The sequence below is a fragment of the Eubacterium sp. An11 genome (genome assembly GCF_002161065.1).
GTDB lineage: Bacteria > Bacillota > Clostridia > Lachnospirales > Lachnospiraceae > Anaerobutyricum > Anaerobutyricum faecale.
The window spans coordinates 1-49,960 of the sequence record NZ_NFLV01000025.1 but is presented as its reverse complement, the minus strand read 5'-3'; the positions used below and the strand labels follow the sequence as shown (position 1 = coordinate 49,960).

Annotated in this window: 48 protein-coding genes; 26 read left to right on the top strand and 22 right to left on the bottom strand. The window is 46.2% G+C overall.

The annotated features are described in order from the left end of the window. The first annotated feature begins 591 nt into the window (after window positions 1-591). The 10 genes from B5E53_RS18925 to B5E53_RS14730 all read left to right on the top strand — a co-directional run bounded on the left by B5E53_RS18925 (window position 592) and on the right by B5E53_RS14730 (window position 6,605). The gene (locus B5E53_RS18925; RefSeq protein WP_140401511.1) at window positions 592-1,038 is read left to right on the top strand and encodes a hypothetical protein; all 447 of its coding nucleotides are present in this window, start codon (window positions 592-594) and stop codon (window positions 1,036-1,038) included. 16 nt (window positions 1,039-1,054) lie between these two features. After that, complete coding sequence (locus tag B5E53_RS14765; protein WP_087316393.1) at window positions 1,055-1,396, top strand: hypothetical protein; 342 nt, start codon at window positions 1,055-1,057, stop codon at window positions 1,394-1,396. A gap of 113 nt (window positions 1,397-1,509) precedes the next feature. Further along, the gene (locus B5E53_RS14760; protein WP_087316391.1) at window positions 1,510-1,752 is read left to right on the top strand and encodes a hypothetical protein; all 243 of its coding nucleotides are present in this window, start codon (window positions 1,510-1,512) and stop codon (window positions 1,750-1,752) included. Window positions 1,753-1,915: 163 nt separating this feature from the next. Next, a complete protein-coding gene (locus tag B5E53_RS14755) occupies window positions 1,916-2,200 on the top strand; it encodes a transposase (RefSeq protein WP_207752756.1) in 285 nt (94 codons plus the stop codon). 77 nt (window positions 2,201-2,277) lie between these two features. Then, complete coding sequence (locus B5E53_RS19825; protein WP_242963753.1) at window positions 2,278-2,514, top strand: IS3 family transposase; 237 nt, start codon at window positions 2,278-2,280, stop codon at window positions 2,512-2,514. Then, window positions 2,515-3,111, top strand: coding sequence for an IS3 family transposase (locus tag B5E53_RS14750; protein ID WP_242963751.1), 597 nt, complete (start codon window positions 2,515-2,517; stop codon window positions 3,109-3,111). It begins immediately after the preceding gene. Window positions 3,112-3,576: 465 nt separating this feature from the next. Next, window positions 3,577-4,206 (top strand): hypothetical protein, encoded by a 630-nt coding sequence (locus tag B5E53_RS14745; protein ID WP_087316388.1) that lies wholly within the window; start codon window positions 3,577-3,579, stop codon window positions 4,204-4,206. 107 nt (window positions 4,207-4,313) lie between these two features. Continuing rightward, window positions 4,314-5,153 (top strand): hypothetical protein, encoded by an 840-nt coding sequence (locus B5E53_RS14740; RefSeq protein ID WP_087316386.1) that lies wholly within the window; start codon window positions 4,314-4,316, stop codon window positions 5,151-5,153. A 157-nt stretch (window positions 5,154-5,310) separates the two neighbouring features. Continuing rightward, entirely contained in the window at window positions 5,311-5,847 is a 537-nt protein-coding gene (gene lepB, locus B5E53_RS14735) for a signal peptidase I (RefSeq protein WP_242963750.1), read from the top strand. Window positions 5,848-6,029: 182 nt separating this feature from the next. Beyond that, a complete protein-coding gene (locus B5E53_RS14730; RefSeq protein ID WP_087316381.1) occupies window positions 6,030-6,605 on the top strand; it encodes a hypothetical protein in 576 nt (191 codons plus the stop codon). A 112-nt stretch (window positions 6,606-6,717) separates the two neighbouring features. Here B5E53_RS14730 and B5E53_RS14725 read toward each other — a convergent pair whose 3' ends face one another. From B5E53_RS14725 to B5E53_RS14695, 7 genes are all read right to left on the bottom strand, one after another. After that, window positions 6,718-9,183: a glycoside hydrolase family 3 protein gene (locus tag B5E53_RS14725; RefSeq protein WP_087316379.1), complete on the bottom strand. Its 2,466-nt coding sequence runs from the start codon at window positions 9,181-9,183 to the stop codon at window positions 6,718-6,720. An 871-nt stretch (window positions 9,184-10,054) separates the two neighbouring features. Then, entirely contained in the window at window positions 10,055-11,008 is a 954-nt protein-coding gene (locus tag B5E53_RS14720; protein ID WP_191531608.1) for a PfkB family carbohydrate kinase, read from the bottom strand. A 94-nt stretch (window positions 11,009-11,102) separates the two neighbouring features. Then, entirely contained in the window at window positions 11,103-12,908 is a 1,806-nt protein-coding gene (locus tag B5E53_RS14715; RefSeq protein WP_242963759.1) for an alpha-amylase family protein, read from the bottom strand. Between the two features lie 712 nt (window positions 12,909-13,620). Next, window positions 13,621-15,801 carry an alpha-galactosidase gene (locus B5E53_RS14710; RefSeq protein ID WP_087316372.1) on the bottom strand — a complete coding sequence of 727 codons (2,181 nt, stop codon included), beginning with the start codon at window positions 15,799-15,801 and terminating at the stop codon, window positions 13,621-13,623. A gap of 183 nt (window positions 15,802-15,984) precedes the next feature. Continuing rightward, the gene (locus B5E53_RS14705; RefSeq protein WP_087316370.1) at window positions 15,985-16,842 is read right to left on the bottom strand and encodes a carbohydrate ABC transporter permease; all 858 of its coding nucleotides are present in this window, start codon (window positions 16,840-16,842) and stop codon (window positions 15,985-15,987) included. Beyond that, window positions 16,842-17,723, bottom strand: coding sequence for a sugar ABC transporter permease (locus B5E53_RS14700; RefSeq protein WP_087316368.1), 882 nt, complete (start codon window positions 17,721-17,723; stop codon window positions 16,842-16,844). Before B5E53_RS14700 ends, B5E53_RS14705 begins: the two co-directional genes overlap by 1 nt. A gap of 135 nt (window positions 17,724-17,858) precedes the next feature. After that, window positions 17,859-19,139 carry an ABC transporter substrate-binding protein gene (locus tag B5E53_RS14695; RefSeq protein ID WP_087316366.1) on the bottom strand — a complete coding sequence of 427 codons (1,281 nt, stop codon included), beginning with the start codon at window positions 19,137-19,139 and terminating at the stop codon, window positions 17,859-17,861. 415 nt (window positions 19,140-19,554) lie between these two features. Here B5E53_RS14695 and B5E53_RS14690 point away from each other — a divergent pair, with 415 nt between their 5' ends. Beyond that, window positions 19,555-20,262 (top strand): YesL family protein, encoded by a 708-nt coding sequence (locus B5E53_RS14690; protein WP_087316364.1) that lies wholly within the window; start codon window positions 19,555-19,557, stop codon window positions 20,260-20,262. Window positions 20,263-20,353: 91 nt separating this feature from the next. Next, entirely contained in the window at window positions 20,354-21,124 is a 771-nt protein-coding gene (locus tag B5E53_RS14685) for a hypothetical protein (protein ID WP_087316362.1), read from the top strand. A gap of 137 nt (window positions 21,125-21,261) precedes the next feature. Here B5E53_RS14685 and B5E53_RS14680 read toward each other — a convergent pair whose 3' ends face one another. Both B5E53_RS14680 and B5E53_RS14675 read right to left on the bottom strand, forming a co-directional pair. After that, window positions 21,262-22,239: a LacI family DNA-binding transcriptional regulator gene (locus tag B5E53_RS14680; RefSeq protein ID WP_087316360.1), complete on the bottom strand. Its 978-nt coding sequence runs from the start codon at window positions 22,237-22,239 to the stop codon at window positions 21,262-21,264. A gap of 106 nt (window positions 22,240-22,345) precedes the next feature. Next, entirely contained in the window at window positions 22,346-23,905 is a 1,560-nt protein-coding gene (locus tag B5E53_RS14675; protein WP_087316358.1) for a glycoside hydrolase family 32 protein, read from the bottom strand. Between the two features lie 439 nt (window positions 23,906-24,344). Here B5E53_RS14675 and B5E53_RS14670 point away from each other — a divergent pair, with 439 nt between their 5' ends. The 4 genes from B5E53_RS14670 (at window position 24,345) to B5E53_RS14655 (ending at window position 29,289) form a co-directional block, all read left to right on the top strand. Beyond that, window positions 24,345-26,324 (top strand): BMP family ABC transporter substrate-binding protein, encoded by a 1,980-nt coding sequence (locus B5E53_RS14670; protein WP_087316356.1) that lies wholly within the window; start codon window positions 24,345-24,347, stop codon window positions 26,322-26,324. Continuing rightward, window positions 26,321-26,932 carry a metallophosphoesterase gene (locus tag B5E53_RS14665; protein WP_087316354.1) on the top strand — a complete coding sequence of 204 codons (612 nt, stop codon included), beginning with the start codon at window positions 26,321-26,323 and terminating at the stop codon, window positions 26,930-26,932. The genes B5E53_RS14670 and B5E53_RS14665 overlap by 4 nt, the downstream gene beginning before the upstream one ends. A 160-nt stretch (window positions 26,933-27,092) precedes the next feature. Beyond that, window positions 27,093-28,202, top strand: a complete 1,110-nt coding sequence (gene ugpC, locus B5E53_RS14660) for a sn-glycerol-3-phosphate ABC transporter ATP-binding protein UgpC (RefSeq protein ID WP_087316352.1) — start codon at window positions 27,093-27,095, stop codon at window positions 28,200-28,202. A gap of 154 nt (window positions 28,203-28,356) precedes the next feature. Continuing rightward, window positions 28,357-29,289 (top strand): helix-turn-helix domain-containing protein, encoded by a 933-nt coding sequence (locus tag B5E53_RS14655; RefSeq protein ID WP_087316350.1) that lies wholly within the window; start codon window positions 28,357-28,359, stop codon window positions 29,287-29,289. Window positions 29,290-29,364: 75 nt separating this feature from the next. On the opposite strand, the gene galT is transcribed toward B5E53_RS14655, so the two are convergent. Both galT and B5E53_RS14645 read right to left on the bottom strand, forming a co-directional pair. Beyond that, window positions 29,365-30,861: a UDP-glucose--hexose-1-phosphate uridylyltransferase gene (galT, locus tag B5E53_RS14650; RefSeq protein ID WP_087316348.1), complete on the bottom strand. Its 1,497-nt coding sequence runs from the start codon at window positions 30,859-30,861 to the stop codon at window positions 29,365-29,367. A 77-nt stretch (window positions 30,862-30,938) separates the two neighbouring features. Further along, window positions 30,939-32,222 carry a galactokinase family protein gene (locus B5E53_RS14645; RefSeq protein ID WP_087316346.1) on the bottom strand — a complete coding sequence of 428 codons (1,284 nt, stop codon included), beginning with the start codon at window positions 32,220-32,222 and terminating at the stop codon, window positions 30,939-30,941. Window positions 32,223-32,426: 204 nt separating this feature from the next. On the opposite strand from B5E53_RS14645, the gene B5E53_RS14640 reads away from it, so the two are divergent. Further along, entirely contained in the window at window positions 32,427-33,446 is a 1,020-nt protein-coding gene (locus tag B5E53_RS14640; protein ID WP_087316344.1) for a LacI family DNA-binding transcriptional regulator, read from the top strand. Window positions 33,447-33,622: 176 nt separating this feature from the next. Then, the gene (locus B5E53_RS14635; RefSeq protein WP_087316342.1) at window positions 33,623-35,242 is read left to right on the top strand and encodes an alpha-glucosidase; all 1,620 of its coding nucleotides are present in this window, start codon (window positions 33,623-33,625) and stop codon (window positions 35,240-35,242) included. Between the two features lie 81 nt (window positions 35,243-35,323). Here B5E53_RS14635 and B5E53_RS14630 read toward each other — a convergent pair whose 3' ends face one another. The 5 genes from B5E53_RS14630 to B5E53_RS14610 all read right to left on the bottom strand — a co-directional run bounded on the left by B5E53_RS14630 (window position 35,324) and on the right by B5E53_RS14610 (window position 38,923). Further along, window positions 35,324-35,668, bottom strand: a complete 345-nt coding sequence (locus B5E53_RS14630; protein ID WP_087316340.1) for a MerR family transcriptional regulator — start codon at window positions 35,666-35,668, stop codon at window positions 35,324-35,326. Window positions 35,669-35,928: 260 nt separating this feature from the next. Beyond that, window positions 35,929-36,966 carry a hypothetical protein gene (locus B5E53_RS19340; protein WP_087316338.1) on the bottom strand — a complete coding sequence of 346 codons (1,038 nt, stop codon included), beginning with the start codon at window positions 36,964-36,966 and terminating at the stop codon, window positions 35,929-35,931. A 183-nt stretch (window positions 36,967-37,149) separates the two neighbouring features. Further along, the gene (locus B5E53_RS14620; protein ID WP_140401510.1) at window positions 37,150-37,611 is read right to left on the bottom strand and encodes a hypothetical protein; all 462 of its coding nucleotides are present in this window, start codon (window positions 37,609-37,611) and stop codon (window positions 37,150-37,152) included. Window positions 37,612-37,823: 212 nt separating this feature from the next. Beyond that, window positions 37,824-38,303: a flavodoxin gene (locus B5E53_RS14615; protein WP_087316334.1), complete on the bottom strand. Its 480-nt coding sequence runs from the start codon at window positions 38,301-38,303 to the stop codon at window positions 37,824-37,826. Window positions 38,304-38,410: 107 nt separating this feature from the next. Next, window positions 38,411-38,923 carry an O-acetyl-ADP-ribose deacetylase gene (locus tag B5E53_RS14610; RefSeq protein ID WP_087316397.1) on the bottom strand — a complete coding sequence of 171 codons (513 nt, stop codon included), beginning with the start codon at window positions 38,921-38,923 and terminating at the stop codon, window positions 38,411-38,413. A 191-nt stretch (window positions 38,924-39,114) separates the two neighbouring features. Between B5E53_RS14610 and B5E53_RS14605 the strand changes: the two genes are divergently transcribed. Next, window positions 39,115-39,507: a hypothetical protein gene (locus tag B5E53_RS14605; protein WP_087316332.1), complete on the top strand. Its 393-nt coding sequence runs from the start codon at window positions 39,115-39,117 to the stop codon at window positions 39,505-39,507. A 120-nt stretch (window positions 39,508-39,627) separates the two neighbouring features. Here B5E53_RS14605 and xylB read toward each other — a convergent pair whose 3' ends face one another. Both xylB and B5E53_RS14595 read right to left on the bottom strand, forming a co-directional pair. Then, window positions 39,628-41,109 (bottom strand): xylulokinase, encoded by a 1,482-nt coding sequence (gene xylB, locus B5E53_RS14600; protein WP_087316330.1) that lies wholly within the window; start codon window positions 41,107-41,109, stop codon window positions 39,628-39,630. An 11-nt stretch (window positions 41,110-41,120) separates the two neighbouring features. Continuing rightward, window positions 41,121-42,032 carry an ARMT1-like domain-containing protein gene (locus tag B5E53_RS14595; RefSeq protein WP_087316328.1) on the bottom strand — a complete coding sequence of 304 codons (912 nt, stop codon included), beginning with the start codon at window positions 42,030-42,032 and terminating at the stop codon, window positions 41,121-41,123. A 229-nt stretch (window positions 42,033-42,261) separates the two neighbouring features. On the opposite strand from B5E53_RS14595, the gene B5E53_RS14590 reads away from it, so the two are divergent. Beyond that, a complete protein-coding gene (locus B5E53_RS14590; protein ID WP_087316395.1) occupies window positions 42,262-42,807 on the top strand; it encodes a flavodoxin domain-containing protein in 546 nt (181 codons plus the stop codon). Between the two features lie 25 nt (window positions 42,808-42,832). On the opposite strand, the gene B5E53_RS14585 is transcribed toward B5E53_RS14590, so the two are convergent. Further along, window positions 42,833-43,654, bottom strand: a complete 822-nt coding sequence (locus B5E53_RS14585) for a sulfite exporter TauE/SafE family protein (protein WP_087316326.1) — start codon at window positions 43,652-43,654, stop codon at window positions 42,833-42,835. A 180-nt stretch (window positions 43,655-43,834) separates the two neighbouring features. Between B5E53_RS14585 and B5E53_RS14580 the strand changes: the two genes are divergently transcribed. The 4 genes from B5E53_RS14580 to B5E53_RS14565 all read left to right on the top strand — a co-directional run bounded on the left by B5E53_RS14580 (window position 43,835) and on the right by B5E53_RS14565 (window position 47,159). Beyond that, window positions 43,835-44,308 (top strand): TspO/MBR family protein, encoded by a 474-nt coding sequence (locus B5E53_RS14580; RefSeq protein WP_343215665.1) that lies wholly within the window; start codon window positions 43,835-43,837, stop codon window positions 44,306-44,308. A 333-nt stretch (window positions 44,309-44,641) separates the two neighbouring features. Beyond that, a complete protein-coding gene (locus tag B5E53_RS14575; RefSeq protein ID WP_087316321.1) occupies window positions 44,642-44,830 on the top strand; it encodes a hypothetical protein in 189 nt (62 codons plus the stop codon). A 30-nt stretch (window positions 44,831-44,860) separates the two neighbouring features. Continuing rightward, window positions 44,861-45,955 carry an iron-containing alcohol dehydrogenase family protein gene (locus tag B5E53_RS14570; protein ID WP_087316319.1) on the top strand — a complete coding sequence of 365 codons (1,095 nt, stop codon included), beginning with the start codon at window positions 44,861-44,863 and terminating at the stop codon, window positions 45,953-45,955. Between the two features lie 22 nt (window positions 45,956-45,977). Beyond that, a complete protein-coding gene (locus B5E53_RS14565) occupies window positions 45,978-47,159 on the top strand; it encodes a hypothetical protein (protein ID WP_087316317.1) in 1,182 nt (393 codons plus the stop codon). Window positions 47,160-47,196: 37 nt separating this feature from the next. Here B5E53_RS14565 and B5E53_RS14560 read toward each other — a convergent pair whose 3' ends face one another. From B5E53_RS14560 to B5E53_RS14550, 3 genes are all read right to left on the bottom strand, one after another. Further along, window positions 47,197-47,526, bottom strand: a complete 330-nt coding sequence (locus tag B5E53_RS14560) for a hypothetical protein (protein ID WP_087316315.1) — start codon at window positions 47,524-47,526, stop codon at window positions 47,197-47,199. Further along, entirely contained in the window at window positions 47,516-47,887 is a 372-nt protein-coding gene (locus B5E53_RS14555; protein ID WP_087316312.1) for a GntR family transcriptional regulator, read from the bottom strand. The genes B5E53_RS14560 and B5E53_RS14555 overlap by 11 nt, the downstream gene beginning before the upstream one ends. Window positions 47,888-47,995: 108 nt before the next feature. Continuing rightward, the gene (locus B5E53_RS14550) at window positions 47,996-48,235 is read right to left on the bottom strand and encodes a hypothetical protein (protein WP_087316310.1); all 240 of its coding nucleotides are present in this window, start codon (window positions 48,233-48,235) and stop codon (window positions 47,996-47,998) included. A 71-nt stretch (window positions 48,236-48,306) separates the two neighbouring features. Here B5E53_RS14550 and B5E53_RS14545 point away from each other — a divergent pair, with 71 nt between their 5' ends. Continuing rightward, entirely contained in the window at window positions 48,307-48,984 is a 678-nt protein-coding gene (locus tag B5E53_RS14545) for a helix-turn-helix domain-containing protein (RefSeq protein ID WP_087316307.1), read from the top strand. 2 nt (window positions 48,985-48,986) lie between these two features. Beyond that, a complete protein-coding gene (locus tag B5E53_RS14540) occupies window positions 48,987-49,883 on the top strand; it encodes an IS3 family transposase (protein WP_343215666.1) in 897 nt (298 codons plus the stop codon). Window positions 49,884-49,960: the final 77 nt, after the last annotated feature.

Sequence of the window (49,960 nt, the reverse complement as noted above, 5' to 3'; positions counted from 1 at the left end):
TACTCCTGCAATGGCGTCTGCAGGTTTTTGATATATTGTCTCTCCTTTTTTCCATAGATAGGAAATAGCTTTTTTACTGATTTTAAATATTTTTGGGTAATATCTTTCACACTGCTTCCCCTTTCGCGAATTTTTTCATTTACAGCCAATTTGGATATATTTCCCTGAACACATACGTCTCCGCTTTTTCATTCAGGGAAAATACACTTAAAGTTCCAAATACATTGTATTCTTTTATCTATTATAACAAATCAGAATCTATTTTCAATACATTTGATTCAAATATGTATTGACTTTTTTATTATTTTAATGTAATGTAATTATATTAAAAAATTGTTTACTACTTTTTATCGCTACCAGTAATGAGCGGGAGAGATGCCTATGATTGAAAGGAATTTATGACACATTCAAAATTATATGATTACTTAATTGGAGGAGGTATATTTATGAGAAAAATTTTTACAAGTATAATGATGGTAACACTTTTAACCTTAAGTCCAATGTTAGGAATGTGTTGAATTACATGAAACGGAAACTACTTATACTATTTCTGATGAACTACTTAAAGAAAATAAAAGTGCTCTGTTTGATTTGATATCACTTAATGTCAATGCAGCTGGAAGTGAAGAATCGAAAAAAAAGAAAGAAAGTGATAAAACAGGGACTGTCAAATGTGTTTCTACAATAACCTATACAATTACCAAAAATGGCAATAAAGAATATATAAAAATGATTAAAGCTTCGGGAAAACTAAAATCTCTCACCGGGTCATCAGGTTCATCCCAAGGAAGTGGTATTTCTATTACATCCAATAAGGTAACTGTTGGTGTATATGGCGTAACATCTGCTGGAAAAACAATCGAAAAAAAGCACAATATCACTTGTGCAAATAAACCCTGCACATGGTCATATTCTCCTTCCTGGAGCGCTGTAGCTTATAGCTCCGGTACATTTATCTATAAAATGGGAACTGTTCAAACAGTTAAACTCAAAAGGGGGAATTCCAACTGGGTTTTGGAAATGACAAATCATGTCTGAAAAGGAGGGATACGCTATGGCAAAATTCCAGCATTATATAACAGCATTACTACTTATTGTTATTGCTTCTATCTACCCATTGTGTTATAGATTTGCCGAGCATTATGCAGTCACTACTTTTTCACCGAAACTTCTTATCTTTGTAAGTTGTGCATTTCCGATTATTATAGCATTATTAAACGTTTTTCTGATACGCGGAGAAAACAAAATGATAATCGTAAATATTCTTTTAGCAATCATAAGTTTGTTAATTGGCTACTATTTATATGTATATTGTCCATATACTTATGGAATTTTCCCTGTATATAATATTTTTACTGCATCAACTTTATTATTTTCACTAAAGAAAGCTTCATAACAATATTCACAAGGTTCTCAATGCTGTATTATAACTTAAAGTTATGAAGAATATATTTTTTCTTTACATTTGGACAGCTTCAATGCGATTCTTTCTTTCAGCAACGTTCCTTTTTGAGACAGCTTGGCACATTTGCATGGACTGATCAGAAAGGCAAAACCAGGAGGTGTTACCATGAAAGAAAACCAAATAAACCAACCAATACTGGAAATGTTATTGAATCTTCGGCTTTTTCCAGCGGTATTGCTACTGTAGAGAACCTTACAAAAGAAGAAGCGTTCGATGACTGGCGGGTAAAGATCAGCTATCCTTATGCCGACAGTACTTCCTGGCATCTTCATCATGAAGTGACTTAAGCTTCTTACATGGCAGGCAAAAGATGTCGGTTGATACTATACACTTTCATCGTTTAACAATATGAATGGTGCTAGAATACAAATAGTGCAAGTCAAAATGAGAAAATTCCAAATAGACAATACGTGATACAATAGAAGTATCGTACGGAAGGAGGATCTCATTATGGCAAAGCAACATGACAAACAGTTTAAACTGGATGCAGTCCAGTATTATTTCGATCACAAGGAGCTTGGTGTTCGTGGTTGTGCCCAAAATCTCGGTGTGGGTTACAGCACTCTGACAAAATGGCTGAAGGATTTCCGGGAGTCTGGAGATATCCCTGTGCGTGGCTCTGGCAATTACGCCTCTGACGAGCAAAAGGAGATTGCACGTCTGAAACGCGAACTCCGTGATGCCCAGGACGCACTTGATGTACTAAAAAAAGCTATCAGCATTCTGGGAAAATAACAGAAGCCATTTATCTCGAGGTTTCTGAAAAGACGGAAGCTGCCAGAAAACAGAATCGCCGGGTCTCCGTCTCCGGAATGCTGAAATATTTAGGCGTTTCACGGTCTGGATATCGTTCGTGGCTAAACCGTACCCCTTCTGATACAGAAAAACGCAGGGAATACATAAAAGCCAAAATACAGGATATTTATGATGAATCAAAGCAAAACTACGGAGCTCCAAAAATCACCAGAAAACTACGTCAGAAGGGAGAGACCATCTCAGAACGTACCGTTGGAAAATATATGAAGGAAATGGGGATTAAAGCCCAATGAGTGAAACCATGGACGATCACTACCATAGATTCCGATTTCAGTAACGAACTTCAAAATATCCTGGATGAACAGTTTACTCCTGAACGCCCAAATGCGGTATGGTGCAGTGATATCACGTATATCTGGACGACCGATGGATTTGTCTATCTGACAAGCATTATGGATCTATTTTCCCGTAAGATTATTGCCTGGACACTCAGCCAGACTTTAGAGGTATCCTGTGTGATTGATAGCATCAATAAAGCGAAAGCCAGACGGAATACAGAGCTGCCGTTAATTATCCACAGTGACAGAGGAAGTCAGTATGTATCCCAGGCTTATCGAGAAGCTACTGCAAAAATGCAGCGCAGCTACTCGAAAAAGGCTTTCCCCTGGGATAATGCATGTATCGAATCGTTTCATGCACTTATCAAACGGGAATGGCTGAACCGGTTTAAAATACGTGATTATCAGCAGGCATATCGTCTGATCTTCGAGTATATTGAAGCCTTTTATAATACCAAACGGATTCATAGTCATTGCGATTATATGTCGCCAAATGACTTTGAAAAACTATATGAGCAGACACAGACAAACGAACTGCTCTTAGTAAGTTAAGATGAGGATAAATTTCTCATTTTAACTTGCGCTAAATCTTGACATAGGACCAGCAGCCAGAAGAGGGCAAACAGTACATCTGGTTTTTAGAAAGCTATGAAGACAATGGAGTGCTCCATTACAATCCAGTCAACGTATATGAGGGAGTCTACGAGATAGTCAACGATATGGCAGAACGCTATACATCTGAACAAACGGAAGGTGGCATCACAAGAAGTTCTCAAATTTCCGATGACAAAATGTCTCTTTCAGAAATGGAGAATAAAATCGATAACTGACGAAGCCCCTTGTAATATCAGAATCTGATATACACACTTTTTTAAAAAGAAATCCCACTAAAAATCAGAAAACATGTGGTTTTTCCTTCTGAATTGGTACTTATAGAATAGATGGCCATCTATTATACACTTGTTTATGTAGTCACCAATCAATCATATCTATTGTATTTGCAAAGGAGGTTTTTTCATGAAAACTAAAAAAATCACATCGTTTCTTTTTACATTTGCTATGACGACCCTGCTGCTGCTTTTCACCACCGTGCCGACACAGGCCGCGAAGGAAAAGACACAGACGCCGGAACAGGCCTATACACAGTTTCTGTCTAAGAAAATCGGACAGAACAAGTATTTCCAGATTGTAAATATCGGACACAAAAATGCCCCTGTTCTGATTATCGGAAAAGGGCAAAAAGAAGTCGTAAACGGAAAAACCTGTTTCAGGGACTGCAAGGTATATGCATTTTCTGACGGACAGATAAAAAAGATGAAAGCCTTCAGAGATTATGGCGGACGGCTCATCAGTCTGAAAGAAAAGAACGGAAAATACTATCTTTGTAACGGCGGTTCCGATTTCTCTTCTCTTTATACCATAAAGAAAGGGAAAGTGATCACCCACGAATATTTCAACTGTCACAGCGCCAAAGGCGCAGACTGCACAGACCGGTCTGTCTTTAAAAAAGAGGGAAAGATAATCAAAAATTTTGGTTATTTAAAGGCTTCAAAATATGAAAAACGAAGAGATTCTTATAAGACAATGGAATCGGCTGTTCCTTTTGTAAAAAATACGGACAGCAACAGACAGCTCATCACAAAATAGTGTTTTTCCTTGTCATCCTTTCTTCTTAATGATATTATGTATTATAAGAAGTTAGTACTTATAGCGTGTTGCAGCCACAAATTTTCATGAATGGGGGAGGTGTTGTCATGAAAAACAGACAAGCAAACCATGTATCTTTTTATATTTTGGTTGTTCTGACGCTGCTGGTTTCGGCAATATATATCGTCATTGCCTTGAAGCAGAACGGCGGAAAAGCCTGGGTGCCCATTTTTTCTGCAGAGAATGGAGGGATTTCCGCAGAAAACGAAGAGGCTTACATGCAGAATATCCGGGAGCACCGGGACCGCTACTCTCTCACCAGCGTTCCCTGGAATCAGAAGCTTTCATTCACCGTGCATATTGCGTCGGATTCTCCGGATATTGGAAAAGTATTGTACGAAGATGACTATGGCGTTATCTCTGTGGGCGATATCATGCTGAATAATTACCAATGGTGGATATATTTTGATTTTACCGGCAAAAAAGAAGGCGATACATTTTCTCTCTTATCTCTGGATGTGGACGACCGCTATCCGACCGGACAGGAGGAAGAACCGATGAGTGCAGAAAACGGCACCGATGTATCCGTATCAGAAGAGACTTCCGGTACAGAAAATACATCCGCCAACAAATCGGCTCCTGTTAAAACATCCGGAACCGCAGAGGTACAGGATTTATCCAAACAAGAGAAGTCCGATGACTGGCGAGTAAAAATCAGCTATCCTTATCAGGATGTAACAGCCTGGCATAAACCACACTGGAATTCTCAGGATCAGCTTCCAAATGGAGAACGAATCGGATACATCGTTTTTTACAGCACTGATGAACAGGTAGCCGCTGAAACTTCCGGAGAGATGGATGTCACCTTTACCATGAAGGGGCTGAAACGCCTGATCTGGCAGTCCCAAACTTCCGAAAATACGAGAAATCCTTCTGCATCTGATTAACAGCAGGTTTATTACATTTTGATTATAATCTGAAGATTCTGATTTGCAAACTGTGATTTACAGATTATAATATATAAATGTAATTTGCCGACTATACTTTATAAAATGTAATTTGTGGCACACGCTTTAGAAACTATGGGTGATGAGAGGAAACATTATGAACAAAATACTTGCAGTTATCAAAGAAATCCTGCCCTATCTTCTGCTGTTCGCTGCCATTTTCCTGGTGCTCCAGTTTGTGGGGCAGCGGACAGTAGTCAACGGCCAATCCATGGAGAATACCCTTCATAATAAGGAAAATCTCCTGCTGGACAAAATATCCTACCGGTTCTCTGAACCGGAACGTTTTGACATTATCGTCTTCCCCGGCGTAGAAGAAGACGGCGAGTCTCCGTACTATATCAAAAGAATCATTGGTATGCCGGGCGAGACCGTGCAGATCAAAGACGGCGCCGTGTACATCAATGGAGAAAAGCTGGACTCTGACATATACGCCAAAGACGGCTATACGGAAGAGGCCGGCATCGCCGCCGAACCGGTCACCGTCGGCCCGGATGAGTACTTCTGTCTGGGCGATAACCGACAAAACAGCCGAGACAGCCGGTTTGATGTGGGTATGGTAAAAAGAAGTGATATCGTTGGGAAGGTTGAATACCGATTCTGGCCACCAGAGAACTTTGGGAAGCTGGAGTGAGATCAAAAGGCGGAGCAAAATACTCCGCCTTAATCATTCTTTATAGAAAGTCTATATAAAAATTGCCTTTGTCCACATTTTCTTTCGGTCCGGTATATGATAAAATAATGACAATTTTAAGATCATTTACGGGTATTTTGTCATGGAATACGATGCACCCATGGCAAGGAAAGGAGAAAAATATGAAAAAGAAACGATATGTCATTCCTTTGTCGGCAGCGCTTTTCCTGGGCATACTGCTGCCTGCCGGCGCGGATGCCGCTGCACCAGCTTCGTCTGCCGTAATGGCCGATAAGGCAAGAAGCTGTTATTCCGCTTTTTTAAACCGGAAGCTCATTGCCGCCTCTTACAACCGCTACGGCTATGACATGGCGGATATCAACGGAGACCAGGTGCCGGAATTTCTCTTCACACAGATGATCGGAGGGAAATCTTATCTTTATACCTACAATGCTTCCGCCAATAAGGTGAAAAAATTGAAGGTCGCTGCCCTGGGAAAGTCCGCTCCGCTCATGTATTATTCCACCCGGAAACATCAGGTCTGTTTTGTACAGGCAGACACCGGCGGATATTCCTATACGGTGTGGCAGTATAAGGGAAAGAAACTGAAAAAGAAATATAAGATCAAATATTTCAATGGAAAGTTTAAGAAGAGGGGATATACCTATAACGGAAAGTCCATTTCCCTGAAGAAAGGGCAGAAAAAGATTCGGAAGATCACGACTTCCTTCCAGGGACTGCGTTATACCAATCAATAAATCACAAAGTATACGAAAATAGCCGCAGAATATCATTTGTCCGGACAAAAACATATCAGTCAGTGGATATGTTCTTGTCCCATTGGAAAATGTATTCTGCGGCAAATTCTTCCTAATCTATTGCCAGGATCACACGGAGAAGGCGACGCACGCTGGTCTCCATTTCTTCTCTGGTGAGAACGCCTTCCTGATATGCCTGCATCAGTCTGTCGGCGAAACCACGGCCCATTTTGATGTCATTTCCGGCTTTTACTTCCTTATAATGCTCGCCATGGGTGTACCAGTCTGTGGTCACCAGGCCTTCGAACCCCCATTCATCCCGGAGGATGTTGGTCAGCAGTTCCTTGTTTTCGGAAGCACGCACGCCGTTGATCAGATTGTAGGAGGACATGACCATATATGGTTTTGCCTCTTTGACAACAATTTCAAATCCTTTCAGATAAATTTCCCTGAGGGCACGTTCTGACACTCTGGAATCGCTTTCCTTACGATTGGTCTCTTTATTGTTGCAGGCAAAATGTTTCAGTTCTGCCCCGATATGCATGGACTGAATTCCTTTCACCAGAGCCGCTCCGGTTTTTCCCGATACCACCGGGTCTTCGGAACAATATTCAAAGTTTCGGCCGCAGAGCGGACTTCTGTGGATATTGATGGCCGGCGTCAGCCAGACGCCGAGGTTATTCTCCTTGACTTCCTCAGCTCCGGCGCGTCCCACCGCTTCCACCAGCTCTGTATTCCAGGTGCAGGCAAGAAGAGTCGCACATGGCCATGCAGTGGTGCTAACCCCTCTCTCCGGCCGGATACGGAGACCTGCCGGACCGTCGGCAGTCAGCACATTCGGAATCCCGCATTCTGCCAGATTACCTACGCCGAAGGTATCAGACACACCCATATTCGGCTGTCCGCCCAGAAGTGCCGCCAGCTCTTCCACTTCCAGATGACTGATAAATGCATCCAGAGTTATTTTTCCATCTGCCACATCCTGAAGGGTCATCCTGTCTCTCTGCTCTCCCCTGGCTGCAAAATCTTCCGGTGCATACGGATATGGCTGCGCGCCTTCCAGAGCATCGTAATTCTGCGGCGCCAGTTTCAGTGCAGCCTGCTCTTTTAATTCTCTTTCCCGCCTTTTCGCTGAGGAATCATCCAAAGCTTCCTCGTCCACAGGCAATTCTTCATAACTTCCGTCAGCCAGCAGACGTTTCGGCAAGGCAGACGGCGCACACTGGCTGGTGAGCTGCTCCGTGACGATATCCTTATCCAGGCAATACATTTCTTCCAGTTTATGAACATTTTCCACGGATGTTCCCACATAAAAAGCATAGTCCCCCGCTTCCAGAACCCAGGCTGATTTCTTTATTTTGCCCAGATCATCAAAAGACGCCATGGATGCGTACGGAATCAGGAAATGTACACACTGGGATTCGCCCGGCTGTAAGAGCCGTGTTTTTTTGTAATCCGCCAGCTCCCGGAATGGTTTACCTAATTTTCCCTGAGGAGCGCTGTAATACACCTGCACCACTTCTTTTCCGGCACAATCTCCCACATTCGTTACCTGAACCGTCAGTTTTGCGCCTGTACTGGTGTAACTGATCTGGCTGTCTTCCAGCGCGAATTCCGTATAAGACAGACCAAATCCAAATGGATAGTTGACCTTCTTTCTGGCCCCTTCCATGGTCTCAAAGTAGCGATAGCCCACATAAATATCCTCTGTATAATCCACATAATCCGGCGAGTCATGGAAATGTTCCGTGGATGGGTAATCCTCCAGAGAGGACGCAAAAGTATCTGTCAGTTTTCCGGACGGATTCACATCGCCGCACAGAATATCCGCTGTAGCGGCACCGCCTTCCATGCCGGCCTGCCAGGACAGCAGCACACTGTCTATGCGCTCATCTTTTTTGAACCATGTACTATCCACAACGCCTCCCACATTGAGAACCACGGCCACCTTGTCAAAACTGCCGGCAACTTTCTCGATCAGAGCTTTCTCACCCTTTGTGAGATAAAAATCTCCATCCTCAAAAATGCGGTTTCTAAGTTCCACAAAATGTTTCTCTGTATCAGGGATAAACGAAGTTCCCTCATCGGAAGCAATTTGTCTGTCCCAGCTCTCTCCGGAAAAACGGCAGATGGAGACCACTGCTGTATCCGCAAAACTTTTTGCCATCTGCAGCAGCTCATCCGGAAGCTCCGGCTCCACGGTCATACCTGGCACAGCGCCTTCCTCATACTGTTTCTCCACATTTTTACTGTAAAACCCATAAAGTTCCGGCATGAGAGTCACTTTTCCCTCGTTTTCTTTCTCCTTCATGCCATCCCACAGATTCTTCACATAATCCACAGTGACGTCACCGCTCCCGCCGCCGCCTTTTACGTAATCAATACTGCCCTTTCCAAAAAGAGCCACTCTCTCCCCACGGGCCAGCGGCAAAACATTATTGTCATTTTTCAGCAATACCATGCCCTCGCCGGCAGCCCGCCTCGATAAAGCAATATGCTCCCGTCCTGCCGTTACCCTGTCCCTGCCAGGATACAAAGGCTGATTCGGCTGATACTTGATTCTTCTCCATTTATCCATATTTTTCCCTTTCTTTACATGCAAATAAACACTCACTTATCATTTCAGTTTCATCTTATCACAATGCCGCAGGTGCTTCCAGAAAAATCTCCGTTTTTCGGGCTGGCAAATTAGGATTTGTCGCTTTGAACCTATAGGTTTTGAAATGATCCTGGCGAAGAAGAACAGACAGAATTTGCGGCTTTATATGTATCATAGAAAAACGCAGTCAGGGAAGTCTCCTCCTCCACTTCGGCAGGCTGGTAACCGGATTTCTTTTTGGTAATTACCATCGACGCCTGCGTTCACAGTCGTCGTCGATCTTCCCTGATCCGTTTTTCTATCATGATCACATATGCCGCAAATCCCTTTCTCCTGCATCACCCGGATTATAGCAAAAATACCTGATTCAAACCGACAGCAAAGCTACCTGTGTGGCCTGCTCTGCAGGTCCATGTCAGACAGACACGACCATAAATTTTGGTATCCGCTGATTCGTTTGTAGCCATAGCCTGCTGTTTTGCCAACGTAGCACAGGATTTTTGTAAAGGTGGCACAGAAATTTTCCCAATATACAGATGCCATTCGGAGTGCATACAGTTTCCGACCGCGAGCTGTGAGGGAGGACTGTCTAAGACCTGCTGATCAGAAAACAGCAGCAGTCCGAGTGAAGGTCGAGTCGGGAGGAACTGTATGAAAACGAATGGCATCGTCTGATATATGAGAAATCTGTTATCACCTTTACAAATCTCAGCCGATTACACAAAAGCCCGGAACCGCCGGGATATTTTCCCACCGGATCCGGGCTTTATCACATTTTCATAGATCTGCCGCTCCAGTATTCCCAATATTCAGAGCGCAGACATAACTCTCTTATGTCTTTGTTGCCGCTTTACAGCATTGCCTGTACTTCTTCTTTTGTCGGCATTACACGGAGAGCGCCTTTTCTTGTAGTAACGATGGACGCTGCCGCATTGGCAAAGGTGAGCATATCTTTTAACTCTTCTTCGCTGTATTCTTTCCAGCCGTGCTCCAGCACATAGTGAAGAATGCAGGCACCGAAAGTATCACCGGCTCCTGTGGTCTCGATGGTATTTTTCTGAATGAAAGCAGGCACTTCCACGCGGCAGTTTTTCGTGTAAGCACGGCTGCCTGTCTTACCCAGGGAGAGCAGAATCAACGGAATGTTGTACTTCTCCTGTACCATGGCGATACCCTCGTCATAATCTTCTTTACCAGTGAGCCACTGGATTTCATTATCGGAGATTTTCAAAATCTGGCAGTGTTCCAGGCCATAGGAAATCTGTTCTTTTGCCAGGTCCATGGATTTCCATAACGGCTCCCGGAGGTTCGGGTCGTAGGACATGAGGATGCCCGCCTCTTCAGCAATAGCAATAGCTTTTCTGGTGGCCTTGCGGCATACCTCATCAGTCATGGACAGAGAACCGAAATGGAAAATCGTACTGTTTTTAATCTGTTCTGCATCCACATCGTCCTCAGAGAGCATCATATCCGCACCCGGGTTCCGATAAAAAGAGAATTCACGGTCGCCGTCCGGAGCTGTATGTACGAAAGCGAGAGTGGTATGTACTTCGTCATCACGCATGAGACCGTCCGTTCCGATCCCTACTTCCTTTAAAGCTGCTTCCAGCTGATCACCAAACATATCTTTTCCAATTTTGCCGATGAAGTTGGTCTTATGGCCGAGACGGTTCAGCATGGAAAGTACATTACAAGGCGCTCCGCCCGGATTTGCCTCCAGCACCGGATTGCCCTGTGCACTGGTTCCGTTTTCCGTGAAATCAATTAACAGTTCTCCCAAGGCAGTTACATCATATTTGCTCATAATTATCTTCTCCTTTTTACACGTTATAACCTCTCATGGCATACCCCTCATGCCATGAGAGCATATCTCAAGCGTCCCGGACGCATGAATCATTTTATAATTTTTTCAGCCAGCAGAATCCATATCCCGGAATATCCACACCGGCAGCTTTCCGTACTTCACCGGTCAGCATATTTTTGTACATACCGTCTGTCTCATTGATCCATGCGGTCTTATCGTATTCGCTGAAGTTGAATAAACCAAACATTTTTTCGCCGTCATAGTAACGTCCGATACACAGGATAGACGGATCATAGGTTTCCACAGTCCACATATCGGCATTGGTCATGAAGACTTTTTCTGTCTTACGGATTTTCTCCAACTCGGATAAACTCTGGAAAAGTTTGCCTTCCACAGTGTTCGCATCATCCACATGTTCCGCCAGATCCCAGCGCATAGCTCCACGATGGATGTAACGGGAATCATGAGCCTTATTCGGATCATTTTTATAAGTGTAATCATTCACCTGAGCGACCTCATCCCCGCTGTAAATTACCGGGATACCAGACTGAGTGAACATGTAGGCGTGAAGCATCACATCCAGTTTGATAGCCTTTTCCATGGCTGTATTGTCCTGTTCAAATCCGGCTTTTTCAATACCGCACATGGAGGCCGTTGTGGCACAGAACCGGGCATCCTGGGTATTCGGATCATACTCATAAAGTTCTCCCCGGCTGGTACTGTTTTCTGTATAGCCCTGGAAATAATCGTTCAGGAACTTCTTATGCGGTACTTCTTCCTGTCCTCTGGCTTTCAGGAAATCATAATCCAGGCCCCAGCCAATGTCATCATGGCAGCGCAGGTAGTTCAGGAAGACATATTCCTTCGGAAGACCTGCCACAATATCAAGCTGTCTCTTTAAGAGGCTGACATCTCTTGTCGCCACTGTATGCCAGGTGGTCGCCATGGTCGTCACATTGTAAAGCATGTGACATTCCGGTTTCTCTACAGTTCCGAAATACGGCACAACCTTTTCCGGCTCCATAACTACTTCTCCCAGAAGAAGAACGGACGGACACACAATCTCTCCGATGATACGCATCATGCGGACAATGGTATGAACCCGGCGCAGGTTCCGGCATGGAGTTCCCAGTTCTTTCCAGATATACGGAACTGCATCAATACGAATGACATCAATACCTTTGTTGGCAAGGAACAGGAAATTATACATCATTTCATTGAACACACGAGGATTCCGGTAGTTGAGATCCCACTGGTACGGATAGAACGTGGTCATAACATAGTGACCGATATCCGGCAGCCAGGTGAAATTGCCCGGTGCGTTTCTCGGAAATACCTGTGGTACTGTCTGCTCAAACTGCTGCGGAATCTGCGGATTATCAAAGAAGAAATAACGGCTCATATACTCGCCTTCTCCGGCACGGGCACGTCTTGCCCACTCATGATCCTCAGAAGTATGGTTCATGACAAAGTCCATGCACACATTCATATTCTTTTTGTGGCAGGCCGCTGTCAGATGTTCCAGATCTTCCATGGTTCCCAGATCTTCCCGTACTTTGCGGAAATCTTTTACCGCATAACCACCGTCGGATTTGCCCGGCACGGTATCGAGGAACGGCATCAGATGCAGATAGTTGACATTGGCCTTCTCCAGGTAGTCCAGTTTGGATTCCACACCTTTGATATTACCTGCAAAGTTATCAATGTACAGCATCATGCCCAGCATATCGTTGGATTTATACCATTCCGGGTTCTTTTCCCGCTCAATATCCATGGCCTTCAAATCTTTATTTCTTTCCATATAGAAACGATGGAGGTTATCACACAGTTCTGCGTACATGGAATCATTTCCGTACAATTCCATATACAGCCAGCGAAGCTCATCATTCTTCTTTTCCATACGATAATAGAATTCTTCGTCCACTGCCGTTCTGGCTGCCTTTGCCGCTGCCTCGGCAGCTTTTTTGGCCGCTTCTGCAGCTGCTTTCTTCGCTGCCGCTGCAGTTTTAGCCACCGCTTCTGTCGCTTTTTTTGCTGCAGAAGTTTTAGAGGCTTTCTTGGCTGCTTTTTTCGGAGCCGGTTCTTTGGCTGCCGGTTTCTTCTCCTCGGCCTCCACCGTTTCTTTTACGGCTGGCTTTTCTGCTGCGGCTTTCGCCTCAACTTCTTTTGCCGCCTCTTTTACTGCCGGTTTAGCTTCTGTCTTTGCCGGTTCCGCTTTCGCCGCGGCTTTTACCTCTGGCTCTGCGGCTGCTTTTGCCTCTGCCTTTGGCTCCGCTTTTGCTGCGGCTTTTACCTCTGCCTTTGGCTCTGCTTTTGCGGCTGCTTTTACTTCTGCCTTTGGCTCCGCTTTTGCTGCAGCTTTTACCTCTGGCTCTGCGGCTGCTTTTGCCTCTGCCTTTGGCTCCGCTTTTGCGGCTGCTTTGGCAGCTGGTTCCTCAGTGGTGGCCGCTGCAGCGGTCTCAACTGCTGCGGCCGCTGCTGTTACTCTTTTCTTGCGGCTTTTTTTCTTGCTTGTGTTCGTACGTTTCATTGTTATCTCCCTCTTTGTTTCAAATGTTAGTATGTGTCAACAAAATGCTGTCAGTGATAAAGAGACGGCAGGATTCCAACTGCTACTCTGCAACAAAATGAATCTGATATGCCCGGTAGGCTTTATACTCCACAGGAATCGGTATTCCCGTCTGCATCAGCGCGTCGGCCGGATACAGTCGTCCGCTCTCCTCTGAACGATACATCCGTCCCGGGATCAATCCTCTCAGGCGGATATAATCTACAGTCATATTTCCGTGGATGTCCTGCATAACCACATTGAGAAGAGCCTCGCTGCCATCTTCAGAAACAAATTCCCAGGCAGCCGCTTCTTCTTCAAACGGATTGGTCAGGCGGTAATATACTCCATAATTGATGAGCTGCGCGTACTTACGGTACTCTTTGATCTGCTTCTTCACAATTTCCCTGCCTTCCTCAGACAGAGTACCCAAATCAAGCTCATAGCCGAAAGTGCCCGCCATGGCAACCACACTTCTCACCTGCAGTGTCGTGCTTCTTCCGGTCTGATGATTCGGCACCGCCGATACATGGGAACCCATGGATGATACCGGATAACCGAAAGAAGTGCCATACTGAATCTTTATCCTGTCAAGAGCATCGGTATTATCACTGCACCAAATCTGCGGCGTATAGTATAACATGCCTGCGTCAAAACGTCCACCGCCGCCGCTGCACCCTTCGATAAGAATATTCGGATATCTCTGTGTGAGCCGCTCCAGGAAATCATAGAGTCCCAGCACGTAATCGTAGGCAACCATACCCTGGTCTTTTGCGGTGCGGGAGAAAACAGCATCCAGACTGCGGTTCATATCCCACTTGACGTACTCGATATTTCCCTGATCCAAAACATCGCAGATCATATTGAAAATTGCGTCAACCACTTCTTTTCGGGAAAAGTCAAGCACAAGCTGATTTCTTGCACGCACAGGCTTCCGTCCCGGGATGGAAAGCGCCCAGTCCGGGTGTTCCCGGTACAGATGACTGTCCTCATTGATACCTTCCGGCTCAATCCAGATACCGAACTTCACACCCAGCGCATTGATTCTTTCGATAAGATGCCCAAGAGATTCTCCCAGCTTTTCTTCATTGACATACCAGTCACCCAGTCCGCTGAAATCATCGTCTCTCTTTCCGAACCAGCCGTCATCCATGACAACCATATCAATACCAAGCTCTTTTGCATGCACGGCCAGCTGATAAATGGTTTCTCCGTTAAAATCAAAATAAGCCCCCTCCCAGCTATTGACAAGAATCGGGCGGATGGCATTTTTATATTTTCCTCTGCACACATGATTCCGGATACAGCTATGGAGATTCTGGGAAAGACGGTTGAGACCATCCGTACTGAAGGACAGAATCACTTCCGGTGCAGTAAGAGTATCGCCCGGCTCCAGCGGATAACGGAATCCTTCCTGCTGCAGGCCAATGAGGGCACGGGTCTGATTAAACTGATCTTTCTCCACTTCTGCCTGAAAGCCTCCGCTGTACATAAAAGTCATACTATAGCAGCTTCCGAAATCTTCTGTAGTCTCCGGATCAGCAAGAATCAGCATCGGATTGTACTGATGACTGGAAGTTCCTCTCCGGCTTCCGATTCTGGCAGTTCCATGTGCCAGATGATGTCTCTGATACATCCGGTCCATACAGTGCCTTCCATGGAATGTGATGAGATCATAATCACCTCCCACAAAATCCAGGCAGGCGCTTTGCAGCTTTTCAAGATAAATGGTATCGCTGCCTCCGTTTTTCACAACAGCACTGCGGGTGATGATATCTGCTTCCGGGAGTACGCCGTAAAGCAGGGCAACTTCCACCTGGCTGACCGCATCTTTCAAGGTAATCTCCAGCGTCTCCGCCTCTGATTCATCCGCGTATACAGCCGGCAGACCTTTGAGGAAATACTTTCCTTTTCGGATCTCGTGCCCTGCATAGCGAAGGTCACAGCAGCGGGACTGATCTGCATTTACTACGGTACAGGCCACATTCCGATAATCACCAAGTCCGGTATGCGGGAATTCCTGAGGCAGAACATCCATGGAATATGTCCTGTCTGCTCCCGTATCGTAAGGATTTCCGGAAAATCCTCTGTCTGCATATGTCAAAAGATAATCCATGCACCCCTCGGTCCTCCGTCCGTAATATAAATGAAGAAGAAAACCATAAGGGTCAATCTGCATCTGGTATGAAGAGTTTTTTGTGTGTAATGTAAATGTTTTGTTATTTTTGTCAAAAATTATACTCATATTTCTTTTCCTCGACCTTCACAATTGCGGTGCAAATTTTTAATATATTTTTTAATTTTAGGATGATATGCAAATTACTGCCTTCCAAATACAGGGAAGACAGTAATTGCCGGTTTAAACTATATCTTGCAATATTTCCGCACCCTGTTGCTAGCATCTGATACGGAAATAAAAGCTATTAAATTATTTGACAGCGCCGGAAGTAACACCTTCCACAATGAAACGCTGCAGGAACAGATACAGGATCAGGATTGGCAGCATGGCCAGCAGAAGAGCTGCCATGATCAATCCGATATCTGTAGAGAATGTTCCGTAGAATGCCTGTGTGGCAATTGGAATCGTGTATAACTCTTTCTTTGCCAAAACCAGACTAGGAAGCAGGTAGTCGTTCCAGAATGCCATGGCGTCAATGATAGCCACCGTAGCGATCGTCGGTTTTAACAGAGGGAATACAACCTTCCAATAAGTCTGCCAACGGGTACATCCATCGATAGTCGCCGCTTCCTCCAGGGAAATCGGTACATTGGTCTTAATCGCACCGTGGAACATGAATGTTGCCATGGAAAGCGAAAAACCAACGTGCATGAATATCAATGTCGCTCTGTGATTCAAAATACCAAGGATACCGCCGTACAGAGATACCAGAGGAATCATCAGTACCTGGAACGGGATGACCATGGATGCGATCATCAGGGCAAATAACAATGCTGTGAGCTTCCAATTATTCCGAACGATAACAAATGCTGCCATGGAAGACAAAAGCAATGTAAAAATAGTTGAACAAATCGTAACAATCGCTGAGTTAGCGAATACTTTCCAGAATTCCATCTTTTCCATGGCTTCCGGGAAGTTCTCAAGGGTAAATCCGTGGGCACCTACAATAGCTAACGGATCCACTGTGATATCCGCTTTTACCTTGAACACGTTGATGACAACAAGGATAAACGGAAAAATAAATAATAAGAATAAGACTATCAGAAGAACCAGCATTAACGCATGCCGGATCTTTTTATTACGAGCCGCCTGTGCATTTTTATCCATTATGCTGATACCTCCGCTTTCTTACCAATGTAAACCTGAAGAACACCGATTACCGCGCAGACAACAAACAAAACTAACGCTTCTGCCTGACCTGTACCATAGTTCTTATATGTAAATGCCTGATTATACACATGCATAGCAGCCATTACGGAACTGTTGAACGGTTCACCCTTTGTCAAGGATAAGTTTACATCGTAAACCATAAAACATCTTGTGATTGTCAGGAACAGACACTGTACAAATGAGGATACCATCAGAGGTACGGAGATGTGTACGATGGTCTGGAAATCTGTACATCCATCAATCTTCGCAGCCTCAAGGACATCATTTGATACGCTCATGAAACCTGCCACATAAATTAACATCATATATCCTGCATACTGCCACACAGCAACAATTATCAAACATACCATAGCTCCCCCTGAAGTAGAAAGCCATGATGTGGATAATGCGCCAATGGAGAAAGCTTCTCCAAGTGCAACTAACGCACGGTTAAATACGAACTTCCATACATAACCAAGAACGATACCGCCGATCAGGTTCGGTACGAAAAATCCTGCACGGAAGAAGTTCTGTCCTTTTACTCCTCTTGTTACCAGGTAAGCAAGAATAAACGCCACAACGTTTACCAGAATAACGGCAACGAAGGAATAGATGAAGGTCCGTCCTAATGCTGCCCAGAATGCGCTGTCCTGGAAAGTTGCCACATAATTGGCAAAACCTACGAAAGGTTTACTCTTGGATACGCCATCCCAGCTTGTAAAGGTCAGATACAAACCGTAAATAAAAGGTACGATAACTACTGCAGCAAAAACCAGGGTAGTAATTCCGGCAAACATTATGTACTGTTTTGTTTTATAAGACATACTGTTTGTATTCATACTATTAAACTCTCCCTTCTTTTGTGCGCATCCCGGCAGATGCAGATTTGTAATCCCCGTCCGCCAAAGACTCTATATTATACCATGTCGGACAATAATTCCCAGAGCGTCCACCGGAATACTAAAGTTGCAATACTAGTGAGCGATTACCTGCGCTGTCTTCCAGTAGGATACAATCTCATCAGCTAATCCTTTACGGTCAATCTCTCCAGCCAGATATTTCTGCATGCTTGCACCAAGAACGGAGTAATGATCATCTGGCAGGAAGTTGTAGTTAGGAATCAGGTTGCCTGCGTCTGCGTAAGATTTAACAGATGCGCCCAGCGGGTCAAGGTTATCAGCAGGAATGTTGCTGTATGCCGGTACAAGCTGACAATCTTCTGTCAGGAATGCGTTACCTGCTTCATCGTTTACTAACCAGTTCAGGAAATCTTTTGCTGCCTGACGCTGCTCGTCAGATGTATTCTCGGAAGAATCAATGAAGAAATACTTGGAACCGCCGCCAACTAACTTGGTGTTTGTTCCGTCATCTGTGTTCTGAGGAACAGGCATGATACCCATGTTCTCGCTGTAGTCATATGCGGAAAGCACTGCCCAATCCCAGTTGCCGCCGAACATAAACGCAATCTCACCTTCTGCCAGTTTCTGCTCTGTCACTTCACGCTCTGCAGAGATTGCAGAATCTTTTGCGTAGTTGTAATCCATTAATGTCTCGAAAGTATCCATTAAAGAATTGTATTTTGCGTCATTGGCAAGATCTACTGTACCTTCTGTAAGACCGGTAACGAATGCTTCCGGATCAGCCTGCTCTTCATATACCTGTGGCAGATAATGACCTGCGATAGACCAGTCTTCCTTCATGATACCTACAGGAGATTCCATACCGCCTGCTACTAACTGATCTAACAGTCCTTTGAAAGCGTCCAGTGTCTGGTACTGAGCCGGATCAAATGTCTGACCGGTGATCGCCTCAATAGCATCTGCATTATAGATAACGCCACGAGCCTCTACGCATACAGGGAAGCCGACAACCTTATCATTTACAGAAATTGCATATGGAGTCTGGCTGACCCATTCCTGGTCGCTCAGATCAACTGCATGTTCTTCTGCCAGATTGTAAACATCCTTCGCATCTACCATGGAAAGAGTGTACGGATCATTGGAAGAATACTTAGTAGCCAGATGAGCTGCTACAGTATCGCTGGAGTAATAAACTTCAACGTCCACGCCTGTCGCCTTGCTGTACTCTTCTGCTGCCTCTTCAAACTGATCCTGGATCTCCATTTTTGAGTTGAAGATCGTAATGGAAGTACCTGTACTTTCCGCTCCCCCATCATCTCCGGAACCACCGCAAGCTGCAAGAGATAATGTCATCAGTGCTGCCAGGGAAGCAGCTGCAACTTTTTTCAATTTCATGTTTCATTTCCTCCTCTTAAAAATAAAATATCAAGCCGGAAATTCCTTCTCCTATTCCGCCTTTTAACGTCCGTATTATGTGTCCCTCCCTGTGTGGAATCAAGGATGCTAGCAATCTTAATTCTCTGTGAAAAACAACATACACATCAGTTAATGAAAATATAACACTTCAGGCCGTGTATGTCAATCGTTTATCATAAGATTTATCATTTTTCTTTACAAAATCTTCACAATTTCTGTCATTTATTTTACTTTTTCTTAAAATCCCATGATTTTTTAGTGAAAACCTCCCGTATTTTTCTGAAAATCCTCATGTCAAACCCTTAATATTTTAGGGTTGAAATATTATAGAAGATTTGATACAATTTTTTTCAACGTTAATTGGGTAATTTCAACAGGAAAGGAGCACCTTTACATGAAAAAAATATTTAATATGGACAATCCCTTCTGGGTGGCCATGGGCAGAGTTTTTGACATCTTTGTTCTGAACTGTCTGTGGCTTCTATGCTGTCTGCCAGTGTTCACCATCGGGCCTGCCACCACGGGACTTTACTACGGTATGTTTGGTATTCTGCGCGGAGACGGCGGCTACCCTTCCAGAGATTTTTTCAAATCATTCAAACAGAACTTTAAACAGGGTGTGCAGCTGGGGATTCTTCTCACTCTGATCGGCGCCTTCCTGGCTCTGGATATCTATCTGTGTTACCACTCCGGACGGGGGATCTACACATTTTTCCTGTTTTTCTTTGTGGTTCTGTTTGTCGTGTGGCTGGCAGTCACTCTGTATACTTTCCCTCTGCTGGCCAAATTTGAGCGGACCAACAAACAGATCCTGATCTGGGCGTTCACCCTGTGCATCAAGAATTTTCCGCGCACTCTTTATATGTTTTTCTCCCTGGCCCTGGGCATCTGGGCCTGCCATCTTCTGATCGGACTGATCTTTATTGCCCCGGCCTTCATCGCGGAGAACCATACCGCCATCCTTCTCACTATCCTGGATCCGTATCTGCCGAAGCCTTTTGAGGAAGATGAATTTGACGGGACAGACAGTCCGGACGGCACTCAAAATACCAGCGATGATAAAATCGTTCCGCCGGACGACGATATGAAATGGCTGCTGTGATTTCAGAAAAAGATGATTTATTTTATAGAAGAAACCGCTCTCAAAATCATTTGAGAGCCACCACACAGAACAGAAAGGACTTATTTCCGTTATGAAAAAAGAAAAGGAGCCTTCCATTTTCCGGCAGGAACTGAAAAGAGACTGGAATACTTTCAAACGTCTGAAAGGTTTTAAAAAACTTGAATTTTTCTGGGACTATTACAAGCTTCCTGCCACAATTTTCGTGACTCTTGTTATTGTAGTCTGTGTCTTCGCCCATATGCTCTGGGAAGGACAGAAACCCCGGCGCCTGCAGGTTTACGCCGTTTTAAATACAGAAGACAGCTGCGTCTACTGGTTTCATCAGTTTGAAAAAGAGCTGACAGCCGACGGCAAACCAGGTATAGTGGAACTGAACGAAGATCAGCCTTTTGATTACGACAATTCCTACTACTACCTCAACGAAATTGAGGTCATGACCACCGTCTCCTCCCAGCGCATGGACGTGGCCATCTGTAACGCTGATATGTATAGTTATCTGCTGGCTATCAATGCCTGCATGCCTTTAGACACCGCACTGCCGGAAGATTTATACACAGACCTCTCCAACCGTGGCATGATCGACTTCAATACCGCCAATCTTCAGGTAGATGAAAACGGTGAGATTGATACCTCTGCCGGCATTGACGGCAATTACGCAGTCAACCTGGAAGGCACGGAATTTGAAGAACGCTATAACAAGCCGGAAGATCAGATTTCCACTGGAGAAACCGAAGAGGACCAGCCGCTCTACGCTGTCATCATCTCCAACACGGAACATCTGGATGACAGCGTGGCGCTGATCCGGGCACTGACCCAGGAAGATCTGCTGCCGGATTCGTAAATCAGGATTTGTAAAGGTTGTAATAACTATCCACTCAAACAGACAATGACGTAAGGACACATACAGATTTTGAGAGAAAACAGAAGGCTGCCGGCGCATATTGCGCGCGGCAGCTTTCTGTTTTCTTTATAAAATTCTCACGTACTCTCCCGTTCCACCAGATAGACCGGAAGCACCGTCCGCTTTGCCACCAGCTGTCCGGCCACTGCTTTGTCCAGAAGCTCTATGGCAATGGTCGCCATTTCTTTGATAGGCTGGTGTATTGTTGTCAGCTGCGGCGCTGTCGCAACGGCAATCATAGAATCATCAAAACCGATGATCTTGATCTGTTCCGGCACACTGATCCCCATTTTCCGGCAGATCTGAATGGCCTGAGCGGCGATCACGTCACTGTTGGCAAAAAGTCCGTCAATATCCGGATGCTCCCGCAGGGTCTTTTCAATCATCTCGCTGTAATTCAACGCATCAAACTGTACCACTTCCGTCATGATCTCGAGAAACGGAATCCCATATTCCGCGCACATCTGACGGAAACCAACCACCCTGCTGTCCGCCGACATAGGTGTATCTGTAAAACTTCCGATATGCAGCAGATGCCGGCATCCCGACGAAATCAGCTTTTTGGCTGCCAGCGCTCCCCCCTGTATATTGTCACATTCCACCGATGCCGTCGCAGTATCCACGTACCTCTCCACGGTAATAATAGGAATGTCTAATTTCTCAAAGGCAGAGGCATCCACTGTACCGCTGAACAAAACCAGACCTTCCACCCGGTTGCTGTAACACATTTCCACATACTCCAGCATCTTCTCATCCCGTCCCTGGGAATTACATAAAAGCATCTTATATCCCTTTTTGTGGGCCTCATTTTCCAGATTGCTGATCATTTCGGCAAAATACGGATGCCTGATATGCGGGACGATCACCCCTATAGTATTTGAACTTTTATTCTGCAAAGAACGTGCCAGCTCATTGGGCCGATAATTCAGCTTTCTCATGGCCTCCGCCACCCTCTGGCGGGCATTGTCGCTGATGTACCCCCGGTTATTCAGCACCCGGGATACTGTCGTCACCGTCAGACCAGCTTCCCTCGCAACGTCCTTCAAAGTTGCCATTTTACTTCTCCTTTATCTGTCTTTCGATTTACAGATACCCCCTCTGATTCGTACAGACTATTTTCTCCTCTGTTTTTCCGGTCATATGTTTCCCGGAAAGGCCGCTTTATCTGCCGACTTCAAAAATGTCATACTCCTCCACATGGACAAGCGGCATCTCCAGGGACACCTCTGTGTTATGCAGTTCAAAGGTACCCATCTGCTCACCATTTTCAAAAAATACTTCCAGAATCCTGTCATCAATAATAAAAAGAAGATGATTCTGCCATGCCTTAGCCTGAAAAGCATCTCTGTCTACCATAAAATTACCGGTTTCCGGTACGTACTCCACCCAGCTTCCATTGATCTTCCAGCGGAGATTCTCCAGCAGATTCTCCTCGAGAGTCAGGCGGATCACCAGCGCCTTCTTCTCTTCCTGCTGATAGCGGATTGTATTGTTTTCATCCGGAATCAGGCGCTCTGTGATCTTCACTGCCTGTTCCATTAATTCTTTCACAGGTTTCTGAACAATGATAAATCCTTCGTCCGTCTTCTTGCAGGACAGCTCCACCGGTATGCCGTAAGCACCGGTATAATTCCTTCCGTCATTCTTCACGCGGAGCCATGGAATAGATATTACACGGCCGTTCACGCCGGAAAAAGTCTGCGCGGCATAAGGAACTCCTGAAATATATGCCCACTTTTTCTCCCCGTCTGTCTTGAAATCATGGCCGTCAAACTCACCCTCATAATAAAATCCGTCTGCTGACCAGAAAAACCAGCATTTCTCTCCATCCTCAGAAGAAAGCTCAAAAATGTCCGGGCACTCCCAGCCGTCTTTTAAAGTAAATTCATCCACCAGCTCCCAGTTCTTAAGATCTTCGGAGCGCAGAATACCAAAATCATTGCCCCGGAGCCAGAGAGCCATAATATAGGCGCCGGACTCTTCATGCCAGTATACCTTCGGATCCCGGCTGTCCGGATAAATCACCGGCACACACGGTTCTTTCATCTTATGCAGAGTCCTGCCGCCGTCCAGGCTATAGGCAATCTTCTGCGTAAACTGCTGTCCTTTGCTCCACTCATCGTTACCGCCGGCCGCTGTATAAAAAAACAGCAGCGCGTCTTCCGGAAGACCCAGAAGCCCCCGGTCGTTTCTGATGGCACAGCCGGAATAAATGGTGCCGTTCGCATCCGGAAACATAACAGAATCCACCTGCTCCCAGTGAAGCAGATCGCGGCTCACCGCATGCCCCCAGCTCATATTATTCCACTGGATATCGAACGGATTATACTGAAAATACAGGTGATATACCCCGTTATCATAAATCATACCGTTGGGATCGTTCGTCCAGCCGCTTCTGGCCGCAAAGTGAATCACCGGATGAGTATCCGCAGCCTCTTCCTGCTTGTCTGAAATGTGGATTCCCTCCGCAAAAATCTCCGGTACGTCTTCCATGACGACCCGCAGTTCCTGACCCTGGTACTGATCCACCGGAATCTGCGCATAAAAATTGCAGTCATACTGTCCGCTCTGTTCCGTATCCACAGGAACCATGACCTCTGTCAGTTTCTCTTCTTTTCCTGTTTCCCGATCCAGAAGATAAAGCCGCAGCAATTTCTCATCTTTCTGAGCGCAGATTGGAATATTCAGATACTTTCCATTGACTAAAAAATCTTTTTTCATATATTGCTGTCTCCTCTATTTCTCTTTTTTTATTATCACACCTGCTTTCTCCTTTGTACAATAATTTATCTGCGCTGCCATACCCGCACAGGCCTATCCGGTATCATAACACAAATCACAATATATTTCTCTGTACAAAGAAGCGATTTTATCTGGTTTTTATGTGAAAATGCTCAAAAATAAACTTATTTTTTACATTATACTCATAAAAAAAATCAATCCGTCCGTCTTATTATGTCATTCGATTGATACATTTTGTTAATTATAGCAAAAAGAATTTTATTGCACAAGGACAAATTCTTGCTTTAATAACCTGGATTTACCGTAAAAAATGCCAATTTTTCATTGACAAAGGTTTCCACCGACGAGTATCATAAGCTCAGGAAAACAGGTTAAACCTTTGACATATTCGTCGCCAGAATGATTAGGAGAATTTACAATGATTGCAACAAACGCGGACGCAAAAATGAATTACGAAAAAGCCTGTCACCTCGGCAAAAAAGAAGGCGGCTCCCCGGCAGTCCTTGATACCATTCTTGAAGAACGGCATATCACAGCACCGGCGGAGGTTTCTCTCGGTCTGGTATCCATACCGGTCGACCGGATCGTGGGGACAAAAAGCAAGGGCAGAAGCCAGTCTTTCAGCAAGAGCTTCTATCCTGTTTTAAAGGAGAATACAGAATTTGCTTCCAAATGGATCTCCCTCTGTAACGCTCATCTCAACGAAGGCATCCGGGAACCCATCAAGGCCTATGAATTCATGAATGAATTTTATGTGGAAGAAGGCAATAAGCGGGTCAGTGTACTGAAATATTTCGGTGCAGTTTCCATTCCCGCCAATGTCATCCGCATCATTCCTCCCCAGAGTGATGATAAGGAAACCCGCATCTATTACGAATTTATGGATTTTTACAGCCTGTCAGAAATCAATGACATCTGGTTTTCGCGTCCGGGCAGCTTTGCGCGCCTGCAGCGTCTCGTGGGCAAAATGCCCAATGAACCATGGAGTAATGAAGACCGGAAGACTTTTCATTCCTCCTACGCTCTTTTCCAGAAAGCGTTTGAAGCACTGGATGAGAAAAAGACTTCTCTGATTCCGGGAACCACCGTGCTGAATTCTCTTGAGAACTCCGCAGAGAAAAAGAAGTCTTCCGTGCTTCCGGGAGATGCGTTCCTCTATTATATCGATCTGTACGGCTATGATTCCCTGCAGACAGACAGCGCTGCCGAACTGAAAAAGAAACTGAAAAAGACCCGGGATGAATTTCAGCTGCTGCAGTCTGATCAATCGGTCGCTCTGCAGATGGATCCCGGCGAGAGCAAAAAAAAGAACCTGCTGCTCCGTCTCATCCCTGCAGGCACCAAAAAGCTCCGGGTCTGCTTTATCTACGCACGGACTGTGTATACTTCCAGCTGGTCCTACGCCCACGACCTGGGGCGGGCGCACCTGCAGCAGGCGTTTTCTGACCAGGTGACTACTTCCTACTACGAAAACGGAACCCTGGAAAATATTGCCGGGCTGCTCCAAAAGGCTATTGACGCCGGCAACGATCTGATTTTCACCACTTCTCCGATTTTCCTGAAGGAAAGTCTGAAGGCCGCCATCGATCACCCGGAAGTGAAGATTTTAAATTGTTCCCTGAATACTTCCCACAAGCATATCCGTACCTACTATGCCCGGATGCACGAAGCGAAGTTTCTCATGGGCGCCATCGCCGGTGCCATGGCGGAAAATGACAAGATCGGCTATGTCGCCGATTACCCGATCTACGGGAATATCGCCAGCATCAACGCCTTTGCCCTGGGTGCTCAGATGGTCAATCCCCGGGCGACCGTTTATCTGGAATGGTCAAGGCGCACTCACCCGGTGAAAAAGACTTTCTTCGCGGATCATGATATTTCTGTCATTTCCGGCAAAGATTCCACGGCGCCAGGTATGTACGACCAGCAGTTTGGCCTCTATTGTCCGGACGGAGATTCCATCTGGAATATGGCTATGCCGGTCTGGAACTGGGGACGTTTTTATGAGCAGATGATCCGCAACGTCATGAACGGCAGCTGGAAGCTTGATGATGAGAAAGATACCACCAAAGGACTCAACTACTGGTGGGGCATGTCCTCGGGCATCGTGGATGTGATCTGTTCGCACAGACTTCCGATCGGCACTTCCCGCCTGATCGCTTTATTAAAAGAAACCATCTGCCGGGGGGATTTCAATCCATTTTCCGGCATTATGTACTCGCAGAACGGGGTCGTCAAAGGACAGTCTTCCGACGCGCTGACATCGGAGGAAATCATCACCATGGACTGGCTGGCGCAGAATATCGTCGGCTCCATTCCTTCCAAAGACGATCTGGATGAACCGGCACGGGACCTGGCAGCTGTACAGGGAGTAAAAGAGGAGGACCGGCTTCCATGAAAATTTTAGCAATATCGGACATTGAGTCTCCCTATTTCTGGGATTACTACGAAAAAAAGAAACTCGCGGACATCGACCTGATCTTGTCTGCCGGAGATCTCCGGGCGGAATATCTTTCCTTCCTGGTCACCATGTCCCATGCGCCTGTACTGTATGTGCACGGCAACCACGACACGCAGTATAAACGTAAACCGCCGGAAGGCTGTATCTGCGTGGATGACAAGCTCTACGTTCATGAGGGTATCCGCATTCTTGGACTTGGCGGCTCCATGAATTACAATGACGGAGAGTACCAGTATGAAGAGAAGGAAATGCACCGCCGGGCCAAAAAGAGAACGCTCTCTCTCCTTCGCCATGGCGGTATCGATATCCTGCTGACCCATGCGCCGGCCCGGAACATTAACGATGGCGAAGATCTTCCCCACCGGGGTTTTGAAACTTTCTGCCACCTGCTGGACCGTTACCAGCCCCGCTATTTCATTCACGGACATGTACATAAGAACTACGGCTGTGATTTTCACCGCTATGACAAATATAAAGGAACAGAAATCATCAACGCCTATGAATACTGCATTTTTGAGTATAATGCACCGGCACAGAAAGGCTGATCCGCTCAGAATGTTGTCTTTAACCATAATTTTTCGAAAATTTTAGTTATTTGTGCCATTGCCGGATGCGTTCCTTTGGTTTAAACTAAGAAAGTAATCAAAATCGTTCACCGAATATATATTTTTTATATATACACATATTAAAGGAGGATACATTTCTATGGCAACATTATCTTTAAAGGGTATCCAGAAAGTTTACCCGAACGGTTATCATGCCGTAACCGATTTTAATCTGGAGATTGCAGATAAAGAGTTCATCATTTTCGTCGGACCATCCGGATGTGGTAAATCCACTACACTTCGTATGATCGCAGGTCTGGAGGATATTTCCGATGGTGAGTTCCGTATCGACGGCAAGCTGATGAACAACATCGAGCCGAAGGACCGTGACATTGCCATGGTTTTCCAGAACTACGCTCTGTATCCGCATATGACAGTATACGACAATATGGCATTCAGCTTAAAGCTTCGTAAAGTGCCAAAGGATGAGATCGACAAAAAGGTTCGTGAAGCTGCCAAGATCCTTGACCTCGACAAACTCCTTGACCGTAAGCCGAACGCTCTTTCCGGTGGTCAGAGACAGCGTGTTGCCATGGGACGTGCCATCGTGCGTAACCCGAAAGTATTCCTGATGGACGAGCCTCTTTCCAACCTGGATGCCAAGCTTCGTGTTCAGATGCGTATCGAGATTTCCAAACTGCATCAGAATCTGGGCGCTACCATCATTTACGTAACTCATGACCAGACAGAGGCCATGACCCTTGGTACAAGAATCGTTGTTATGAAAGATGGTATCATGCAGCAGGTAGATACTCCTCAGAATCTGTACGATTATCCATGCAACCTGTTCGTAGCCGGATTCATTGGATCTCCTCAGATGAACTTCATGGATGCTAAGGTTAAGATTTCCGGCAACGACGTTACACTGAAAGTCGGACACAGCGAGATGCATGTGCCAGATTCCAAGAAACAGGCGCTTATTGACGGTAACTATGACGGCAAGACCGTTATCCTTGGTATCCGTCCGGAAAATATTTACGAAGCAGACGCTCCGGATGCTCCTGTTGGTATCAACATCAACACGAAGATTAAGTTCTACGAGCTGCTTGGCGCAGAGGTTTATCTGTACTTCGATATGGAAGGCACACAGATGACAGCCCGTGTAAGTTCCAGCACCAAACTGAAATCTGGTTCAGATGCTACATTTACTCTGGATATGGAAAAGATTCATTTATTCGATAAAGAAACAGAAGTAACCATCACAAATTAGAAACATGCACATTGTGCATTATAATTGTTTTTCTCTTTTTCTAAAAGAATGCATGCCTCAGGTCCTCCTCATTTTTCACCTGGGGCATCTGTTCTTTTTGGCGAAGTTTTGTTATAATAAATGCTCAGGTTAGTTATAAACAGGAGATTTATATATGAGAAATACAGAGAAAAAGAATATGCAAAGAAAACTGGATGAATTGAAAAGAATCACCGGCCTGTCCTTCTCCCTGGACCTGCCCGACACGACAGATCTTCCGGAAGCGGAAGCCGAGGAGACAGAGTCCTATCTTCTCCACCAGCTTGACTCTCTGATCGCCTCCTATAAGGAAGTCAACAGCAAAGAAGCCATTTACAAAAAATGGATCACCGGAGACCTGGAGACTCACGAACTCATTCACACCGCCAAGCGGCTGCATGTTTCTCTCTCTGATCCGCGCGCAGTCTTTCTCGTGGAATCAAAAGAAACCATGAATAATTCTGTCATGGCCATTTTAAAACACGCTTTTCCAGACACTTCGCACGTCTGGCTGGTTCCCATGTCTTCCTGCCAGCTGGCCATCGTCTACACATTTACAGAGGAGGTATCAGAGGAGACGCTCGACTCCACCGCCTATCTTGTAATGGACCTGCTGAACACAGAGGCTCTCATTCAGGTCAATGTGGCTTTCAGCGCGGTCACCGGCCATCTCAATCAGCTTCCGGACGCTTATCAGGAGGCCAGCCTGGCGCTGAATGTAGGCCGGATATTCTATCCCGGCCAGTATGTCTACCCTTATAACAAACTGGGGATCGGCCGTCTCATTTACGGTCTCTCAAAGGAACGGTGCAGCGCCTATCTGCAGGAAGTGATCGGCACGGACTCTCCTTCTTTTTTCCAGCCGGAAACTGTCCACGTGATCAACTGTTTTCTGGATAACAATCTGAATATCGCTGAGACTACCCGCCGGCTTCACATGCACCGCAACACTCTCATTTATCGACTGGAACAGATACAAAAAGAGACCGGTCTGGATATCCGGCAGTTTCACGATGCCATGACGATCAAAACGGTCCTCTTTGTTTTTAACTATATGAAAAATTTATAACGGAATCTTTTTTGGCAGAGATTCCGGAGGTCAGTTTTTTATCTGCGTCCGGTATCCCTGCCCTTTTATTATCCTTTACAGTACGGCGATAAAACGGTCAAAGGCCGCTCTGCCTTCCTCTGTACACTTGTACACTCCTGCGTCCTCCAGAACGCCGACAAATACTTTTCCGATTTCTTCTTTCAGAATATCCATCACATTGGAATCATTGATATCCGCATATTTTTCACGGATCTTTTCTGCCCATTCTTTATGTTTCAAAAGCTCTTCATGGTCCTCAACCGGAGTTCCTTTTACCAGACAGTCTGCCAGAAGTTCCATCTCCCCTTTCAGTCTGGACGGCAGCACTGCCAGACCCATGACTTCAATGAGGCCGATATTCTCCTTCTTGATATGATGATATTCACTGTGCGGGTGGTACAATCCCAGCGGACATTCTTCTGTGGTGATGTTGTTTCTCAAAGTGAGATCCAGCTCATATATCTCTCCATTCTTTCTGGCTATCGGCGTAATGGTATTGTGCGGTTCTCCGTCTGTCTCGGCAAAAATGTACGCCTCCTCATCGGTGTATCCTCTCCATTTCTCTAAAATGTGATCTGCCAGAGCGATCAGGCGTTTTTCATCTTTGTGGCGGATACGGATGACGGACAGCGGCCAGTGAAGGATTCCCGCTTCCACATCCTCATATCCCGGGATGGTGATCTGTTTTTCCATGGCAGCATCAGCCATGGCGAAACGATACCGTCCTCCCTGGAAATGGTCATGACTTAAAATGGAACCGCCCACAATCGGAAGATCCGCATTGGATCCCAGAAAATAATGCGGGAACTGTTTGATGAAATCAAAAAGTTTCACAAAAGTAGAATGATCGATCTTCATCGGAATGTGCTGACCGTTAAATACGATGCAGTGTTCATTATAATACACATATGGAGAATACTGGAATCCCCACCGGCTTCCGTTGATATAAATCGGGATGATCCGGTGATTCTGTCTCGCCGGATGATTCATTCTGCCGGCATAGCCTTCATTCTCCATACAAAGCTGACATTTCGGGTACGCACTCTGCGGTGCGTTCTTTGCCGCAGCGATGGCTTTCGGATCTTTTTCCGGTTTGGAAAGATTAATGGAAATGTCAATCTTTCCATACGGGCTGTCCACTTTCCAGCGGATATCTTTTTTGATCCTATCCCTGCGGATATAATTGTTATCCTGGCTGAACTTATAAAAGGCGTCGGTTGCCTTCTGCGGGTTCTCTCCGTAGAGCTCTTCAAATTCCGCGATGACCTGGGACGGACGCGGCGTGATGACTCCCATCAGTCTGGTGTCAAACAAATCTCTGGTCACAATATCATCACTGTCGATGATTCCCCGTTCCAGCGCAATGTCTGTCAATGCATCCAGCACTTCCGGAAGTACGATCTCCTCTCCGGAAACGTCCTGCTCCTCATACTCATCTTCCCGGAACACTTCAAGAAGCTGATTGATCATATATCTCTTATCTGCCTGAGCAATGAGCTCCGTTCTCAGTCCATATTCCACCAGTCTGGCAATTTCTCTATATAAACTCATCTCATATTCTCCTTTTACAGCCCTTTACATTTCCTGTATCCTGTATTACTCTGACAACTTTTCTCCCCGGATTCCTCTTACAGAACCTTCATACCACCGTATTTTCTCACTTTCAATACATGACAGCTTCCCTTACCGAATACTCCGTCCAGCGCGTCTTTGTATTCCTGCACCGCGTCTCCCGGTACAAACGCCTGAATGGTTCCGGCAAAACCGCCGCCATGCACACGGCTGACACCTCTCTCTCCCAGTACTGCATCACTGACGGCAAGGCCCACAGAAAGTCCCTGCCCATTTAAGTCCCGAACAGTAAATACGTTTTGCAGATACTGGAAAGAAGAAGCGCCGGATGCCTTCACCCATTTCTTAAATGCATCGAAATCTCCCCGTTCCAGGGCGGCGATTTCTGCATCCACTCTCTTCTCTTCCTCAAAGAAATGGATGGCACGAAGTACCGGACGGTCGCCGAGCTTCTCACGGATCTCCGCCAGCTTTCCGTAGAATTCCTTCTCATCCACCTGACGCAGCACTTCTTTGCCGAAATAAGCGGCAGCCTTCTTCATATCCGCCGGGATGGCCGCATATTCATCGGTCAGGTCGGCATGCGAACCTTTGGTATCCGTGATGCACAGACAATGATCATATGCCTCAAAATCCACATCGATCTTTTTCACCAATGTGTTGTCCGGATCCGCAAAATCAATATGAATGAGTCCTCCCACGGAGGAAGCAGTCTGATCCATCAGTCCGCATGGTTTGCCAAAATATACGTTTTCCGCGTATTGCCCTATTTTGGCGATGTCCACCGCATCCAGCTTCATATCGTTGTATAAGCCGGAAAGAATCGTTCCGATAAGTACTTCATAAGCCGCTGAGGAAGACAGGCCGGAACCACTCAACACATCGCTGGTAGCGTAAGCCTGGAAACCGCCGATCTGGTATCCCATTTCTTCGATTCTAGCAGCTACTCCCCGAATCAGCGCGATGGATGTTCCGTTCTCTCTCTTCACCGGTTTCAGGGAAGATAAATCAACCACCGTCTTAGGATATCCCTCGGACTTCACCTCAATGACGCCGTCCTCTCTCGGAGCGACTACCGCGATGATATCCAGGTTGATGGACGCTGCCAGTACCTTGCCGTGCTGGTGGTCTGTATGATTGCCCCCCACCTCGCTGCGGCCCGGCGCGCTGTAAATCTCCACTTCCTGTTCTCCGTACAGCTTCTCATAGCTTTCCAGTGCCTTGATGTAACGTTCTGTCTGATAATCCAGAACGCCCTCATCCACGTAGATATCTTTCAGCAGATCTCTGTACACCCCGTTTTTAAATTCTTCTTTTAACACCCCTGTTTTCTTTGCCATTACATACTTCTCCTTTCTTGATCCATTGCCCTTTGTTAAATGGTCGGTTAATATTATGGCTTTATAGTAAAATATTTTAGTAAATTTGTCAACTATTTTTACCAATTTTTACTATAAATTTTTACTTACTATTTTAGTAAAAAACTTTCTTTTTTTTACCGGGTTTGTTATAATGAAAAAAACGAAATCAGAAAGGAGGCGCTTATGGCAACATTAAAAGACATTGCCCAGAGGGCGGGTGTCTCCACGGCAACCGTATCACGGATTCTCAATCAGGACGAGACCTTAAGCGTCACAGAAACTACCAGGAATAACGTCCTGCGAATCGCGCAGGAATTGCATTATAATAAGAAAAAAAATACCGCCCCATCCATGACAGTGGGTATCTTCCAGTGGATTTCCCTGCTGGATGAGACGGAAGACCCTTATTATCAGGATATCCGGAGCGGCATAGAACAGTACTGCGCTGAGCAAAAGATTGAAGTTATCCGTGCCTTTGAGAGCGATCACAACTACATGGATACACTAAAAGATGTCCCGGCCCTGATCTGCATTGGAAAATACAGTGACAGCCAGCGGAAAGAACTTGAGAAGCTGTCCCCCCATGTACTGTTTCTCGATATGCGCACCTCTCAGATCAACTGCAATACCATCACACTGGATTTCGGTCAGGCGGTCTACGACGCCATGGATTATCTGACCAGTCTCGGTCACCGGCACATCGCCTATCTGGGAGGACGAGAGCAGCTGACAGATTCCACCATCTATTTTGAAGAACGCAAGGATGCCTTCATACGCTACTGTACCCAGCACGATCTGTGCTGGAAACCTTATATCCGGGAGGAGGAATTCTCGGTAGAATCCGGCTATCACATGGCTCTGTCTCTGATCAAAGCCGAAAAAAACGGAACTTCCCCTCTCCCGACAGCGGTCTTCGCAGCCAGCGATCCCATCGCCATCGGCGCCATGAGGGCTTTTTACAAATATAATTACCGGGTGCCGGACGATATTTCCATTGTGGGCTTTGACGATATCAGCGCTGCCGGATTTTTGAATCCGCCGCTGACCACCATCCATGCTCCGGCCTTTCAGATGGGCCGCTATGCCGCCCACTATGTAATCCAGATGACAGATACCTTTATACAGCAGGAGGCGCTGCCGGTGCGCATCACCCTTCCCTGCACCCTGCGCATCCGGGAAAGCTGCGGAGCGCCGCGGAAATAAATCTTCAACCTTTTTCCGTCCAAAAATCCTGGTAAAAAAGGGCTTTACATCTCCCTGTCACAGTAGTATAAAGATGTAGAAAATAACTTTTCACAACTGTTCAGTCACGCGCCTGTTAAAACGAAATTCTGCGGCAGACGCCGCAAAAAATACACAAACAGAAAGGGATTACACACATGGATAACAAATGGTGGAAAAAAGCAGTCATCTATCAGGTTTACCCAAAGAGTTTTCAGGATACCAACGGCGACGGCATCGGCGATCTCCCGGGCATCATCAGCCGACTTGACTATCTGGAAGATCTGGGCGTCGACGCCATCTGGCTTTCCCCGGTCTACCGTTCTCCTCAGGATGACAACGGCTACGATATTTCCGACTACCAGGATATCGATCCAATCTTCGGCAATCTTGACGACATGGACCGCCTGATCTCCGAGGCAAAGAAGCATCACATCCGCATTATCATGGATCTGGTTCTCAACCATACTTCCGATGAACATTTCTGGTTCCGGGAAGCTTTAAAAGGAAAAGATAACCCTTATCATGATTATTACGTTTGGAGAGACGGCGTGGAAGGCTGTCCTCCCAACGATCTGACCTCCGGTTTCGGCGGTTCCATCTGGCAGTGGGTGCCGGAACTTGAGCAGTATTATATGCATCAGTTCTCCAGGAAGCAGCCGGATTTAAACTGGGAGAATCCGAACATGCGCCAGGAACTTTACAACATGATCAACTGGTGGATCGACCGCGGCATTGAAGGCTTCCGCCTGGACGTCATCGACCATATCGGCAAGGTTCCAGATGAAAAAATCATGGTGGAGGGTCCGAAGCTTCACCAGCTGATCCATGAATTAAGCGCCAACACCTTCGGCAAAGCCGGACTGGTCAGCGTCGGAGAGGCCTGGAGCGCAACACCGGAAAGGGCTCTCCTCTACAGCAATCCGGACGGCAGCGAGTTATCCATGGTTTTCCAGTTTGAACATATCTCTCTGGATCAGCAGCCGGACGGAACCAAATGGGATCTGATGCCTCTGCCATTCCTCAGATTTAAAGAAGTCATGAACAAATGGCAGACTGAGCTCCACGGCAGGGGATGGAACAGCCTTTTCTGGGATAACCACGACCTGCCTCGTATCGTCTCCCGCTGGGGCAATGACAGCGAGGAATACCGTGTTATCTCAGCCAAAATGCTCGCCACTCTCCTTCATGGCATGGAAGGCACCCCATACATTTACCAGGGCGAAGAGCTTGGCATGACCAACACCCCTCTGTCCATCGATCAGTACAATGATCTGGAAACCCTGAACGCGTACAGAGTACTCAAAGCTGACGGCCGGTCGGAAGAAGATATCATGAAGTCCATCCACGCCAAGAGCCGTGACAACGCCCGCACTCCAATGCAGTGGGACGACAGCGCACAGGCCGGTTTCACCACAGGAACACCATGGCTGCCGGTGAATCCGAACTACACAACTATCAACGCTGCTTCTCAGGTGAATGATGACGATTCTATCTTTTCCTATTATAAAAAGCTCATTCGCCTGCGCAAGGAGACTCCGGTCATCGCAGATGGTTCCTTCCAGATGCTTCTGCCGGATGACGAGGCAATCTTTGCCTACCATAGAAAAGACGACAGCCAGACACTGACCGTCATCTGTAACTTCTACGGCAACACGTGTAAAATTGACGCCGCTTCCCTGATTCCGGAAGGAAGTCAGCTGCTCATCTCCAACTATGCAGACATGGAAGACGTCAACACTCTGCGCCCTTATGAAGCACGAATGTATCTAAAATAGCAAAAACGCCTGTCAGCCCATGGAACAATTTTTATTCCACTGCCGACAGGCATTTTTATTCAGCCAGCCACGCACGGTCAGTCAATATTTCTGCATCATATACCGCAGATAGTCCAGCCGCTCCAGCTTACGTTCTTTCAGATGGATCTCATCCAGCGCCGCTCCCCGCCGTTTATCCAGCAGCCGCAACCGCTCATCCCGGCTTTTATCGCCTTCCAGCGCCAGACGCATATATTCCTCCACTTCCTCCGGCTCAAATCCCACATCGTGCAGGGTCATGATCAGACTGAGCCGCTTCAGATCTTCCTCATCATACTGCCACGCACCCACAACCTTCCTGACTGCACCGCACAGTCCCCAGCTCTCATACTCTTTCAGCACCTCAATGGGTATCTGATATCTCTCACTTGCCTCATCTATCGTCATTTTATCGCCTCCCACATATCATTTTTCATGCTTTATGACTTCTGGTACAAAATAAAATTCCGAAGCTTTTCCTGTCAGATAACCTGTACCGAAAAAAGACACCCTTTCGGATGCCTTCAATATAACACTCTTCACTGATACCGTCTAATGCCTGCTTTCGATTGTCAGAAATGCAGATGGGGTATGTTTATCCCATATTTTTCTATTGAACTTCAACAGAGTGACAGCGCAGCAATCGTAAAACTGCTGCGCTCAAAAAATCATTTATCAGTATTATCTTCGTAACTCTCTGCCAGCCATTCCTTCACCTGTTCCTCCGGCATATCCACAATCTCTGCGATAGTTTCTGCATCATATCCCATCTGGCACAAACGCAGAGCTGTCTCTCTGGCTTTTTTTATCTGCCCCTGTTTTTCTCCTTTGATGGTTCCTATGGTAATCCCACGGGCTTCTCCACGTGCCTCTCCTCTGGCTTCTCCTCTGGCCTCTCCTCTAGCCTCTCCCCGGGCCTCCGCCCGAGCCTCTGCCTCTTCCTGCATCCTTTGTCTGTGAATGGTATCATCAAAGATTACCCCAATCATACTTGTCACCTCTTCCTTCTTCCTGTTGAGATACTCCTGTAAAATATTATGCGCAATGCAGTATTCCACCAGTTTTTCCGCAGCTTCTCTTGTTCTTCCGTATTCTTTATAAAAATGATCAGCCTGTTCCGTGAAAGAAACATACTGATCCAGAATATCTCCTTTGTTTTCTCCATTATAAATCATATGAATTTTAAGTTCAACATTTTTACATATCCCGTGAAAGATATCTTCTGACAGCCGCAGAAACTCCGGCCGTTTTTTCCGACTCCCTGTGTAGACCACATAGAATTCCGGTACAGGAAGGTTTAATTCTTTGGAAGAAAATACATCTAATTTATTCTGTACAATATAGTTTTTCCAGATTTCCGCCAGATAAATGTACATGCGTATCAAAATATTAACGCTCCATGTACTCTGTGCTTCTATCATTATCAGATATCTGCCGCCTATGTACATTCCCAGATCATTGCGGATACCGTTAGTAATCTCCCGTATAATGGTAAGATAGGAAATGTCTTCTTCCGTTGTCTCCGTATCCTCCGGATGCAGAATTTTATAAAGCTGCAACCCATATCCTGGCTCCGAGAACAGGTTACGGAAAACGCTGTCTTTGATCGTTCGCTTTGGTTTCTCTCTATCTTCAAGTTTTATCAGTGTGGTGTTTCGGGATTTTTTTCGTTTTGCTCCATTCTTCTTTGAATGTTTATGCTTCAATCCCTTCACCTCATATATTATAGCATTACAATTGCAATTGTATTTTTATTATAATAATACTATTGAAAAAATGCAAGAAGAAAATGTCAATATTTTCCTTGACCTTTTCTCCCCCACTCCTCACTGTCTATTTTAGCGGTGCATACACATCAAAAAGCCGCCACCAACAGTGACGGCCTGATGTTACCCCTTGATATATCCCATGATATAGTGCAGAAACTCCAGCGCGCTGCGGTAAGATAGTTTTCGTTTTCCGGCCTGGAGAATACCCTGCCAGCCTCCATAGCGGCGGAATCTGGTCTCCACATACACTGACGGATTATTTCCCGTAGTCAGCTCATGAAATTTTTCCGCTGCATCGGCTCCATAATTCCAGTCAGCATCGTTCTCCAGCGGCGTACCTATCCATTTTTCAGAATCATCCCATTCCCGGATTTTAAGCTCGGTCTGTGGGTAATCCAGCAGATCATAAATGCGGTCCATTTTCATCATCATATCGCCAAGGCCCTGGAATGGGATGCCTTCCTGCATATTTTCTTTTAACAAATGAACAGATTCTTCCTGATCTGTCATGACTTTTCCTCTTGTATTCCCTGCTATTCTACTAAACATTTCATGCAAATGGTCATTCTTTTTTATATTCATTTTTTTCGTCTCCTGCATTCTTCTTTCTTTAGCCGCGCACTTATACTTTTTATCCACAGCTTTTTCTCAGTAAGTGTATATTGTGCCATTTTAGCAACAATATGCAGAATTCCAAAGTACAGAAGGCTATCTGACCAAAAAAAAGAAAGGAATCCCGGCGACTCCTTTCTTTTTATAAGATTATTTATGTAAAAATTTTATCCTGGAAAATGTCAGATACCCAGGCTGTTCACCCAGTCTTTCAGCGTCTCCACAGAAGGGCCGTCATTCATCATACGACCTTCTTTTAATACTGCTCCCGGACAGCTTCCCTGGAGACTCTTGATGGTTCCATCCAGTCCGCTGCTGCCGGAAGTGGCAAACAGAATAATTGTCCTGCCGGAAAGATCATAGCTTTCCAGAAATGTATTGATAATGGTCGGAGCTGTGTACCACCAGATCGGGAAGCCAAGGAAAATCACATCGTACTCTTCTGCCTTCGCGTCTTTATCTGTGATAGCCGGGCGGGAAGCCGGATCATTCATCTCCAAGGAACTTCTGGAATTTCTGTTGGTCCAGTCAAGGTCTTCCTTTGTATATGGCGTTTCCGGTTTGATTTCATACAGATCAGCACCCGCTGCCTCTGCCAGTTTCTTTGCTTCTCCCGCAGTTCTGCCACCTGCAGAAAAATATGCCACTAACTTTTTGCTCATAAAACATTCTCCTTTCTTTGATTTATCCTGTATTTCGTTTTCTGATTTATTGTACCACAGACTCTCCAAAGTCTCAATTTGCCCTATGAATGTCTTGCTCACACCGATCAGGACAGAAACTTCTCATACAGTTCGCAGGTCTGCCGGTCAAATCCGCACAAAATCACCTCTATGATATAATCTTCATGCTCCTTCATCCACTGCTGTACCGTCTCCACAGCAATGGCGGCCGCCGCTTTCTTCGGATACCCGTACACCCCTGTGGAGATGGCCGGAAATGCGATACTTCCGACGCCGTGTTTCCTCGCCAGTTCCAGGGAATTCCAGTAGCAGTCCGCCAGAAGCTCCGCGTCCTTTGGTCTGCCGGAATAGACTGGTCCCACCGTGTGAATGACGTATGATGCCTTCAAATTATATCCTTTTGTAACCTTCGCCTGTCCCGTCTCACAGCCGTGGAGTGTCCGGCACTCCTGCAGCAGTCCCGGTCCCGCCGTCCGGTGAATGGCTCCATCCACACCTCCGCCTCCCAGAAGGGAGCGGTTGGCCGCATTGACGATACAGTCCACATCCAGTTTCGTGATATCTCCCTGGCAGATGGACAGTTTGCTGCCCCGACCCATTTCCAGCATTACTTTCATAGAATTATCTTTCATAATTAACAACACCCCCATACATTTTTTCATATTCTTTTAAAAAACAAAAAATAAAGGTTCCCTTCTCTATACTTTTATGATATTATTATTGTTGAAAATATATTTTCTGTTATGTTTTATTTCCAGAACGATACTTACCATGAAATGGAGGGATTATCATGAGTATCAACCGAGACAAATTATTAACGATAAGTTTTTTCATTATGCTTTTCGGGATTCTTTTTGTGGCAGCCGCTTTCTTCCCGGTTCTTGACTGGAGCAGGCACCCTGTATACCTGAACCTCAGAATGTATGTGGCATTTCCGATTCTCTACTTCATCTGCGGAATAGCCATTGCCAACATGATTATCCGTTATTTCTCCCGACTGAGAGAACGCCTGGCACTCCTGTCCCGCGAGAAGCGCACCCACTATCTGGCAGCTGTTCTCATTCTGCTGGTCATTCTGGAAATCTGCGTGTTTGCTCTGGAACCAGTGCGTATTTTTGTGGCAGTGCGTTTCCCCCTTCTCTATACGATACCGGGGATGGCAGTATGTGCGCTCAGTGAATAAAACGATGCTTAGCCGTCACTGATGTACTGTGATGGCTAATCTCTACTTTGGGATAAAGCCCATGTTTATACTGTTTGTTTCAAATCATCATTTTTTCAAAGGACCAGGCAATCGTTTTCATCATTCCATTATATCCCACAGCCGTCCGTACAGTTTACGGTATTTCTCATATCCTTCCCGGTAGACGTCCGCGTTGCGTTCATCCGGGAGATATGTCCGCTCATCCATGGAGACGAATCTGCCGCAGGCTTCTTCCAGGGACGGCAGGATGCCGGTACCCACTGCCGCCAGCAGACAGCTTCCAAGACACGCCTGTTCTTTTACCCGGCTGGCCCGGACAGGTTTTTCAAAGATATCTGCCTGAATCTGGAGCCACTGCGGAGAGGCTGTGGCTCCGCCGGAAGCAATGATCTCCGGAGCGTCGATGCCCAGTTCCTGTATGAGACCTAAGCAGTCTTTCAGGCTGTAGGCCACGCCTTCCATGACTGCCCGCAGGAAATGTCCCCGCTCCTGACCGAGGGTCATACCAAAAAACACACCTTTTGCATCCGGGTTCATGTGGGGCGTCCGCTCCCCGGACAAATAAGGCAGGTAAATGAGCCCTTCCGCTCCGGGCGGGACTGCTGACACCAATGCATTGACCTCCTGGTAACTGTCCACATGCAGCACTTTATTTTTCGCCCAATTTAAAGACATACCGCTGCACAAGGTGGCGCCGAAGATGGTATATCCGCCGCGAATCCCGTGGCAGAAAGTATTGGTACGGAGCTTCTTATCATAAGCCGGCGAAGAAGCGAAGGCCGATATCTGCCCTCCGGTCCCGATATTGCTGATAATCCGGCCGCCCTTTATGACCCCGTTTCCGATGCTCTGGGCCGGCTGGTCACCGCTGCCGTAGATGACAGGAACCCCTGCCGGAAGACCAGTTTCCGCCGCGCAGGACGGACTGATGGTTCCGGCGATGTCCGACGACTCCTTTACTTCCGGAAACAGCCCGGCGGGCAGACCGAAACGTTCCAGTATATCCCAGGCCCAGTTCCGTTTTGCCGTGTCAAACATGGTCGTGGAGGAAGCGTCCACCACTTCCGCCCCAACGGCTCCGGTCATTCTGTAACGCAGATAATCCTTTGGAGTCAGCACATGTTCCGCTCTGGCAAAAATATCCGGCTCCTGTTCCTTCACCCATAACAGCGACGGAAAGGCAAATCCGCTGCTGACCCTGTTACAGAAGATCTGCCCCATTTCCTCCTGCGAAAGGGCGGCACTGATTTCTTTCAGCTGTCTTCCCGCCCGCTGGTCCAGCCAGATAATGGCCGGGCGCACCGGACGTCCGTCGGCTCCGGTCAGCACAAGGCCGTGCATCTGTCCAGAATATCCCACGGCACACACCGCTTCAAAAGCATTCCGGTGATGTTCCCGCAGCCAACCGAGGACTTCCACCAAAGATTTCCACCACATTTCCGGATTCTGCTCCGCCCAGCCGGGATGAGAAATATCCACGCCATAATCCTTTGCCTTCACTCCAACAACCCCGTTTTCCAGATCCAGAAGCATGGCTTTCACACTGGAAGTACCCAGATCGATTCCCAAAACTACTCTCATAATCTTTCTCCTCAGCGATTTCTCGCGTCTCTTTCACGAACAAGCATCCCGGAAAACGGTTCCACGCCGAACATATCCGAGAAAATGTGACATTTACATAAGAACAAATAATAAATGTTCTTTCCGCAGCAGCGCATCGTCTCAAAGTTGGCCTGTCCTTTGGCCAGCATCACATCGGCGGATTCCATCCGCGCCAGGGCCTCTTCCGATAACTCCGGCACCCAGGTTCCGGCCACATCATTGCCATTGTCCACCACGTAGGCAATCTCTCCCAGCCCCACCTGGGCGGCATCCATCCGGGTGACATCATTTAAGGTTTCTGCCCCGCGGACCACGATGGATACGGAAACCTGCGGATACTGTCTCTGAATCTCCTCAATGAGAAGCTTATCCAGAACCACTTCCCCGCAGTTGTCCGTGAAAAATACAAATCGCTCCGCGGTGCTTAAATCCTGTTTCAGATGAGAATAGGCGTCCTCATCGATCTGCTGATCTGCCGCTGTTCCCAACAGCTGGTCCAGCTTCTCTTCATCCACATTCTTCATGGCTCCAAAATCAATATAGTTGCCGACCATGGACAACTGCAGCGCCATTTTCAGCGGATCCTCCGCCTTTGCAATCTGCCTGCGGAATTCCTCCTCCTTTTCCAGCATAATCTGGTTGAAATGTATTTTAATTCTGGTGTAATTATCGGCCTCTCCGAACATTTCCATGCGCACCTTATTGATGTCCCGGACAATAACCGGAATGGCGTCGGTTTTTGGCGCTTCGGCAATCAGAGTCAGCACTTTCTGCATATAGTCAATCTTTGCCTCCTCCGAAGCATCTTCCGGATACTTTCCAAGATACTTATCGCAGGTGCAGGTAATACACTCCGGACGGAGACGGTGAATTTCCTGTAAATTTTTTGTCTCTTTTGTCATATTCCTTCTCCTTACATCATATGATTGAATTAACTATACTATTTTTTCTATATAAATGCAACAAATATACCCGTGCTTTCCGGCGGGAAAAAACCGGTAGACCGGGCCGGCTTGATTTTCCTACCATAAAAGTCTATTATATAGAGGAATATGTCCGTCACGATAATATTCTACTATAGTATACTGCAAATTTTATGCCGCCGGAAGTGGCGGCGGAATGGAGATTTTCATGAAAAGAACTGTTGTAATTTACGAATCCAAATATGGCTCAACAAGAAGATATGCAGAATGGATTGCGGAAGCATTATCCTGCTCTTTTTTTGAAAAGGATATTTTTAAACCGGAGGATTTCTCCAATTATGATGTCATCATCTATGGCGGCGGCCTGTACGCCGGCGGAGTAAGCGGTATCAAACTGCTCACAAAAAACTGGGAACTGCTCCGCGACCGGCACGTGATTCTCTTTACCTGCGGTCTGGCCGACCCGGCCGATCCGGAAAATACCGCCCACATCAGAGAATCCCTGTCCAAGGCACTTTCTCCGGAAATGCTTGAACATATCCATCTGTTCCATCTGCGGGGCGGCATTGATTACAGCAAATTAAGCTTTATACACAAATCCATGATGGCTATGCTGCGCAAATCCCTGCAGAAAAAAGACAAAGATTCCCTGAGGGAGGAAGATAAACAGCTGCTTGATACTTACGGAGGGTCCATTGATTTCAGTGATAAGGAAACCATTCAGCCCATTGTGCAATATGTTTTATCTCTGTGACAGGGACAGATTACAATCCGTCCTGTCACTGTAAGCTTCCAAACATTGCTGCCATCTGCCTGCATGTGCTGACGATATTTTCCCACTCTGTAAACACCATTCCGACTCCGAGGATCAAAAGAATCACTCCGGTGATCTGGTGTGCCTGTCCGGCAGAGATTTTGTTGGCAATGGAGGAGGCCGCTGCCGAACAAAGGAAGGTGACTGCCATACAGATGAGCAGAGGTATCATATATCCCGTCATATTTCCAAAAACAAAATGAGACACGGCGCCGATAAACGCCGTAAAAGTCATGACAAAAACGCTGGTCCCTACCGCCATTTTCAGCTCATAGCCGAGAATCACATTGAGGACAAAGAGCATCATGAGGCCGCCGCCAAGGCCCACGAAGCCGCAGTAGAGCCCGATGTAGGCGCCCGCCAGAATGGACAGGACTTTCCCCCTCTGCCCTTCCCTCAGGCCGCTTCGCCGGTTTTCTCCGCTGTCGGGCTTCAGGACAAATTTGGCTCCCATAAAAAGAGTCATGGCCACAGAAAACAATCCCATCTCCGTATCGGGCATATACTGGGAGAGATAGCTGCCGATGATGACCATGATGAGCACTGCCCCCAGCGTAAACCTTCCGTTTTTCAGATCAACATACCCATGTTTCTGATACGTCCTCGCCGCAATGGCGGCGGCAGGCACATCTGCCATCAATCCGATTCCCACCGCTTCATACCAGGGACACCCCAGAAAAGCAATGAGCATGGGAGAAATCACCGTTGCCGCAGACATGCCGACAAATCCCACACCAATTCCTGATGCCAGTCCTGCCACAATACAGATCATACACATTTTTACCATTCACATCCGTCCTTTTTTCCATCTTTATCTTCCGAAGTTTCTCTTCCTGTATTATAAACATTTCTCCTGCCGCAGACAACAGGAATCTATATCTGCAAAATACTTGTATAGAGTCTGATCATTCCGCATATAAATAAGGGCAGCCATTTCTGCTTTGATCACAAATTCGTTCTATAAGGAGTGATTTTTTTGAACATTCAATGGAAAAAATTGGTTCCCTGCCTGCTGTTCCCGCTGGCAGTCGGCGGACTTGCCGGCTTTCTCACCCGCAGCAGCATGTCTCTTTTTGATGCGGTGCAGAAACCGCCCCTCTCCCCTCCCGGCTGGCTGTTTCCCGTAGTCTGGACTATTCTTTATCTCCTCATGGGCTTTGCCTCTTATCTGGTGCTAGTCTCTGAAAAACCTGGGCAGACTGCATGGAAGCTGTACGTGATCCAGCTTATTTTTAACTTTTTCTGGCCGATTTTCTTTTTCAACCTGGAACAGTACCTGCTGTCTTTCGTATGGCTTCTCCTTTTATGGCTGTTGATCCTGGCAACGATCCTCTGGTTTTCCCGCTCTTCCAAACTGGCCGGATATTTGCTGATCCCTTATCTTTTGTGGGTCACTTTTGCAGGATATCTCAATCTTGGAATTTATTTTCTTAACCGATAATATGGCCGAGAGTATTGTTTTCATTTGACATTGACAATTCTCTTTTGAAACCATGGAGAAAGTCCATTGACATTTTCTTTTTATCGTGCTAAAGTTTTACTAAACCTGTGAGGAAGAGTAAGTACCCTTGGCGGATGCTTTCCAGAGAGCCGCAGACGGTGGAATTGCGGCATGTCGAAACTGAGGAGAATGGGCTTCTGAGGGCGAGCTGAAACTATCTGTATACGAGTAGGCGGGCCGGAGATTTCACTCCGTTATCAAAACAAGCATATGTCAGTATGCATGAGTGGATGTAGCATATACATCAAGCCGGGTGGCACCGCAGGAGTAATTATGAATTGTATCGCTCTTGTCCCTGCAATATTTTTGCGAGGGACAGGAGCTTTTTTATTTCCAAAAATATTCCATTGGAAATTCTTTGAAACAAAAAAGCCCACCGGGCGGGATGCGCAATCGCGCGAAGCAGAATTTGTCGCAAAAGCGACCGCGCTCGGCGCCAGAGTTCCGCAGGCGGAACTCTGATTGTTCCTCACCAGGAAAGGAGAAAAATAAATGAAACTGGAAAATTATGAAGTACATCTGCCGAATTATTCCATCGGCAATACCATTTATGACAAAATCGGACCGGTCTGCGAGTCCTACGGAAAGAAAGTTCTTGTGATTGGCGGCGAGAAAGCGCTGGCTGCCGCCTATGATAAAATTGCTTCCTATGTGGAGAAAACGAATCTTGAAATCATTGGAAAAGAATTGTTTGGAAAAGACTGCACCTACGCCACCGTGGAAAAGCTCCGCGCTCTGCCGGTCTATCAGGAAGCCGACATGGTCTTCGGCGTGGGCGGAGGCAAGGCTCTTGACACAGTAAAATGTCTGTGTATCACCGATGACAAACCGGTGTTTGCCTTTCCGACCATCGCTTCCAACTGTTCCGCCTGCACATCGGTTTCCATCATGTACAATGATGACGGCACCTTTTTAAAACCGCATTTCTTTGTGCGTCCGGTGATGCACGCCTTCATTGATACGGAAATCATCGCCAAAGCCCCATGTCAGTACATGTGGGCGGGCATCGGCGACACCTACGCCAAATATTATGAGGCGACCATCTCCTCCCGGGACGAACGGCTGGAACATTTCACCGCCCTGGGTGTGGCCGTGAGCCGCATGTGCCGGGACCCGCTCATGGATTACGGGCCAACGGCATTCGCAGACCATAAAAAAGGGCTCTGTACTTACGATGTGGAACAGGTGATCCTGGCCATCGTGGTCACCACGGGAATCGCCTCTATCTTTCTGACAAAAGACTTTACGCCGGACTACAACAGCGGTCTTGCCCACGCCATTTTCTATGCCATGACCTCTTATCCGGTCATTGAGGAACGGCATCTTCACGGAGAAGTGGTGGGCTTCGGCGTACTGCTGGCTCTCCTGGCAGACGGACAGTATGATGAATTTGAGAAAGTTTATGAACTGAACCGGGCTGTGGGCCTGCCGGTTTCCCTGGAAGAAATCGAGATCACAGAAGAACAGTGGGAGGAATGTATGAACCGGATCCCGGACATGTCCGATGTGGCTCATTACCCGTATAAAGTTACCGTGGAAATGCTCAGAGATGCCATGGCGCGCCTGAAAGAAAGAGCAATGAAATAAAAAAGAAAAGAGAAGATAAACAATGAAAAATAAAAAATCAGCCGCCATTATCCTTGGCGTATCATTCGTATGGTTTACCACCCACTTCGGAGGCGGCTTCGCCTCCGGGGCCCAGATTTACAGTTATTATGTGCGGTACGGCATCTGGTGTCTGGCAATGCCGGTCTTCGCCATGCTGTATAACGCAGTCTTTTTTGCTTACAGTCTGCACTTTGCAAAGAAACACGAAGTTTACGATTACCGTTCCTATAATAACGCCTTTTACGGCAGATTCGCACCTGTTTTTTCAAACCTCTTTGAGGTGCTCTACATCTGCGTCATGTGCGTGGCTCCCGCCGTTGCCTTTGCCACCGGCGGCGCGACATTGAGCGCTCTGACAGGGCTCCCGTATCTGCTGTGCACCCTGATCATCGGCGTCTTTATTTTCGTGGTCGCCATTTTCGGAACGGATCTGGTGCGAAGAGTCGCATCGATTCTTTCCATCTGCATCATCGCCGGCCTGCTGATCGTATACATTCCAAATATCATTGCCGGTCTGCCGCAGATTTCCGATACCATAAACCTCATGACAGCACAGAAACTGCCGCTGTCCGCCGCCCTTTACTCCGCGTTTATTTACGGAACCTTCCAGCTTTCCAACATCGCGGTCTTCGTCCAGCACGCCAAATCTTTTGAAAAGCCGGGAGACGCCGTAAAGAGCATGGGCATCGGCTTCGTGGTCAACGCTCTGATGATGGTCATGGTTGTTCTCGGTCTGATGACCGTCTACACCAACCCGGAAGCAGCCGCCCAGGACGTGCCTACCCTCTTCATGGTACAAAACGGCGTGGGCGCTTCCTTCATGACGCCGCTCATCTCCATCCTGATCATCCTGGGCGCCGTCTCCACAGCGGTCAATATGGTTGCCGCCATGGTAAAACGAATCTGCGGCGACGGAGAGAAAACCGCAGCGCCGCAGTCACAGGGTAAAGCTGCCGCCGACAAAAACAACGCAGCCAAAACCGGTCCTCGTATTTCCCGCAAGGAAATCATCGCCGCTCTCATCTGCTGCATCGTGGACTTCGGCATCGCCCAGTTCGGATTGCTGACCCTCATTCAGCGGGCGTACAGCACTATCGCTTACCTGGCCATCCCGGTGATCCTGATCCCGTATGTGATTCATATGATCGTGACAGCGAGCCGTCGTATACGACGTGCGGAATAGGGAAGGCAAAAGGCACAAAACAAAAACAGGGATTGCCTCAAAAGCACACAAGATTGAAAATATTGTATGCTGTCAACATACGATATTTTGCTCTTAGAATATGCTTTTTGGCAATCCCTTTGTTATTATCTCTTACCATCATTCTACTATAATTTTTTCCATTTCCCGCTCCATTTTCTCCCACGAATCCCACAATGGAACCCGCAGGCACTTCCATGGATACGTTTCTCAGGGAAAATCCGGATGCCTTATAGGTCTTTGATACTTTTTCCAGCTTCAACGCATACTCCATTTTTTCTCCTTCCTGACGCACCTGCTGCGTCAATCCTGGCAGATTTGGAAGTTTACTTCCAAACTTATCCTCCATAAAACATTGCCAGCAGCTCCTGAAGGGTTTCCAGCGGAATATCGTTCATACGGCCGATATCTGCCGCCATCTGTAAATGTTCCTCCGCCAGCCGCTGCTGCTGTTCCTTATAAAATTCTTTATTCTGTGCCGATACGAAGCTTCCACGCCCCACGGCCGTCTCGATAAACCCGTCCCTCTGCAATTCCTCATAGGCCTTGCGGACGGTGATCACGCTGACATGGAGAGTCTTCGCCAGGGTGCGGACAGATGGAATCGTATCCCCGGCCTGAAGCTCTCCATTCATGATCATCGCCTTGATCTGTGAGGTGATCTGCTCATAGATAGGTTTATCTGCATTATTACTGATGATAATCTGCATATACAGGCGCCTTTCCTCTTAATAATTGACATTCGAATGTGCTTATTGAGCAAGCACATTATACCCATGGTGTGATGGTTTGTCAAGAGGCCTCATCATTTTTCTCTCTCACCCTTCCTGATGTACATTTCTCGTAAATCCAAGATAAGTCACACCGAAGTAAATGAGATAAATACCTGCAAAGAGAAATACGGACAGAATAAAATAATAGAATCCGTTCCCTTCCGCTCCTGTATAAAAGACGAAGCGGTTTCCGGCAAAGACGGCTGTCACGGCACTCAGCAGCACAGATACCAGCATCGGAACCAGGTAATAGAAAAACAACTGCTTCAGAATCATCCGGTCCACTTCTGATATGCTCCCTTCTGGGTAGACAAGTGAAATAATAAAAACTTGTCACTTAGGAGGGAGTATATTTTATGCCTAAAAAGAAAATATCTGTTGAAGATAAGCTATATGCTGTAAATCTGTATCTGGATGGAAAAGAAAGTCAACATCGAATTGCATCTATGTTTGATGTCAGCGTAGCTTCTGTCCAACAGTGGATTCGTAATTATGAATCCATGGGAGTAGATGCATTCACATTAAAGGGAAATAAGAAATATTCCAAAGAATTGAAGTTACAGGCAGTTTTGGATTATTTAGCATGCCGTGGTTCTCAGGGTGAGATTTGCAAAAAATACGGAATTCGTTCAAAAGCCAAGTTACAAACCTGGATAAAGAAGTATAATGGTCATGAAGAGTTAAAATCTTCTGAAACAGGAGGAAGCTTTATCATGACCCAAGGAAGAAAAACCACATTTAATGAGCGTGTTGAAATTGTACAGTACTGTATCGCACATGACCATAATTATGCTGAAACAGCAAAAAAATATCAAGTATCTTATCAACAGGCTCGTAGTTACACTGTTAAATATGAATCCGGCGGAGTAGAAGCCTTAAGAGATCATCGTGGAAAACGGAAAAATCCTAATGAAATGAATGAGTTAGAAAAGCTGCGTGCTGAAGTTAAGATTTTAAAGGCAGAGAAAGCACGTGCTGAAATGGAGGTTTCTTTCCTAAAAAAACTCGAGCAGATAGAGAGGAGGCGGGACTAAGCCTGATCCGTCATGAACATATATACCAGGCAATTAAAGAAGAACACGAAGAGAAACATTATCCTGTCACTGACCTTTGCAAACTCGGCAGGATTTCCAGAGCTGCTTATTATAAATGGTTACATAGGGAAATTCCTGAAAATGAGCAAAAAAACAAGCGAATTGCAGGTGAAATCGAAAAGATTCATAGGGAATCACCAGACAAAGGTTATCGAAGAATCAGAGATGAATTGGAACGCTATCATGGCATTGACGTTAATGACAAACGTGTATTACGCATTTGCCGCAAACTTAATATTAAATCCACTATCAAGTACTCGAATAACGGATGTACGAGACAGGCAGCAAATCCTCAATATATCGCTGAAAATATACTTAACCGGGAGTTTACAGCTGACGCACCGAATGAGAAATGGCTCACAGATGTAACAGAATTCCATTATTATATTGGGATTGAGAAACACAAGGTCTATCTAAGTGCAATTCTGGATTTATATGATAGACGAATTGTTTCATACGTCATACGTGACAATAACAACAATGCGTTGGTATTTGATACAATTGATGAAGCGATACGAATGAATCCGGATGCGCATCCCTTGTTTCATAGTGACCGGGGATTTCAATATACGAACAGAGCATTTCATAATAAACTTGAATCCGCTGGAATTACGCAAAGCATGTCGAGAGTGGCAAAATGTATCGACAACGGTCCTATGGAGGGATTTTGGGGGATTTTAAAAAGAGAACGTTACTATGGGGAACGATTCACCGATAAAGAAACACTTATAAAAATGATAGAAGATTATATAGATTACTATAACAACAAACGTCTGCAAAGAAATCTTGGAGTTTTAACTCCTATGGAAAAACATGAAATTTATTTGCAGGCAGCATAAAATCTGCCAGTAGTTTTAATCTACTGGCAGGAAAAATTTATATTTTTTTCATTGTCTACTTGACGGGGAGCAGTTCA

Coding starts and splice junctions, on each gene's coding strand:
- B5E53_RS14655 (WP_087316350.1), top strand. CDS start 28,357: ATGAGAAATACAGAGAAAAAGAATATGCAAAGAAAACTGGATGAATTG.
- B5E53_RS14680 (WP_087316360.1), bottom strand. CDS start 22,239: ATGGCAACTTTGAAGGACGTTGCGAGGGAAGCTGGTCTGACGGTGACG.
- B5E53_RS14635 (WP_087316342.1), top strand. CDS start 33,623: ATGGATAACAAATGGTGGAAAAAAGCAGTCATCTATCAGGTTTACCCA.
- B5E53_RS14685 (WP_087316362.1), top strand. CDS start 20,354: ATGAAAAAAGAAAAGGAGCCTTCCATTTTCCGGCAGGAACTGAAAAGA.
- B5E53_RS14745 (WP_087316388.1), top strand. CDS start 3,577: ATGAAAACTAAAAAAATCACATCGTTTCTTTTTACATTTGCTATGACG.
- B5E53_RS14630 (WP_087316340.1), bottom strand. CDS start 35,668: ATGACGATAGATGAGGCAAGTGAGAGATATCAGATACCCATTGAGGTG.
- B5E53_RS14545 (WP_087316307.1), top strand. CDS start 48,307: ATGCCTAAAAAGAAAATATCTGTTGAAGATAAGCTATATGCTGTAAAT.
- B5E53_RS14695 (WP_087316366.1), bottom strand. CDS start 19,139: ATGAAATTGAAAAAAGTTGCAGCTGCTTCCCTGGCAGCACTGATGACA.
- B5E53_RS14555 (WP_087316312.1), bottom strand. CDS start 47,887: ATGCAGATTATCATCAGTAATAATGCAGATAAACCTATCTATGAGCAG.
- B5E53_RS14710 (WP_087316372.1), bottom strand. CDS start 15,801: ATGAGTATAATTTTTGACAAAAATAACAAAACATTTACATTACACACA.
- B5E53_RS14690 (WP_087316364.1), top strand. CDS start 19,555: ATGAAAAAAATATTTAATATGGACAATCCCTTCTGGGTGGCCATGGGC.
- B5E53_RS14705 (WP_087316370.1), bottom strand. CDS start 16,842: ATGGATAAAAATGCACAGGCGGCTCGTAATAAAAAGATCCGGCATGCG.
- xylB (WP_087316330.1), bottom strand. CDS start 41,109: ATGAGAGTAGTTTTGGGAATCGATCTGGGTACTTCCAGTGTGAAAGCC.
- B5E53_RS14675 (WP_087316358.1), bottom strand. CDS start 23,905: ATGAAAAAAGATTTTTTAGTCAATGGAAAGTATCTGAATATTCCAATC.
- B5E53_RS14585 (WP_087316326.1), bottom strand. CDS start 43,654: ATGGTAAAAATGTGTATGATCTGTATTGTGGCAGGACTGGCATCAGGA.
- B5E53_RS14725 (WP_087316379.1), bottom strand. CDS start 9,183: ATGGATAAATGGAGAAGAATCAAGTATCAGCCGAATCAGCCTTTGTAT.
- B5E53_RS14565 (WP_087316317.1), top strand. CDS start 45,978: ATGAAAAATAAAAAATCAGCCGCCATTATCCTTGGCGTATCATTCGTA.
- B5E53_RS14665 (WP_087316354.1), top strand. CDS start 26,321: ATGAAAATTTTAGCAATATCGGACATTGAGTCTCCCTATTTCTGGGAT.
- B5E53_RS14755 (WP_207752756.1), top strand. CDS start 1,916: ATGGCAAAGCAACATGACAAACAGTTTAAACTGGATGCAGTCCAGTAT.
- B5E53_RS14570 (WP_087316319.1), top strand. CDS start 44,861: ATGAAACTGGAAAATTATGAAGTACATCTGCCGAATTATTCCATCGGC.
- B5E53_RS14720 (WP_191531608.1), bottom strand. CDS start 11,008: ATGAGCAAATATGATGTAACTGCCTTGGGAGAACTGTTAATTGATTTC.
- B5E53_RS14610 (WP_087316397.1), bottom strand. CDS start 38,923: ATGGGTCGGGGCAGCAAACTGTCCATCTGCCAGGGAGATATCACGAAA.
- B5E53_RS14765 (WP_087316393.1), top strand. CDS start 1,055: ATGGCAAAATTCCAGCATTATATAACAGCATTACTACTTATTGTTATT.
- B5E53_RS14670 (WP_087316356.1), top strand. CDS start 24,345: ATGATTGCAACAAACGCGGACGCAAAAATGAATTACGAAAAAGCCTGT.
- B5E53_RS14620 (WP_140401510.1), bottom strand. CDS start 37,611: ATGAATATAAAAAAGAATGACCATTTGCATGAAATGTTTAGTAGAATA.
- B5E53_RS19825 (WP_242963753.1), top strand. CDS start 2,278: ATGCTGAAATATTTAGGCGTTTCACGGTCTGGATATCGTTCGTGGCTA.
- B5E53_RS14740 (WP_087316386.1), top strand. CDS start 4,314: ATGAAAAACAGACAAGCAAACCATGTATCTTTTTATATTTTGGTTGTT.
- galT (WP_087316348.1), bottom strand. CDS start 30,861: ATGAGTTTATATAGAGAAATTGCCAGACTGGTGGAATATGGACTGAGA.
- B5E53_RS14560 (WP_087316315.1), bottom strand. CDS start 47,526: ATGGAGGATAAGTTTGGAAGTAAACTTCCAAATCTGCCAGGATTGACG.
- B5E53_RS14640 (WP_087316344.1), top strand. CDS start 32,427: ATGGCAACATTAAAAGACATTGCCCAGAGGGCGGGTGTCTCCACGGCA.
- ugpC (WP_087316352.1), top strand. CDS start 27,093: ATGGCAACATTATCTTTAAAGGGTATCCAGAAAGTTTACCCGAACGGT.
- B5E53_RS14615 (WP_087316334.1), bottom strand. CDS start 38,303: ATGAGCAAAAAGTTAGTGGCATATTTTTCTGCAGGTGGCAGAACTGCG.
- B5E53_RS14730 (WP_087316381.1), top strand. CDS start 6,030: ATGAAAAAGAAACGATATGTCATTCCTTTGTCGGCAGCGCTTTTCCTG.
- B5E53_RS14595 (WP_087316328.1), bottom strand. CDS start 42,032: ATGACAAAAGAGACAAAAAATTTACAGGAAATTCACCGTCTCCGTCCG.
- B5E53_RS14700 (WP_087316368.1), bottom strand. CDS start 17,723: ATGAATACAAACAGTATGTCTTATAAAACAAAACAGTACATAATGTTT.
- B5E53_RS14575 (WP_087316321.1), top strand. CDS start 44,642: ATGAATTGTATCGCTCTTGTCCCTGCAATATTTTTGCGAGGGACAGGA.
- lepB (WP_242963750.1), top strand. CDS start 5,311: ATGAACAAAATACTTGCAGTTATCAAAGAAATCCTGCCCTATCTTCTG.
- B5E53_RS14590 (WP_087316395.1), top strand. CDS start 42,262: ATGAAAAGAACTGTTGTAATTTACGAATCCAAATATGGCTCAACAAGA.
- B5E53_RS14715 (WP_242963759.1), bottom strand. CDS start 12,908: ATGGAAAAGAAGAATGATGAGCTTCGCTGGCTGTATATGGAATTGTAC.
- B5E53_RS14605 (WP_087316332.1), top strand. CDS start 39,115: ATGAGTATCAACCGAGACAAATTATTAACGATAAGTTTTTTCATTATG.
- B5E53_RS14645 (WP_087316346.1), bottom strand. CDS start 32,222: ATGGCAAAGAAAACAGGGGTGTTAAAAGAAGAATTTAAAAACGGGGTG.